The following is a 57671-nucleotide window of genomic DNA, read 5'->3' on the forward strand; positions in this document are numbered from 1 at the left end:
GGGTCGCAAAAAAGACCAGATCCCCTTTCTGCAGTTGAGCCATGGAAATCTTAACCCCTTTGTCGTATTGAGCTCTTGAATTCCGTGGCAGATTTAAACCATTAATACGATAGCAGACCAGGGTCAGTCCGCTGCAATCAAAACCCCGCTGGGTCTCCCCCCCCCATAGATAGGGGACGCCGATAAATTTACGCGCGGTCCTCACCAGTTCATCCCGTAAACTTCCGCGACCGCTCCGCCTGATTTGCGCCGCGGGATAACTTTCCGGGATCACGACAAAAAAACGCGCGATCACCCCCTTGCGCTGCAACAGTTCCGCCTGTCCCCGGGCGGCAGGGTATTGCGCATAATTTCCAAAACGAACTTTGTACAGGTTATCAGAATCACGAAAATAGTAGGCATCAAGCCCTTTGGCCTCAAGCTCCTTTTCAAATCTCGCAGCATTCTGAACCTCCGAAAAGGCCCCGACCTGAATGCTGAATTGCATCGTTTCCAGTGTGGTGGTCTCTCCTGCGGCAGGCTGCGTGACAATCAGCCCGGCTATCGGATCGCCCGAACCCGTCACATCCCCCGGCGGAGATAATAAAATGGATGATGGCCCACAGCCTGGCAACAGCAATAGAAAACAAAATAAAAAACAACAAGCAGTGAGGGCCCATTGAGACCGCAACATCAAAATTCTCCACGTTATAATGGTCCCGGGTCGCACTTGACAGCTCCGGGCAACAGCAAAAATCTGAAGCCTTTGCCCATACTACCTTGCAACTTACCTCAGGCCAACACTCGGATCAGCGAAATTGAGCCCGCAGGAAAAATATTACCCGATCTGGCTCCTGCAGGGACTTACAACCTCTGATATGATGTCGGTCAAGGAGGTCGTCATGACAAACAGCTCGAAGTTTCCGCTGCAGGTCTTCTACGACGGCAGTTGCGGAGTGTGCAGCCGCGAAATGATGATCTACCAGCGGCGTGAGTGCACAGACCGCCTGCATTTTATCGATATCAGCGCCCCCGACTTCAACGCCGCCGAGCATGGGCGCAGCCGCGCTCAGTTTATACAAGAATTGCATGTCCGCGATTCAGCAGGGGAGTTCCATACCGGCGTGGCCGCGTTTAGCCAAATCTGGAGTGCCTTTCCCGACTCACCGCTCTACAGCCTGCTCGAATGGACGGTCGGTCTGCCGGGAATTCACCAGGCCGCCGACCTCGGCTACGCCACCTTCGCCAAATTCCGGCACCTGTTGCCTAAAACTGACTGTCGCGACGGCAGTTGTGGATTACACTGATATTAATTGGTATGCTGAAACTCGACGGACTATTGACCAGCAGAGGAGAGTTACAATGAAGAAATCAATAATCGCCCTTTCACTTTTCACCATGATTATAGCTGGTTGCGTCTCGCAACCGGGCCAGAGAGAACAGATGGGAACATTGTTGGGCGCCGGGACTGGCGCCCTGGTTGGCTCCCAAATGGGGAGTGGCACGGGACGCCTGGTGGCCGTCGCCATCGGCACCCTGGCGGGCGCCCTGATCGGGCAGGATGTGGGACGCACCCTGGATGCGGCCGACCGCATGGCAATGGAGCAGAATGCCCAATATGCGCTGGAGCATGCACCGACCAACGCCGCGACCCCCTGGCGCAATCCCGATTCTGGCAACAGCGGGAATATCATCCCGATTGAAACCTACAAGGCCAAAACCGGAGAATACTGCCGGGAATACCAACAGACCGTCAGGATTGGTGGCGAGGTGCAGAAAGCCTACGGCACCGCCTGCCGTCAGCCTGACGGGAGCTGGAAGATTATTCGCTGACAGCGCACCGAAAATTTAACTTTTGAGGCGTTGGGTCCGCTCACGCCGCGCGGCGAAATCGAACTCGTGGCTCATGCGCCAGACCAGCCGCAACCGTCTGGTTGAGGTCCGCACCTGTCCAAGCCACATGGCGATCCCGGCACACGCAAAGAGGACGCCATGTGGCGCGACATAGCTGAAACCAGAGTTGCGCCCGACAAGGCCAGCCCCCATATCCAGCAGAACTCCCGCCAACAGGGTGTACACCCCCAAGCGCAATGCCAGTTTGACGATCAATCCGGGACGAATCAGGCCGGTGGCGTTTTTATTGACCAGCGTTTTCCAACGCCAGGCAAAGAGTCCATGCACGCAATAGCCGAGTCCCAACAGGCTATCCAAGCCGCGCAGCAATAAATAACCAGCAGCCAAGCCCCAGAACAGCGCTACAACGTACAGAGTGAGAGTCATTATTCGCCTGTGTAAAAAGAGAGAAAAACGGAGTCAAAGTACCCCGCAACGTTCTCTCCGTCCAGCTTTTCCGATAAAATCCTTGCCGCCTGCCAATCCGACATGTTAACAGAGCGGGACTTTTCAGCTAGTGGAGGAGATTCCCGAATGATCCATCTGACCAATATCAAAAAACAACACGGCGCGCAGGTGCTGTTCAATAATGCCAGTTTTCAGATCCTTCCCGGCAGTCGCAGCGGCATGGTCGGACCGAACGGCGCCGGCAAATCGACCATCTTCCGCCTGATCACCGGCGAAGAAGAGGTGGATGCGGGGGAGATCAACTGCGGCAAGAAGGTAGTCATCGGCTACTTTTCGCAGGATGTCGGCGAGATGTCGGGCCGCTCGGCGCTGGCCGAAGTTATGGCGGCATCAGCCGAGGTGATGAACCTCGGGGAACAGATCTCGAGCATGGAACAACAGATGTGCGAACCCCTTGAAGATGAGGCCCTCGCCAGCCTGCTCGAACGCTACGGCGATGCCCAACAAGAATTTGAACACCGCGGCGGGTACGATCTCGAACCCCGCGCGCAGGCGGTTTTAACCGGCCTGGGCATTGGCCCCGATGCCTATGATCGACCGGTCGAGAGCTTCAGCGGCGGCTGGAAGATGCGCATCGCACTGGCACAAATATTGACCCTTAATCCCGACGTGCTGCTGCTCGATGAGCCGACAAATCACCTGGATGTCGAATCGATCGTCTGGCTGGAAAACTGGCTGGCGACTGACTACAAGGGGGCCCTGCTCATGACCAGTCACGACCGCGACTTCATGAATCGCCTGGTCACGCGCATCGTCGAGGTCGCCGGACAGACAATCACCACCTACGGCGGCAACTACGATTTTTATTTGCGTGAACGCGAAATCCGCCGCGAACAGCTGATTGCCAGCCACCGCCGGCAACAGGAGATGCTCTCCAAAGAAGAAGAGTTTATCGCGCGCTTCGCCGCCCGCGCCTCCCATGCCGCCCAGGTCCAGTCGAGGGTCAAAAAGCTGGAGAAGATCGAACGGATCGAGATCCCGGCTGATGAAAAGCAGATCCGCTTCACCTTCAATGCCCCGCCGCGCAGCGGCGATGATGTCGTCGCCTTCGACCGCCTGGCCAAAAGCTGGCCCCTCCCTGAAGGTGGCGAAAAGCCCGTGTTCAGCGGTATCAGCGGCATGATTCAGCGCGGCAACAAGATCGCCGTCACCGGGATCAACGGTGCGGGGAAGTCAACCTTTCTCAAAGCCCTGGCGGGTCTGACCGAGCCGACCAGCGGCAGCGTCACCCTGGGCGCCAACGTCGAACTCGGTTATTTCAGCCAGCACTCGATGGAGCTCCTCGATCCGAAAAAAACCGTCTTCGAGACCCTGCAATATACCCTGCCCCAGGCGTCCATCGGCGTGATTCGCAACCTGGCCGCCGCCTTTCTGTTTCGCGGCGATGATGTCGAGAAACGGGCCGACCGGCTCTCCGGCGGCGAAAAGAGTCGTCTGGTCATCGCTACCCTGCTCGCGCGACCCATCAACCTGCTGATCTTTGACGAGCCGACCAACCACCTGGATATTCAATCCCGCGAAGTCCTGCTCGACGCCCTGCAGAACTTTGCCGGTACCGTCATCCTCGTCAGCCACGACCGTCACTTTCTCCGTTGCCTGGTCGATCGCGTCTTCGAAATCGACCATGGCCAGATGCAGATCTACGATGGAGAGTACGAATACTATCTGCATAAAACCGGGCGGGAACATGCCGCGGTTTAAATACTCATGAGCTAGAAACGCGGCAGCTTTTGTGATCGAAGGGTCCACTCCGCGCATCCCTGGAAGACCTCAAATAAAAATGGCCGGCCTCTAAACAGGTGGGCCATTTTTATTTTCCACCAATATGATGCTACTATTTACTATCAGGTCGGGGTGAATTCACATGAGGGAAGCCAAAGATTAGTTCATCTCCACATCCGAGGACAGGACTGATGACACTATCGACAGGGCAGGACTCAGCACATCGCCAACTGGTTGAGAGCGAAGAGCATTATCGCAATCTCGTCGAACTCGCAGTCGATGCCATTTTTATGGGTGACGCTCAGGGGAAGATTATTGGCGCCAACCAGAGCGCCGTCAGCTTGACAGGCTACAGTCTTGATGAACTGCTCGGCATGAGCCTCGGCGAATTGTTCAGCGCGGAAGAGCGGGACAGGGTCCCGCTGCGCTACGACCTGCTTAAGGCCGGCCAGATTGTGCAGAGCGAAAGGATGCTGACCCGCAAAGATGGAGGCCTGGTCGCTATCGGCATGAACAGCCGCATGATGCCCGATGGCACCCATCACACCTTCATCCGCGACATTACCGAACGCAAAGCCGACGAAACCCGGATGCTCGCCCTGATCCGTGAGCTGGAGGCCTTCACCTTCACCGCGTCACATGACCTGCGGACCCCGCTCTCCTCCATCCTCATGGCAACAGAAATCCTCGAAAGCCGCTGCAAACAGACCCTCGACGCACCAGAGCACAGCCTGTTGCAGATGATTGCAAATTCAACCCGCGAGATGCTGACCCTGGTCGATAATCTGCTCCTTCTCGCCCGCGCCGAGAGCCCCCTGCGGCCATCTCAACCTGTCGACAGCAATAAAGTTCTCGCCGAGGTGATTGACAGCCTCAGCCTGCGCCTGGAGACCACCGGGGTCGCAATAAAACAAGATCCGGTCCCTGACCTTAAGATCCCTGAAACCTTCATCAGCCAGATATTTCACAACCTGATCGGAAACGCCCTGAACTACGCTGGGCGAAAAGGGGAAACCATCGAAGTCAGCGGGCGGCAACAGGGGAACAGGGTGCGGCTTTACGTGCGGGACCATGGTCCGGGGATTCCAGCTAAAGAGCACGGTCGAATTTTTGAGCTCTTTTATCGCGGCGAGAACGCAAGTGAACAGGTCGGATCCGGTCTGGGGCTGGCAATTATTGCGAAGATCGCCCGCGCCTTTAATGGCCAGGCCTGGGCTGAGGAGACCCCCGGTGGTGGCGCTACCTTCTGTGTCGAACTCGAAAACACCTGACTCCGTTAGCCCGGACCGGGGCTTCAGTCGGCCCTCCCCTTGATTTCCGCCTGCCAACACAGTAGATTGAGGGCTCTCTCCTTCCTCTGCATTCTTGCCTGTAGCCCCTGACCAAGGAATCAATAAATGCCTACGGCGAGTACCAGTATCACGACTTTAGCTGCGGTTATCGACCTGGTTATCTCCCTGGAAAAATATGGTCGCGATTTTTACGCCCAGGCCAGCGAGATGGCCTCTGAACCAGAGTGCAAAGCATTCTTCTCATGGCTGGTAGAGCAAGAGGATGACCACCATAAAACCTATCTGACCCTAAAAAAGCAGACGCTGAATGTCGACCTTCCGCAGGAGAAACTGCTTGGCGGGTATGGCCAATTTATCGAAATGCTGGTCAGGGAAGTGACTGAGAACCTGATCGTCAGTGCGAACCCGACGCTTGACGATGCCATCGCCAAGTCCTTGCTCTTCGAGGAGAGCGTGGTGCGTTATTTTGAAAAAGTGAAGATCCTTTTCCCTGCAGAACAGGCCCGGGTTATCGAAGAGATCTGTGCCGAAGAGCGCAAGCATATCGACGCCATCCTGGAGTACACCGCACACTTCGAGGTCAGTTGATCCGCCGTCATTCTTAAGAGGCCGATCCCGGCCACTCTCCCGACTTGAGCCCCCAGTCCCGCCTCGCTGGCGCTTTTAGATATTACTCCCCTGGGTCGCACTGGAATTTTTGGGCAGATCCGCATCGCTCATGATGATATCGCGATAGGTCCCGCCGGCCGGGATCATCGGATAGATGTTCTCCTCGCCCTTGACGATAATATCGAGCAGGAAGGGTTCGTCAGGGTTGGCGAGCATCCGGGCAAATGCAGCGGGAAGTTCCTCTTTAAGCGAAACCCGCTCGGCCTTGACCCGATAGCCTTCGGCGATGGCGATGAAGTTCGGGTAGATATCCCTCTCATCCCCCCCCTTGACCATGCAGGGATCCGACAGATCGGTCCCGGAGCGATGGCCATCGTAGATCATGTCCTGCCACTGACGCACCATCCCCAGCCATTGATTGTTGATGACAACCACCTTGACCCCGATTCCGTAACGATGGCAGACAGCCAGCTCATGAATCGTCATATTCAATGAGCCGTCGCCATCGATATCGATCACCAATCGCTCGGGACAACCGACCTTGGCCCCGATGGCAGCCGGAAGCCCGTAACCCATGGTACCGAACCCTGAACTGCTCAGAAACGAACGGGTCTGCCGACTGCGGTAATGCTGCATAGCCCACATCTGATGTTGACCAACTCCCAGACTTACAATCGCTTCACCATCGGTCAAGTCACTCAGTTGAGAGATCGCATATTGCGGCGTGATCTCTTCGCTCGCGGGAACCTGAAACGGAAATTTGGTGCGCAGATCAGTCAAATACCCCAGCCACGCAGTGTGATCAGACGATTCAACGATCTCGATCAGTTGACTCATGGCAGGCCGCAGGTTAGCGCAGATAGGCAGGGTGACCGGTTTATTTTTATTCAGCTCGTCGCGATCAATGTCGATATGAATAATCTTGCCATGCTTGATAAATTCGCTGACATTCCCGGTGACCCGGTCATCAAAACGTACCCCCAGGGCCAGCACCAGATCGGCCTCGTTGACCGCCACGTTGGCGTATTTGCTGCCATGCATGCCCAGAATATCGAGCGCCAGATGGTGCCCGGGCGGAAAAGCGCCATGGCCCATCAGGGTGGTGGTCACCGGGCAACAGAAGTGCTCTGCCAATGCGAGCAGTTCATCCTGACTGTTGGAGCTGACCACGCCGCCGCCGGCGTAGATGACTGGCCGCCGGGCTTCGCGCATCAGGCGCCGACACTCTTCCAGCTGAGTTTCGCTGATCCCGCCAATAACCGCTTCCGGCGCCTCAATCACGGCCGGCATGCGCGGTGGCGCATAATTCCCTTCCGGATCGCGCGGGTACTGCTGCTGAATATCCTTGGGGATATCGATCAGCACCGGGCCCGGCCTGCTCCCGCCAGCCAGCGCAAATGCCTCGCGGACAATTTCGGGGATATCTGTGACCTTTTTGACCAGGGTACTTTTTTTGGTCACAGGACGGGTGATGCTGACGATATCCACCTCCTGGAAGGCATTTTTCCCCAGCAGGTGCGAGGGGACATTGCCGCAAATCGCGACAATCGGGATCGAATCGCTGTACGCATCGGCGATCCCGGTCACCATGTTGGTCGCGCCGGGGCCCGAGGTCGACAGGCAGACACCGACCTTCCCCGTCGCCCGCGCATACCCCTGGGCAGCATGCACCGCCCCCTGTTCATGTTCAGTGCGAATGCAGCGAATATCAAATTCACGGAGTACATCGAAAATTTCCAGATTGGCTCCCCCCGGATAACCGAAGATTGTGTCCACCTTCTCCAGTTGGAGACATTTGGCCAGCAGTTGCGCGCCGCGCAACGCTTTTTCGCGTTGTTCCGGGCAGATCTCGCGCAGCGGACCTCCGGTTACGGTGCCAACATTCTGGTAGGTGACATTGTCATGCGGACTTGTCGTCTTGTTCATAGGAGCGAACCTTCTCTGGATTGAGGGGCAAATTCAGACAGGGTTCACTATTGCGCATTCCGCCGATCTGAGTCCACTGATTCCGAGCAAAACACCACTCCCCCCCCCCACACACGCATTAAAAGCCCCTCTATCTCAATGCGTATCTCAATATATTGTCCATTTCTGACGCCGGAGACAATTTCGAGGTAAAATGTAAGTCTAGGCTGCTCTGATCCTATCCCCGTCAAAAGGAGGTTTTTTATTCTGCCTCCGAAAGGTAAAGCGAATGAGGCGCTGCCTGCTGTTGATCGTCAGTCTTCTGGTTTTTTTCACTCTCGTCCCCCTCGGCGCCGAGCAGTCTACGGCTACGCCGATCATCGCTCAACTGACCATCGACTCTGCCATCAATCCGATTGTCGCTAAATTTATCAGTGAACAGATCATCGCCGCCAACGCACGTAAGGACAGGGCGCTGCTCATTGAACTGAGCACCCCCGGCGGCCTCGACAGCGCGATGCGCGAGATCATTCGGGCCGAGCTCAACTCCAGCATTCCGATCATCGTCTACGTCGCCCCAGCAGGGGCACGAGCCGCTTCGGCCGGAACGCTCATTACCCTGGCCGCCGATTTCGCCGCCATGGCTCCCGGAACCAACATCGGCGCCGCGCATCCGGTTTCCATCGGGGGCGGGGTGCAGCAAGACAAGACCATGGAAGCGAAACTGGTCAACGACGCCGCGGCCTACGCGCGCAGCCTGGCTCTGCAGCGCGGACGCAACCTTGACTGGGCTGAAAAAGCGGTGCGCGAAAGCATCTCATCATCGGCACAGGAAGCCCTGGACCAGCGGGTCATTGATCTAATCGCCGCCGACACCGGCGAACTGCAGAAAAAGTTGAATGGCCGCACCTACCTGCGCCAGGGACAGAAGCTCACCCTGACTACCACCGAGGCTCCCCTCATGAAGATCGAAATGAACTGGCGCCTGCAGATCCTCAGCGCGCTCAGCAACCCGACCTTCGCCTACATGCTGATGATGCTCGGCATGCTCGGCATCTTTTTTGAGATCGCCCAGCCGGGCGTCATCCTGCCGGGTGTGGTCGGGACCATCAGCATACTCCTCGCGTTCTTCGCCTTTTCGACTCTGCCGATCAACTACGTCGGGCTGTTGCTGATTTTGCTGGCGGTGGTGATGTTCATTCTGGAGGTCAAGGTCCCCTCCTACGGCATGCTCACCGTCGGCGGCATCATCGCCATGGCCTTCGGCTCATTGATGCTGATCGACAGCAGTCAACCCTATCTGCAGATCTCCAAAGCTGTTATTGCCGCGACCGTAGGGGTCAGCGCCGGATTCATCCTGTTTGCCAGCTGGATGGTCATACGCACCCAGAGCCGTCCGATCGCTTATGGACAGGAAGGGATGATCGGCGAGCACGGCAGGGCCGAGAGCGATATTCACGACGCGGGGGAGGTGTTTGTGCATGGCGAGCGCTGGCGAGCGCGCTCGGATATAGAGATCAAAGCCGGTACCGAAGTCGAAGTCGTCAAACTTTTGGACGGTCTGGTGCTTGAAGTGCGTGCAACAAATGACAACCCAAAAGTTAGCTGAAGTTTCAGCCGGTTCGCGACCAGGCCCGGGATCCGGGCTGCAGCTGTCGTCGGAGGAAAGTTAAGTGGCAACGTTGGACGCAGGCAATAGCTGCAGCCCGGATGCTCCCCACGGAGAGACGGAAGGTTCCCGGCTAACATCTAATAAAGGAGGCATAATATGTTCGGATTGGGATTAAGCTTGGCTTGGCCGATTGGCGTTCTCTTTCTGGTGGTTATTCTCGCCTCCGCAATCCGCGTTTTGTGGGAATATGAACGCGGCGTGATGTTTCGCCTTGGACGTTTCTCCTGCGTCAAGGGCCCAGGGCTGATTTTTATGATTCCGCTGGTTGACCGCATGGTCAAGGTCAGCATGCGCACCGTCGCGATGGATGTTCCACCGCAAGATGTCATCACCCGCGACAATGTGTCAGTTAAGGTTAATGCGGTGCTTTATTTTCGCGTGGTACATCCCGACAAGGCGCTGATCGAGGTCGAAGAGTATCTCTACGCTACCAGCCAACTGGCGCAGACCTCGCTGCGCAGCGTGCTCGGCCAGGTCGAACTGGATGAGCTGCTTTCACAGCGCGACAAGATCAATAAAAACCTGCAAGAGTTGCTCGACCGCCAGACCGACCCCTGGGGGGTCAAGATCTCCAACGTCGAGATCAAGCATGTGGATCTGCCCATCGAAATGCAGCGCGCCATGGCCCGTCAGGCCGAAGCCGAGCGCGAGCGGCGCTCCAAGATCATCCACGCCGAAGGGGAATCCCAGGCCGCGGCCAACCTGGCCAAGGCAGCCCAACTGCTTTCGACCGAATCGGGCGCCCTGCAGCTGCGTTTTCTGCAGACACTGACCGAAATCGCCGCGGAGAAGAACTCGACCATCCTCTTCCCGTTGCCGATGGAACTGATTACGCCGTTTCTTGACAAAGCGAAACAGACGAAAGAGTTGAAACCTCAATCCACCGGCAGTTCAACCCCGCAGGTCTGATCGCAAAAAGGCTGCTTTCCAGTATTGCCACAGCTGCACAAATAGACCTTGCGCCGCTCTTTAATTTCAAATCGGATCGGCAATTCTCCGCCGCGATGGTTGCCATCACAAAAAGGGAGGTTTTTCGAGCCGCCGCAGACGCAGCGAAAATAGGTGCCCGGCTCAAGGGTGAGGGCAATCGGCATACCGGCATCAGTGTTAGGTTTGGTCATGGTTTAGTCTCCCAAAAATTTAATTTTCGTAAACTCGATCTTGTAATAGATATCAGCACCGCTCACCTCACCCAACTGGGATTCGATATCGACCCGTTTGCTGAGGCTGTACCGCAACTGCAGCTGGCTGGCACTGCTCACCAGAGCGCGCCCGTAACTCAGGTAAAGCTCTGGGGTCAGGTATTTCCCGACCGTCACAACGGCACCCTCAAGCCCTCCCGCAGACCCGGCATTGACATTAATGACGTCGATCCCGGTGCGATTCTGCAGACGTTGTTGAAAGCTGGCCGAATCTCCGGCCGACAGGATCGCTCCTGCGGCCAGGCTGAGGGCACCGACATCACTCGAGCTACCCAGCGTGGGCCGACCGAGCACAATATACGACAGAATATCGGTATCATCCAGCGCCGGATCCGAGATCAGGCGGATCACCGGTTGACGCGCGGTGCCACCCACGGCGACCCCGGCGCTGACCTCGCCGATCTTCCTGGTGGCAACAACGTCGAGGGCCGGGTTATCGGCCGGTCCGCCGTTGAAATATAATCGACCGCTGCTGATCGGCAATTTGACCCCGTAGGCGCTGTAATGCCCACTGGGGATATCGATCTGCCCGCGGGCGAGAACGCCGGACTGTTCAGCCTTGTTCAGATGAAAGTTCCCCTTGAGCCGCACATCGAGCCCGCGATCCTTGACCACCACCCGATCTCCCAGTTCGACCCCCAGATCGAGCTTCAGCTTGAAGGTCTTCGGCGCTTCGGGTTTAGGCAGCTGATCGACATACACCACGTCTTCGCTGCGGCTGACCCGCCCCGTCGGATGCCAATTGACAATCTGCAACTCCGGAACCTTCAATACACCCCCCAGGCTTAAACCCGCGGCGTTACCGGTCAGCTTCAAGTCGGGCGAGGCAACCATTCGCAATTCGGGCAGATTCACAATCAGGACGTTATCGCCCTTGAGTTCGAGCTCAAACGCCTTCGGAGCCCAACCGGCAAACAGAACCTCCCCTGTTCCCTTCAGTTGCCCCTCTCCTGATTTGAGGGCAATCTGCTCAATCCTGAGTTTCTGGGCGCTGAACACAGCCTTTAACCCGATCTGCTCCAGAACGACTCCCAACTGACTCAAACTGAGTCGTCCGTTCAGCAGCTGCAGATCACCAGAAAACTCCGGTTTCTGCAGGTAACCGGCGAGCCTCAGCGCCCCACCGATTTCGCCGCTGAAATCGGCAAGCTGCTCCGGAACCAGCAAGGACAGGGCGCCAAGTTTGCCGAGATGAAATTTAAATTCTCCTGCAAGCGGGGCCTGCGCCACCTGCTCCAGCGGCCAACGCGCCGGGAGCTTCAGGTTCAGGTCACCGGCGAGGCCATCGCCTTCCCCCAGGCCAAGACTGATCGTCGCGTCCAGGCCCTTCTGCTGCCAATCGAACTTCAGCTCGGTCTGATCAATGGGGATCTCAAACCGACTCTGTCCATCATGGTAACTAAAAGCCCCCTGCTTCACGCCGCCCGTGCCCGCCAGCATAAAATGACCGTCTACATACCAGCTACCGCGAATATCGGCGGCCAACAGGCCACGAAACTCCTGACCCGGTGGCATTTTCGGATTGAGCAGACTTAAGGGAAGATCATGCAGGGCAAGTTCGAGATTCACCTGCGGCGGGAGTGCAAGTCCGACCTCAGCTGTCGACGCGGCCCGCAGCATTAATCGTCCACCAGCGCGTTCCTGTAACTCGACATTGAGTCCCAGACCCTGCTGGTCCCAGTGCCCGGCAAGCTGCACCTTCTCGAGCTGTAGCCGCTGCCCGTCAAAAATCAACCCCCCGGCATAATCAGCCTGCAGGTTCAGGGAAACCCCCTCGTTCTTTTCTTGGCTGAAGCTCCCCTCCCCGGTACTTAAGCCAGCGAGCTCAACTCCCGAAAGCCAGGGGTTCAGCGCGGCAAGATTGATCTGTTCCCAGCCCCCATGAACCCAACGGCGGCCATCCTGCCGGCTCCAGTCCCCGGCCAGGCGGAACTGCCCACCTTTGTCCCCCTTCAGTAGAATTTCAGCAAAATTAACCTGCGCCGGGGCAACACTTAAGGCGAAAGGGTGGTCCAGTCGGAACGCTTCGGTCTCTGCTGCGCTCAATTCAAGGGCCGTAACCTGACCGCGCCAGGCATCCTTTTGCCACTGACCTTGCGCCTGCAGGTGGGCCTGAGCGTTTCCTTGTTTCAGCGCCAGTTGCAGCTGGTGCGCACTCGGCAGACCCTGCAGTTGCAGATCAAGGCCTGCCAGCCGAGCTTCGCCCCGTTGCACATCGCTCAGCTTCAGATGCAGATCGACAGGACCCGTCGCCACCGGCTGTTCCCCTACCAGCGATAACCCGGCAATGCGCCAACGTTGATAAGCCAGATTTTTCAGTTCCCCGTTTACTGCACCATGCGGCCAATCCGTGGTCCAGGCCAGCCATCCGGCGAGCTCTCCCTCTCCCGCCAGCGGCGGCCAGAGCGCCTTTCCATCGCGCAGATTCAGGCTGAAGGAAAGCCGTTTAGCGAGATCCCCCTCGGCCTTGAGCCGTCCCCAGGCCCCGTTCAGATCGAGCTTGTCAATTCGCAGTCGGCGACCTCCCCGCCAGTCGCCACGCAGTTCACCGCTGAAATCGCGACCCAGCAGAACCCCTTTGCTGACCTGCGCGCTCCCGCCCAGTTGCAGGCCGCTGACAGCCGAGTTTTTCAGCCAGGCATCGACCTGCAGATCGACGCGCCCTTGCGGTCCCTCGGGAATCCGGCTTAGCTGAAGGTCATGTCCCTGCAGTTTGAAGACGCTGGAAATCCCGTCACGCCAATCAAGGGCGGCCTCCCCCGCAACATCGCCGCCCAGCAGGCGTCCCTGCAGCTGGGTTAGCCCCAGATGCCCTGCATCTCCCTTCAGCTCGCCCTTCACATTCAACTGTTCCCAGCCAACCGCAGCGTTGCGCAGCTCAATGCGCCCGGCGTACCGGTCTTGTTGTCCGTTTAAATTCAGCTGTCCGCCGAGACTGGTCGCATGCCCCAACTCTGGCCGCAGATCGAGATCGGTCACCGCGAGATCAGCCTGCCAGCGGAACTCTGACTGCCAATCAAGCCGCAGGTCGCCACGGACCACTCCACCGGTTTTGCTGCCGCGATCAAACTGCAGGCCGTGCAGTTCGAGTCCGGCCAGATCGAGTTGCAGATCCCCGGCCAGACGATAACCAGGGGAAGATTCACCCTGGCTGGTGAAGGTCACCGGACCCCGCAACTTTCCGGCCGGAGTGCGGGTCAAAGCAAGCCGTGCGTTGATGGTTTCAAACGGTCCCAGGGGGGCGGGCAGGATCCAACCGATCTGACCGCTCAAGAGAGAGGTGTCGGCCCGCAGTTTCAAATCCCCGGTCCAGTTCCCCCAATCGCCACCGAACTCCACCCCTGAAAGGTTCAGCTCCGCCGCGCTGCACTGGATATTGCCAGCTAACTGCAGCAGGGTGGTCTGCCCGCCGGCATCAACAAGTTGCAATGAATCAAGCTCTACCCTGTGCAGCGCCAGTGACCAACCCCCCAGAGCCGACAACAGGGGATTGAGATCTGGGATCAAAATCGAAGCAGCTTCAAGCGGCGCGGCCGCCGGTTTTTCCGCCACACCAGCGCGATGCACCTCGAGGCGCCCGGCCTTTAATAGTTCGATCTGCACGCGCCGCTGTAACAAAGCTGACGGCTGCCAGGTAACCTGCAACTGGTCAGCGAACAGATGCCCCCCCGGCCAGGCGACCTTGACCCCCTGCAGCACAAGCCCATCCAGCAGACTGCCGTTCAGATCGGCGAGCTCAACCTTAACCGCCGTCTGGGTGCCGACCCGTTTGAACAGCCAGAGCGCTCCGGAGCGGGTGGCCAGCAGCCAACCACCGCCGGCCCCCAGACCGACGAGCAGCAGCAGGAGCAGCAGCCCTATGAGTCGACCTTTTTTCACCATCCGAAACCGATCCCGATATGCAATCTGAGTGAAAACTTCTCGCCGCCGATCGGAGTCGCCAGATCAACCTGAATCGGACCAACCGGCGTCCCATAGCGTAGCCCGGCGCCGGCGCCGGACTTAAGGACGTAATCATCCCAGGAATTAAAGGCATTCCCCGTATCGATAAACAGAGCGACCCCCCAGTGCTGCCCCAGCTGTTTGCCCAGTTCAATACTACCGGCCAGCAGATGCTCGCCGCCGATGACCGCACCGGTTTCATCCTTAGGGCCTAACGCCTGGTAGGCATAACCCCGCACCGAACGGTCCCCGCCAGCGAAGAAGCGCAAAGAGGCAGGGATCTCTTCAAAGGGATGATCGGTAAGCGTTGTGGCGACCTGCCCTCGCAGAGTCACCGAGGTGCGGAAGGGCAAGGGAACGAACAGATCGGCGCTCCCCAAAAGCTGCATCAGACTGATCTCCGAGAAAAAGCGCTGGTCGCTGCCCCGGACTTCTCCCTTGAGGTGATAGCCATAACCCTTGCCAGTGGTTTCGGGGAGCTGCACCTCTGTGTAGCGCAAACCCGGCATCAAAAACCCGGTGTAGACCGAATCGGCTGAGATGTCAGACTTTTCGTACTGGGCTCGGACAAAGACCGCGCCAATCCGGCTGCCACCAAACCCGTAGGTCTGCTCCGCCTCAGAAAAAATATAGCTGTTGTTGTAATTATCGAGCTGTTCGGCGCGATAACCACCCTGCAGATTGAGCCCGGTATTCAGATTGCGGTAGCCGGGAAAAGCGTAGCTGCCCGTGTAACTCTGGGATTTTTGAGCTGCCAGCAGATCAAGATTAAAGGTATGCCCCAGCTTCCAGACGTTGGCGTCACGGTATCGCAGGGCCAGGCGCGCGCCAGTGTCGGTGCCATAGCCGATTCCCGGTCGCAGACTGTAGCGTTTTCGCGGCTCAAGTTCGATCTCGATCGGCAGCTTCACCCCTTGTCGTTCTTCCGGTAGGGGGATGACCAGGACCCTGCGAAAGCGATCCGAGTCGCGCAGGTTTTTCTGGGTACGGCCCAACAGCCGGTAAGAAAATTCATCCCCCGGTTTAAACGCCAGATAGCGCCGTAAAAACCGTTCGGGAAACTCATCGGCACCGCTAAACTTGACCGCACCGAAACGGCTACGTTCGCCACTGGCGATCTGCAAAAAGATTCTGGCCTGATTCAGCTCGCGATCAATCTGCACTTCATGGCGAGTAAAACGGGCATCGAGGAAGCCCTGATCCTGCACATGGGCGAGCAGTTCAGCCTTCCCCGTTTCGTAAAGATCTTCACGCAGCACATCCCCGGTTTTCAGGGGAAAATCTTTCAACGCCAGATCCGGCCGCTCGGCAGTTGAGGGGACCAGCTCAATCCGACGCTCGACCAGCCGGACAGCGGGCCCCGGATCGACATGCACTCGCAGCAAAACCTTATCCCCCTCAGGCTCCTGACGGCTGCTGACCTCCGCGTGAAAGTAGCCGAAGGGCTCAAGGATATCGTGAACCTTCTGAGGGAGTTGTTTCTGATAGCGCTCAAGCCACAGCGGGTTGAGCGGCCCCGGGTTTTTCAGGGCCGGCGGCAGCGCGATCGCTTCGAGAACCTGCAGCTGCAGCTCTTTTGGCAGACCGGTCAAGGCGATCTGGACTTCGGCGCAGACCGGAGAAACCAGCAGAAGCAGAAGGAATATGGGAAGCAGAACAAAAGTGCGTGGCAATAGTCAGAACCTTCGTAATAGAATACGGCCCTTAAAACGCCTGATTGTACCCGGAGCCAGGTGCCGGAATGGTCTCCTGGGCAGCGATTCCGCAGGTAAAGAATTAATATAGCCGAGAGCGTACAGCCTTTGGTAAAGATTGAGCATATCATGGATAAAATGGACAGATTAGATAAAGTCGCTCTCCGAAACCTTATTCTCGCGCAGCTCAAAGCGGACCGCGATCTGCTGCTGCAGGCGGCCAGCGCAGCGCATGCTGCGGCGACCCACGCCGAAAATATCCCTGACAGCAAATATGAAACCCTCAGTATCGAGGCATCCTATATCGCTCAGGGGCAGGCCAACCGTGCCCAGGAGATCAGCCTGGCGATGGAGAGCTTTCGACAGCTCGACCCAAAAAACTTTACGCCCCATGACCCGATCAGGCTGGGGGCTCTGGTCCTGCTCGAAGATGAGGATGGGCACCAGCGCCTGATTCTCCTCGGTCCCGCCGCCGGTGGCCTGAAGCTCAGCTTTCCGCAAGGGGAAATTATGGTCATCACCCCCGACTCGCCCCTCGGCGAAAACCTCCTCGGCAGACAGGTTGGTGACGTCGTTGAGCTCGCGGTGGCAGGGCGGCTGCGCGAATATGAAATCCTGACTATCAGCTGACCTTCACCCCTCATTCGACCTTCTCCCACCGGGAGAAGAGTTAAACAGAAAGATACTGCATTCAAATAATAGTTGACAATAACAGTCATATTTAATAAGAATGAAAACCGTTTTCAAAAACCCAAGGAGAAACGGAAGAAGATATGGCTAAATTTACCGGCCCCAAAGGAAAGATCGTACGCCGCTTCGGGGTCAACATTTTCGGCAACCCCAAATACGACGAATTATTGCAGCGCCGCAATCAGGCCCCGGGCCAGCATGGGCCCAAGCCCAGACGTCACAAAAGCTCTGACTACGCCCTGCAACTGATCGAGAAACAGAAATTGCGTTTAAGCTACGGCATGCTCGAGAAGCAGTTTCGTCGCGTATTTCACAAAGCCCAGCAGATAACCGGTGTCACCGGCGACAATCTGCTGATCCTGCTGGAAACCCGCCTGGACAACCTTATTTTTCGCGCCGGTTTCAGCCATTCCCTGGCCCAGGCGCGTCAACTGGTCAACCACGGCCACCTGCGGGTCAACGAACGCCGGGTCGACATCGCCTCATACCAGGTAAAACCCGGAGACAGCATCAGTGTGCGCGAGAATGAGAAGACCAGCACCTTGATCGCAGGCTGCCTGAAAGAGCGCCGCAGATTCGCGGTTAACCCCTGGTTCGAGGTTGAACCTGAAACTTTGCAGATCAGGGTTAAACGTCTGCCGCTACGCGATGAAATTCAGAGCCCGGCACTTGAAAATCTGATCGTTGAATACTACTCGAAATAACCTAGAAATCTGTCGGACTATGCAGGTTGAAACGAAAATTCGGATCTTTAAGATCAGATTTTGGCTCGTTTCCAAGCTCATAGCCATAGCTATGGGGCAAAGAGAAGCTGAAATCTGGACCAAACAGTCGAATTTGCAGCCAGCTCATGGATAGTCTGACAGACTCTTGGTTTAGAGGGTCTCCAGGAAAGCTTAAAACATGAGTGCTGCGTTTTATCTCGGTTCAATTATTCTGGCCAATATTCTGGTCCACACCCTCGGCATTGTGACTGTGCTCGGGGTAACCTTTCCGGCGGGGGCGGTGGCGGTCGGGCTGACCTTTTCGGCGCGCGACTTTGTACAGGACCGCTATGGCAAGTTCGGCTGCTGGGGCTGGATGCTGGTCGCGTCGGGGATCACCTTCGCCTTCAATCAACAGCTGGCGCTGGCCTCAGTCTGCGCCTTCGGGGTCGCCGAAACCAGTGACTGGCTGATCTACAGCGGCACCAGGGGGAGCTTCGAAAAGCGCATGATCCTGAGCAATCTGATCTCGACGCCCCTCGATTCGCTGGTGTTTGTTTTGTTGGCCTTCGGTCCACTCTGGCCGGCAATCTGGGGACAGGCGCTGATCAAAATGCTCAGCAGCCTGCTGGTTCTGCCGCTGTTTAAAAATGGTAAGATCCGCACCCTGCACCTCAGTGTTCAACGCGGCTGAACACTAAGCCCTTTATTTTTGAGCCTGATCAGCCGGCATCACCACCCCCTGCGGACTGACATAACGCACCTCACAGTGCAGGTCAAAACCAATCTGATCCAAAACGATTCTGCGGATATGGGCGATCAGGGCGAGGACATCGGCGGAACTGGCGCCGCCGGTGTTGAGGATAAAGTTAGCGTGCTGCTGTGAGACTTCGGCTGCGCCGCAGCGCAGGCCTTTGAGACCTGCGGCTTCAATGATTTGACCGGGCGGGCCAACGCTTGTGTGCATCTTGCTGGTACTTAAGAAGACCGAACCGCAGTTGGGGGTTTTACGCGGAAACTTTCTCCGCCGCTCGCGCAGATCACAGACCATCTCACGCCGGATGGTTGCCAGCTCACCCGCGGCACATTCCAGCTCGGCCTTGACCACCACCACTGCCTCTCCTTGCAGGACACTGCTGCGATAAGCAAAATCGCATTCTGCCTGTGACCGGATCTGCAACCTTCCAGTAGAATCGACCAGCCAGACCCGGCGGATATTTTCACCGATTCCCTTGCGCTGACTGCCGCCGTTCATCAATACCAGCCCCCCCAGCGTACCGGGAATCCCGATACAATGTTCCAGTCCGGCCAGACCGGCGCGCATTGCCAGTCGCGCCAGTTGCGGCACCCAGGCTCCTGCTTCGGCGCTGATAATATTTCCGTCGATATGAATTCGGGAGAAAGCTGAACCGAGCTTGAGGGCAACCCCGCGCAGACCGGCATCATCAAACAGCAGATTGGTCCCCTGCCCGATGACCACCAGCGGAATCTGATGCTTATGCGTGTAACTGATCAGGGTGATAATCTGGGCAATACTGACAGGTTCGACCAGCAGATCGGCCGGGCCCCCGATTCGCCAGCTGCAGTGGTCTGCCAGGGACTCATCATGATACGTCTGCCCTATATCCTGTGTCGCCAATGCCAGCAGCATATTTTTTAATGAACCAGGCAAAAACGCTCCGGCAAAAGTTGACTCTCAGATTTGAAAAACACAATCCTTCCCCTGCGCCTTGGCTTTATACATCGCGGCATCCGCCATATGAACGAGGCTATCAAAAGCCGGGATATTTTTATGGGCAAAGGTTGAGACCCCGATACTGATCGTCACATGATCGTTCTTCAGACAACTGAACAAATGAGCCTTTACTGTAGCACGCAGCCGGGTTGCCAGATCAAAAGCACCTTCGGCCGAAGTATTCGGCAAAATAATTGCAAACTCCTCTCCCCCATAGCGGGCGGGGATGTCGATATCTCTGGCCACCATTTTTATCAGCAGGCCAATCTGCCTGAGCACCTCATCACCACAGGCGTGACCATATACATCGTTGATCCGTTTGAAATCATCAATATCAAAAAATAACAGCGACAACGAACTATTATAACGGTCAGCCCTGCTGAATTCTTCTTCCAAGCGATTGTAAAAATGACGATGGTTGTAGAGTTTTGTCAGACCATCACGAATGGACATCTCTTCGAAGTATTCCTGCGCGGTTTTCATGGTATCGAAAAGCATCGCATTCTCCAGCGCGTTGGCCGAAATATTCGCAACCAGCTGGCAGACCTTGTAAATTCTGTCGGTGATTCCACCTTTGAACGGCGAGGCTGTTCTTAAAAAGAAGGTTCCGATAATGTTCTCTTTTTTAAGAACCGGGATGACAATAATAGAATTGTAGCGCAGGTCTTTAATCAGTGGCCGCACTGAATCCATCAGTGGGTCCTGTTGAATGTTATTGACGATGACGGCCCGCTTCGTTTCAAGCGACTTGCGAATTTCCGGATACTTTGCCAAGTCGAGCCGAATTTCCATATTCTCGTCCAGATCATTGCTGGCCTTGACGTATAGATCCCCGTTGCCGTTGATACTGACGATAGAGCACCTTGCGACATCGATAATGGCTGACATTTTTTCCACAATGATGCGCAGGATTGTCATGGGATTGCGTATGGCAGAGATATTTTCCGCGAGTTCCAGAAGCAGTAGCAGGTCCTTGTGGAGCAGATCAGAATAGTAATCCTTGGTTCTGAGATGGGCATCAACCCTTGCAACAATTTCAGAAAGACAAATCGGCTTGGTAATATAGTCATCGGCCCCGGCTTTTAATCCGAGGACAATGTCTTCTTTTTTTGAAAGGGCGGTAAATAAAATGACCGGAATCTTGTGGGTCGCGGCGTTTGCCTTGAGTATCCTGCAGACGTCGATCCCATTGCCATCCGGCATCATGACATCGAGAATAATCAGATTTGGCTGATGCTCTTCGGCAAGAGCTACCGCCTGCTCACCATTTTCGCCTTCAATAATCTGATAGCGTTCGTGGAGGGCTTCTTTCAAGATATCCCTGAAAAAAACTTCATCATCAACAACAAGAATTTTTTTTAATCTCATAATGATTAAATCAGGCCCTGGATTTTTACATCCGTAAAGGTGTCGTCAGATTCATCCTCAAGAGAAATGATAAACGCAGATATAATAGATTTACTCAAACATGTCAAAGTTGAGCCCATCTAACTAATATGGCAAAATATTTTTCAGGGGATAAGGATTGAAGCACAGTCCATATCCCGGACCAGAAAAAAGAGTGAACAGGACTGCAGCAAGGGGGAAAACTAACTCCTCAAGGCCTGAGATATAACCTCTGATAGTTTGTCGAGATGATAAGGTTTGACGAGAACCCCTTTGAACCCGTATGCAGAAAAATTAGCCATGATCGGGTCGTCGGCATAACCGCTGGAAACGACCATTTGCACAGCAGGGTCAATCTGCAACAATTTTGCGGCGGTGTCTTTCCCGCCGAGCCCTCCGGGTATGGTCAGATCCAGAATGACCAGATCAAACGGGGTCCCGACTGTCATCGCATGTTGATAGGTATCCAATGCCTGCTGACCTTCAACGGCAGTCTCAACGGTAAAATTCAACTCTTCCAGCATGGCGCTGATGCTGGTGCGGATCATCTCCTCATCATCCATAACAAGAATTCTGGCAGTATGCTCCGGAGCTTCAAGAACAACCTTCGGTTCTTTTTGCGGCAGCTCGGTTAATTCAGAAGCCGGCAGGTAGAGGGTAAAAGTCGTCCCTTTGCCGAGCCGTGAGTCAACGCTGACGTGCCCGCCATGTTGATGGATGATGGAATAGATGGTAGCCAGGCCGAGACCGCTGCCGGTCTGCTTGGTGGTGAAGTAGGGATCGAAAATCCGGTTCAGATGTTCAGGGGCGATACCGGTTCCATTATCCTTCACCCGGATCCGGATGTACCTTCCCTGAGCAAGAGACTGGATATTACTTTCTGCAACCTCAGTATTCTCCACCTCGATCCACAGATACCCTCCTTCAGGCATCGCTTGCGCCGCATTGATCGTCAGGTTGCCAAACACCTGCTGCAGTTGGCCAAGATCCGCCTGGGCCAGCCACAGGTTCTCTGCCAGACTGATGACCGGTTTTACGTTACTGCCGGACAAATTGAACTGGACAACTTCTTCGATCAGCTCCCCCAGATTTACACTCTCAACAACCGGCGCCCCCCCTTTGGCGAAGGTGAGCAACTGATTGGTCAGCAGAGTTGCCCGGCGCATCGACTTTTCGGCCGCATCAAGAAACCGGAAGGCCGGATGGTCTTTGACCAGTTTTATTTTGGCCAGGGAAATATTGCCGTACAATCCGGCCAGAATATTGTTGAAATCATGAGCAATGCCACCAGCCAGGGTGCCGACGGTGTTGAGCTTTTCAATGGTTTTACGTTCTTCTTCATGTCGCTTGCGTTGGTCAATATCGGTGTGCGTACCGAACATGAGCAGGGGGTTGCCGTCATCGGTCCAGGAGGAGACTTTTCCGCGTGAGATGACCCAGAGCCAGCGGCCATCTTTGCATTTAATCCGAAACTCATACTCGTAGAAATCAAGTTCACCGTTAAAATGTTTCTCGAGCAGAGGCAAGCTGCCCGGCAAATCATCCGGGTGCACAAGCTCCCGCAGCAGATCGATCGTGAAGGGTGAAAATTCATCCCGCCGGTAGCCAATCATTTCAGCATAGCGCTCGTTCAGTATTATTTCACCTGTCTGCAGGTGCCATTCCCAGGTGCCGATATCGGCACCCCTGATCACTTCGGACAGCCTGAAGCGTTCAGTCCTTAATTCATCTTCAGCCTTTTTGCGCGCGGTGATATCACGAAACTCAATGACCCGCGCCTCCCGCCCCTTGTAAGGAATGGTTTTCCCCCGGATTGACAGAGGATAGACAGATCCATCCTTACGTACCCCTTCAACTTCATAACGGAGATCATAACCCTGCTCGATATTTCTTTGGACCCGCCCAAGCGAATTTTGCGTAACAAGCTTAAATCCATCCATGCCGATCAGCTCATCACTGGTAAAACCTGTCATGTTTGACAGACCCTGATTACAGTCAAGTATCACCCCCTTTTCATGAATGAAAACACCTCCAAAGGTTGCGTCATGCAGCGCCCTGAAGCGTTCCTCGCTCTCTTTGAGTAATTTCTGGCTGGCCACAAATTCATTATTTTGAACACGCAGCGCCTCTTCGCTTTCAGATTTCCTTTTATACAGCAGCCCCTGCTCCGTCAGAACTTGGGTGAGGGTATGGATAAAGGTCAGATTCTTACGCAGCTTTTCCTCAGAGAACAGGGGAACTTTCCGCACCGCCGCCAGATAATCAATCTCGTCAAAACCGTATTCGCGGGCCTGCTGAATAAAGTAGGCTTCGTCCGGCGGGGCAGTTAAGAGCTGACCGGTGAAAACGTTGCCAAGATGTTGGCCTTCAATAATGAGCGGTATCGCTGCGTCGACCAGTCCCATCGGACAGCGGTAGATGACATGGGGATCTTCGGCATCCAGTCTGGCGGCGAAGTGCAAATCACTTTCCAGACATTTTTTTGCGGTTTCAGGGTTAATCCGGTGGAATTTTGTGCAGAGGTCCTGCCAACCGGTCGCGGTCAGGATAGTGCCATTCATATCAACAATGGCGGAGGGGAGCTTGTGGATTTCGTCGAGAGAGTCCAGCAGTACTCTCAGCCGCGGGACATCAAGCAGTTCCTTGAGCGTATAGGTCATGGGACACCCCCTAAATATATCGTAAGCACAGAGTACGTTGAATTTTTCCCTGAGGCCAGACCAGGCATCTCCTGCACAGCAGACAATTGGTTTTTCGGCTATAATCAACTTTACCCTAAAACGCTCACCTTAGCCTCGGGAGGATAAATATGACTGAAGCCAGTTGCACAAACCCGGAAGAACATTGCGATCTCCACGCCTGTCAGTTGACCAGCAAGGAGCGCAATCCCGAAATTGACAAAATATTTGAGAATCCGCGTTTCGCCTGCACCAACTGCGGCACCAGGGTCCACGACGCGGCGAATGTCTGCATGCCGAAAGAGCTCTGATTCTCAACAACCTCAACGACACAAAGCCCCGGCCAGAACTCTGACCGGGGCTTTGTACTTTTCAACTGGAAGCCTATACTTAAATCCTTCTGCGAACCAGCGCTACTCGCCTTTTAAACTCTCTTCGAGGGCGTACCCGGCATGCAGCGCCGCAGTATTGAACAACGGCAGGCTGGTATCTTCCGGCTTGACCAGCAGCGGAATTTCGGTACATCCGAGGATCACACCGTCAGCGCCCTGCTCTCTCAACCCATCGATTATCGCCAGGTAAGCGGCTTTGGACTCAGCCCGAAACTCACCCCGGCACAGCTCTTCGAAAATCACCCGCTGCACCAGCTCACGCTCTTTTCGCGCCGGAATCACGACCTCAATGCCGAACTTCTCCAGCAACCGCTGACGATAGAAATCTTCCTCCATGGTGTAAATCGCGCCGAGCAAGCCAACCTTTTTTAATCCCTGACGCACAATCTCACGTCCGGCCGCGTCGGCAATATGCAAGAGGGGGATCTGGATGTGGCTTTCGATCTGCGGTGCCACCTTGTGCATCAGGTTGGTGCAGAGCAGCACCATATCGGCCCCCGCAGTTTGCAAACCGCAGGCCGCGGCACCCAGCAGAGCCCCGGCTTTCTGCCACTGTCCAGTGACCTGGCAATATTCGATCTCGGCGAAGTCAACGCTGTGCAGCAAAATCTTGGCCGAGTGGAGTCCGCCGAGACGCTCGCGCACTCCGCGGTTGAGAACTTCATAATAGAGGATCGTCGATTCCCAACTCATGCCGCCCAGCAATCCGATTGTCTTCATCTTTTACCTCCATCAATGTGATGTCGACATCAAACCGTAAAATCTGTTTACAAAACAGATACAGTATTGCTAAAAATGAACCATAACAGATATGACAATGGAGGCCACATGGGCGAACAGGGATTTATCTACCGGCGGGTCGAAAAGCAGGTCATGGCCCTGATCGATTCAGCAGCGATTCGTCCCGGCGACAAGCTTCCGTCCTTACGTAAATTGAGCAGTCAGCTCGGGGTCAGCATCGCCACGGTGAGCCAGGCCTATCTGGAACTGGAGAAGAAAGGGGTCCTCGCCTCGCGTGAGCGCTCGGGCTTTTTTCTGGCACCCAGAGCCCTGCAAATGCCGGCGCCGTCCAGTCGACCACGACCGTCGATGGTCCCGACCATCGGCACGCGCAACAGCCTGATTCAGAAGGTGCTTGAAGCCCTGGGGAACAAAGAGTTGCTTCCCTTCGGCGTGGCTTGTCCGGCCGAAGCGCTGCTGCCGGCCAAAACCCTGGCGCGGCTGTTGAACAACAGCCTGCGCAACCATCCCGCTCGAGCTCTCGATTACGCGCCGGTAGCGGGCGATTTAGACCTGCGGCGTCTGATCGCCCTGCGCTCCCTCGAAGCCGGAATCAGCGTTACCCCGGACGAGATCCTGATCACCAATGGCGCAATGGAAGGCTTATCCCTCGCGTTGCGCGCACTAACCAAGCCAGGTGACAACGTGCTGATCCAGTCGCCCAGTTACTTCTGCCTGTTGCAACTACTGGAGAACTGCGGCCTGCGGGCGATCGAAATTCCGTCATCGACCAGCGGCGTCGAACCGCAGGACCTGCGTCGCGCCATTGAACGCTTCGCCATCAGTGTGGCCATTCTGGTGCCCAACTTCAATAACCCGGATGGCAGTTTGACCGCTGACACCAAGAAGGCCGAGATCGTTAAGCTGCTAGCGGAACGCAACATTCCGCTGGTTGAAGATGACGTTTATGGCGAGATATATTTCGGCGAGCAGCGCCCGGGCAGTTGTAAAGCCTTTGATACCCGGGGCGAGGTGATCTACTGCTCATCCTTCTCCAAGACTATCGCACCTGGCTACCGGGTCGGCTGGATGATCCCCGGCCGCCACCTCACGAAAGCCCTCGAGCTTAAAACCACGACCAACATCTGCACCGCCGCACCCACCCAGCTGACGATCGCCGCTTTTTTGCGCGAAGGTTATCTTGACCGCCATCTGCGGCGTCTGCGTGGCGCCATCCACCTCCAGATGGAATCCCTGCTGCTCAGCCTGCATCGTCACTTTCCCGCGACAACCCGCGCCAGCTTTCCCGACGGCGGCGCATCGATCTGGGTCGAGCTCCCCGCCACAATTGACGCCGTCGATTACTTCTTCAAGGCGCGCGAAATTGGGATTGGTCTGGCGCCGGGGGCGATCTTTTCGACCCAGGAGAAATACAATAACTTTATCCGGCTGAGCTGCACCGGCGTCTGGAATCAGGCGATGGAAGAGGGGGTTGAACGCCTCGGGTCCCTGGCGAGGAAGATGAGCTGAAAAACAACAGGCCCCGCAATGTGCGAGGCCTGTCTGAGCTGCGGAATGTGTCTCCTTTATTCAGCGAGCTTGAGGACCGCATTGAGAGCCGCCGCATAATCCGGCTCATCGGTGACCTCTTTAACGATCTCCTGATAGGCGAGCTTGCCGGCCTTATCGATGACGAAAACCGCCCGCGCCAGCAGCTTCAGTTCCTTGATCAGCACGCCGTAGTTCAGGCCGAAAGAGCGCTCCTGATAATCGGAGAGCATCCTGACCCGTTCGATTCCAGCTGCGCCGCACCAGCGCATCTGGGCGAAGGGCAGATCCAGACTGATCGTGTAAATCTCGACCGCATCGGGCAATTGGGCCGCCTCTTCGTTAAAACGCCGAGCCATGGTGTCACAGACCGGGGTGTCGATCGAGGGGACCACCGTAATCAGTTGAATCTTCCCGGCGGCGGTTTTCTGCGTGACCGGTTGCAGCGCATTGTCAACCACCTGAAACGCGGGGGCCGAAGCCCCCAGCTTTAGTGCCGGGCCACAAACTGTCATCGGGTTACCCTTGAAGGTAATAACGCCACTACGTTCTTCAGCCATTTCATTTCTCCTGTGGTTAAATTTCTTGTGGTTTGAGTCACAGCAAACAATATTGATTCTTGGTTGTCGTGATTATTATACCTGAGCCGCCAATCCATGGGCCAAACTGAGAAGCCCGGCAGCATCCTCCAGACCGTCTATGAAGCGCTGTGGAATCCCCTTTAAACCGACCTGCGCACCAACCAGAGCACCAGTTAACATAGCCCGTGCCATATTCTGCCCGCCGCCATTGACAGCATGCAGTACCGCGGATTCAAAATCATCCCTGAAGCGCGCAGCCAGATAATAGGCTGCCGGCACTTGGTGATAAATGGCGCAGGGCATCCCGTATACCAACGAGACTTTCCAGGCTGGCTCGATACGGATGGCCGGATCATGCGCGGCTTGCACCATGTACATCGGCGACAGCAGCGCATCGGGTGAGGCAAAGCGTCCTGCCCGTGGAGGGTCCGGGTCGCCGGGTTGTGGTGGTTGCAGATTATCAGCCGTCACCGCATGAAAGGGTAAGTCTCCAGTTTTTACCAACCGCATCAAGCGCGTCGAAATGTTCTCATCGAAAGGGTGACCCTGGACCAGCTGACCCAGGGTGGCCCCGAACGCGACCGTCATCGCCACCACCGTGTCGTCAATCTGGGTCAGGGTGGTGTTGGCTGCAATGTTTTCAGCGAGCTGCGCCGGCGATGATGCATAACGAATTGCGAGGGGGATGGTCCGCTCAATCGACTCGGTGTCATCAGCATGCCCCCCGGTTTCCCCCCAGGGAAGCTGCTGTTCGACCCGGCGTCGCCAGGCCTCCCGGATCGATTGGCTGGTATAACCTCCCGGTCCATTTGCCGGGGTCCCATCCAGCTGCGGAAACAGGTCCTCGTCAAGCCGGCGGCAAAAATCGGCCTGGCGATATTCCCCCTTCTCGACCAACGACTCCGTCATCATGCGCATCAAAATCCCGGCCTGAGAGGACTGCCCTGCCTTGAGCCCGGCATGATATCGATTCGGCCGGGGATCGGTGTAATCATCGATCCAGGTCCCGTAATCCTGCCACTGCTGCTTCAGATCGTAATACCAGTGTGGCCCGAGCGCCAGCGCATCTCCGATAAAGGCACCCATCATTGCCCCCGCTGCACGTTCCTGTAGCTCAGAATTCAACATAAGATCTCCGCTCTCATGGGTGATTCACAGAATCTCAGTCTAACAGAAGTTCAGCTCTGACGTATGTCCACCATTTACCCGGCAGGAGCTATGAGAGTAGAATAAGGCCTATGGGCCCAAAAATGAGACCAGCTGTCAAAAAAGCGTTGAAGCTTCTGTTCCCCATGATTGTACTGCTTATTACTCTGTCCAACTGTGCCACCCACAATGACTGGCATCACGCCAGCCGCGCATCATCCGGGCTTGCTCCCGACCCTGCAACCACCAGCGAAGCGGTCCTCCAGATCTACGGTGCTCCGGCCTGGAGCTGGCGCGGCTGGTTTGCCATCCACACCTGGATCGCGGCCAAGCCGAGCGGTGCCGATCACTATACGGTCTACGAAGTGATCGGCTGGCGTCTGCCGGCCATGGGGAGCGTGGTGCGCATTGCAGCAGATCTACCGGATCGTTTGTGGTACGGGAAACAGCCACGCCTCCTCAACGAACATCGCGGGCAGGGGGTCGACGCCCTGATTCAAAAAGTTGATACCGCCGCACGGCGCTACCCCTGGGGAAAGGAATACACCCTCTTCCCTGGCCCCAACAGCAACACCTTTACCGCCTGGATCGGCATTCAGGTTCCCGAGCTGAAGCTGGACCTCCCCTTTTCGGCGATTGGGAGTGGTTACGCAGTGAAGGCAAATTGATGACGGATAGATTTCTGGATCGCCCCCAGCACCAAATGATCGAGGTAAGAAGAGGCGCTGCGTTGCGGCGAGATCAAACAGACAAAATAGCGCAAAAATTCGCTAATTCTCTAAAATATCGAAGAAAATTATTGATCTAATCAGCCAGACGCGGTAATACTTTCGCCCTTCGGATGGTAGGGTTTCAGGATGGTCCTCGCTGCTTACCTTCCACAATTGCTCAAAACACCCTCTACGAATCACTTCCGGGTATTTCAGCCCTTTAAGAAAGATAGACCATGACAGAATCTCAACCGCTCGGGTTCGCGGATCTCGGCCTTGCTCCCAACGTTTTCAAAGTCATCAAAGAACTCGGCTATGAATCCCCCTCTGAAATTCAGGCCCAGAGTATCCCGCCGCTCCTCGCCGGGCGCGACCTTCTCGGCCAGGCCCAAACCGGAACCGGCAAGACTGCGGCCTTCGCTTTACCGCTGCTGAGCATGCTTGACCTCAAAAAACGCGTGCCGCAGATTCTGGTGCTCGCACCGACCCGCGAGCTGGCCCTGCAGGTTTCCGAGGCCATCCAGACCTATGCGCGTCACCTCAAAGATTTCCATGTTCTGCCGATCTACGGCGGACAAAGTATGGTTCAGCAGCTGCGCCAGCTGTCGCGTGGCGTTCACGCCATCGTCGGCACCCCCGGCCGGATTCAGGATCACCTGCGCCGCGGCACCCTGAAACTCGACAATATCCGCACGGTCGTGGTCGACGAAGCGGATGAGATGTTGAAGATGGGCTTCATCGCCGACGTCGAAGACATCCTCTCCCACGCTCCGGCCGAGCGTCAGACCGCACTCTTTTCAGCCACCATGCCCAGCGAGGTGAACGGGGTCGCGCGACGCAACCTGAGAAACCCGGTAGAGATCCGGATCCAGACCAAAACCCGCACCGCCGAGACCATCGACCAGTATGTCTGGCAGGTCAAGGGGATGCACAAGCTGGATGCGTTAACCCGGATTCTCGAAGTCGAAGAGACAGAGGCGATGATCGTCTTCGTCCGCACCAAGGTTGCCACCGTCGAGCTGGCCGAAAAGCTGGAAGCGCGGGGCTTCTCATGCGCCGCCTTGAATGGTGACATGACCCAGCAGGCGCGCGAAAAAACGGTTGAACGCTTTCGCGACGGCAAACTCGATATCGTGGTTGCGACCGATGTCGCCGCCCGTGGGCTTGATGTACAGCGGATCAGTCACGTCATCAATTACGATATCCCCAACGATATTGAAGCCTATATTCACCGCATCGGCCGGACCGGACGCGCCGGACGCGCTGGCAAGGCGATCCTCTTTGCCGCTCCGCGCGAGCAACGTATGATCGCCGCCATTGAACGCGCCACGCGGCAGAAGATCAAGCCGATGGGTCTGCCGAGCCGTCAGCAGGTCACCGATCGCCGCGTCAGCCAATTCAAGGAGTTGGTCACTGAGGCGATGGAGGCGCAGGACCTCGAATTTTTTGAAGACCTGATCGATGGCTATCAAAATGAAAGCGATGTCAGCTTTCGCCGCATCGCTGCAACCCTCGCCTTCCTGCTGCAAAAGGAACGTCCGCTGCAGCCCGAGGAGCGGGTCGAATCCCTCCCGCCGCAACGTGAGCCGCGCGAGAGTACACATAGCAGTTCGAGTCAACAAAACTATGATATCGAACGCCTGCAGTATCGCGTCGAGGTCGGTCGCACTCACGGCGTGGAGCCGGGCAATCTGGTCGGCGCCCTCAGCAACGAAGGGAACATGCCCTCTTCGATGATCGGCAAGATCAAGATCATGCAGGAGTTCAGCCTGGTCGACCTGCCGAAATCACTCTCACCAGAGGTCCTTGCCAAACTGGCCAAGGTCTGGGTCCGAGGCCAGCAGTTACAAATCTCACTTGATGGCGGCCAGAAGCAGGCCCCCAAAAGACGCACCTTCGGCAAACCGGCGAGCGGTTTCAAAAAACCGGTTAACCGCAGAAAATAACCAAAAAAAACGCGGACGTCGTTTCCATGTGACGTCCGCGTTTTTTTGTTTCCGGGCGGACTGACCGATTCGTACGGGTCAAGACATGTGTATTTTTCGCTTGAATTCTGTCTTGTCAATCCCCGCTTGAAAGGCGGATGTTTTGTTTGCCTCATTTTCTAAATTCAGGTTATACAACTTTCGGAGCTGAATCTAACCCGAATATATCTCATCAGAGGGGGACAAGGTTCCTCGCATGAATGAGCCTGTCCGGCGCAACCGAAAAACTCAACGGCAACAACCTTTCGGATTAACCTCCCGCGTACGCAGAAGCCTCAGCCATTTTTTACCGCGTAAAATTTCCCGCCAGTTCGACGATATCGGCTCTAAACTGACTCTGCTGGTTATCAGCCTGGTCGCACTTCTCACCTTTGGCACGGCTTTTCTCGTCATCAGCATCATGAACGATGTTCTGATGCACTCCATGATCAAACGGGGCGCTGCCACCGTCTATGCCATCGCCAGCTCGGCAGGATACAGCATTCTCAGCGATGACCGTCTGGCTCTCGACAATCTGGCAGCCCAGACAAAAAGGAGCCAGGAGGATCTCACCTACGTAGCGATCCTTGACCGTTCTCAGACCATCCTCGCTCACAGCCAGCTTGAACTTGAGGGTAAACGTTGGCCACGCCTGGAAGGTGAGCTCATTGAACGCGATGGTCTTTTGCGCATCACGCGTGTTTTTCGCAACGGCCTGACCGTCTATGAATTCAGTCTGCCGATCAACTTTTCCGCGCACCGGGTCGGTGAGGTCGTGATCGGACTCAACCCGCAATCGTTAGTCGCAGCCCGTTCGGCCGCTCACTGGCGTATCCTCTTTATCGCCAGCCTCGCGATGCTCTGCGGTACCCTCGGGACAGTCTTTCTCTCCCGCCTCTTTACCCGACCGATCACCCAACTTTATCAGGGCGTCGAGCGTCTCAAATCGGGCGCAGGGAAAGTCAACGTCCCGGTGCTGTCCAATGATGAGCTGGGGGGATTAACCCGCAGCTTTAACGCCATGGCCGCCGAAATTGTCCATCAGAGGCAGGGTCTGTTGGACTCTTCGGCCGATCTTGAAAAGTCTTATCATGATATCGTCCGCATTCTGGCCGGAGCGCTCGATGCGCGCGATAATTACACCTATGGGCATTCCGCCCGGGTCGCCCGGCTCGCGGTGATGCTCGGCAAACAACTTGAACTTGATACTTCACAACTAAAAGAGCTGGAAATGTCGTGCCTGCTCCATGATATCGGCAAGATCCGAGTCCCGGACAACATTCTCAATAAACGCGAGCCTCTCAATCACCTTGAGAATTCCCGTATTCAGAAGCACCCGCACCACGGGGTTGAAATCCTCGAACTGGCAAATTCCCTGCACTGTCATATTCCGACGGTGAAACACCATCACGAATGGTACAATGGTCAGGGCTATCCTGATGGGTTATGCGATGAGCAAATTCCTTTGAATGCCCAGATCGTGGCGATCGCCGACGCCTACGACGCCATGACAACCTCGAGGCCCTATCGTCAAGGACTCCCACACGAAGCCGCTGTCGCTGAAATTCAGCGCTTCCGCGGAACCCAATTTGCCCCGTACCTGACCGATATTTTCGTTGCGACACTCCAACAGCAGGGCCATTCAGAGCTGGAGGTCTCGAGCCAGTGATGAAAAAAATCCTTCTCTATCTCGTCCTCACTTTTGTGCTGAGCGGCTGCGCCGGCTCGACGATACCTGAAGGGTCGAAAACCTCGGGGCAACCCGTCCCGCAGCACCAGCATACCCGCAGCCCTCAAACCCAAATCGACCTGTCCCTGCGTCAGGGAGACTACAGCAGGGCTCTCAGGTTACTGGGTGCCCTCCAGGAACAGGGCGGCTGGAACCAACAATTTGAAGACACCTGGGCGCAAGCTTTCGCGGGCCTGTTAGCGCAAGCCGAACAACGCCTGGCGCAAAAGGACTACCCCGTAGCCGGTCGACTGTATAGCGATGCGATCGACAACCTGCAAAAAAACAGCGCGCGCCTGGCCAGGAGGGAAAGAGATCTGCTGCAGCTGAACAAACAGCTTGATTACTGTGCAGACCAGCTGCTCGAACGCGGGTTATTGGTATATCGCAGCGGGAAGCTGCAGCAAGCCCTTGCTATCTGGGAGCAGATAAATAAGTTTCACCCCCAGCACACGGCCTCACAACGTGCGATCAACACTACCCGCCGACAACTGCATAACCTTGAAGCTCTCTCCGCAGAATAAAAAAAGCCGGACACAATCAGTGCCCGGCTTTTTTAATCAACTTATGACTGGCTATCGTTTTTAACCGCAGCGCAAAACCTTGGCGCCGTCTGCAAAAAGAACCTGCATCTTGCGGGTGCCGGTGAGTACCTGAACTTGCCCAAGACCGAAAGTCGGGTGATTGATCAATGCACGCAACTTGTAGGTCTGCTCCATGGAATAGGCCAGCGCGGCGTTGGAATTAAACGACGACTCCAGGTCCTGCCATTTTTGTCGTTCGGCGGCCAGCGGATCCGCTTTTGCTCGTCGGGTCGCGGGTTTTTTAGCCACAGCCGGCTTCTTTGCCGCGGCGGGCTTACGAAACTTGTGTTCACTGCTGCAGATGTTGCACTTGACCTTGACCGGTGTATCTTCAACCATAGCAACGATAGTGTGATTGGTTTCCTGCGCGCACTTGGAACACTTGGCCGCAATATAATCGCCAGCTGACAACGGGGTACTGCTCATTGATGAAACTCCCTTTAGTGAAAAAATAGTCAAGCACACCAGAAACGACCAAGCACTCAGCAGGGTTTCGAGGCAAGCCTGACAGGTCTCAAAAATAGACCTGACGACACACCGGACGCTTAACCGAGGAACAGAAAGGCTCAAGAGTCTAAAGAGGGTGTCAGCCAGGTTGGTCTTACATAGTACCCCCGGACGGCAAAAAAAGATAGCAGCATTGGATTAGAATTTGGAAACATCGACCATATAGCGGGGCAGGATCCTCCTGATACAGGTTCTTCTACGACTCACAGGACCTGAGAAATGACGGTCAGCAGGCGAATGAAGGCCTCCACCGACTCAGCATCCGCACTTTCTTCCATCGTATGATAACCGAAGGTCGGGATCTGAATAGTGGTCCCGTCAACCAGCCTGTTCGAGGCCGCGATGATTCGACCCATCTCGGTACTGCCGAGGGAGCGCGGCTTTTCCCCGGAAAGCACGCGCTGTGCGTTGCCGGCTTCGACATAACGATTCTTGTACAGAAAAGACAGTCGATTCTCCTGACAGAGGCGCTCAATCAGCGTAGTCGCCTCGCGGTTGAAAGTGGCATTGGCGTCCTTTTCACGCAACACCAGAAGCTGGCCGTTGGCCGCCTCAATGTCACGGAAAGGGCTGGTATCAACAACAAACAAGCGATTGGTTGACCCCCCAAAGCGCCGAAACCATTCCAGCAGATAGCGCCAGCTCTTCCCCGCTTCTTCCTGGGCGGTAAAAAAAGCGGTCCCTTCAAAGCCGAGGCTGAACAAGTGAACCAGCACCGCAGCCGTCAGGACATTATCCAGCTGCCCCTCCAGTCGGCCGTTGGTTATTTTGAGCCGATCCTTAAAAGCCACCGGCGTGCCGGCGACGACGGTGTCCAGCCCTTCGGTCTCAAAAATCAGGTTATTTCTGAACTCACAGACATGCGAAGAACGGATGATTCCATTGCCGCGATAGACCCCGGACCAGGGCTCATAAGCATAAACCGGCACCGACTGAAAGCGCCCGGTGATCTTGCTCATCAGCTCTTCCGAGACCGAATTGTTCAGCAGATCTGTCCGGTTACCAGAGATAAACGCGGCATACTGAAACTCATCAGGGCCGGTACAGATCAGACCATGCCGGTCGATATGTGCTGAAAACATGGCGCTCAAAGGCCTGCTCCCCTGGGCCACCAGCAACCCCTCATACCAGGTAACCTGCGCACCGCGCTCTTCGAGTTCGCGCTGCAGGACGCGAAAAAAGGAATGCTCGGCGCCCACGACGCTGGGTTGGCGGATGAGGGCTTTGAGCAGATCGATAAATTCAAGACTCAACATCGAAATCACCTGTAGCGGCGCGCGGGCCGGGGGAAAGAGCTTCTGGATGGTTTGACATGCAGGCACCCTGTCGTTATTGCAGCGCCACGACCCGGTAGATAGCGGCCATCAAGATTGCCAGATCTGGATCCGACATCACATAGGGCGGCATCACATAGACCAGCTTGCCGAAGGGACGCACCCAGACCCCCTGTTTTACAAATTCCGGCTGAATCCGGGCCATCACCACCGGCGCCTTCATCTCGACCACCCCGATGGCGCCGAGCACCCGCACCTCAGCCACTTGCGGCAACTCGCGACAGGGGGCAAGGCCCGAGGAAAGACCGGCGGCAATTCTGGCAACGTTCACTGCCCAATCCGAATCGAGCAACAGGTCGATACTCGCGCAGGCGACCGCGCAGGCTAGCGGGTTGCCCATAAAGGTCGGGCCGTGCATAAAGACCCCCGGCTCACCTTGCGAAAGGCCCTCGGCCACGCGCGCTGTGGTGAGGGTTGCCGCCAGGGTCATGGTGCCGCCGGTCAGCGCCTTGCCGAGGCAGAGGATATCAGGCGAGATCCCGGCATGCTCGCAGGCGAAGAGTTTACCGCTACGCCCGAACCCGGTCGCAATTTCGTCAGCGATCAACAGCAGATCATACTGATCGCAGAGTGCCCGCACTTCGCGTAGATATTGCGGGTGGTAGAAGCGCATCCCCCCCGCCCCCTGCACAATCGGTTCAAGAATGACCGCCGCGAGCTGTGAGTGATGCTCCTCGATCAGGCATTGCAGGCTGAGGATATCCTGCGGCTCCCAGTCTGCGCCGAAAGGGCAGCGGGGCGCATCGGCGAACAGCTGATGCTGCAGCAGGCCCGACCAGATTTGATGCATCCCGGTGTCGGGGTCACAGACCGACATGGCGCCGAAGGTGTCACCATGATAGCCGTTCCGAATGGTCAGCAGGCGCTGTTTTTCTGGACGACCGGTGCTGTAGCAGAACTGGATCGCCATCTTCATCGCCACTTCGACCGCAACCGAACCTGAGTCACTGAAGAAGACATGCTGCAGCGGTGCCGGGGTCAGTTCGACCAGTTTACGCCCCAGTTCGACGGCGGAAGGGTGAGTCAAGCCACCGAACATGACATGGGACATCTGGTCGATCTGCTGCTTGAGTGCGGCGTTTAAACGGGGATGGTTATAGCCGTGGATAGCAGACCACCAGCTGGCCATGCCATCGATCAGTTCGCGGCCATCTGCCAGTTTAAGGCGGACTCCGCTGGCGCCGACCACCGGGAAGACAGGCAAGGGGTCGGTCATAGAGGTGTAGGGGTGCCACAGGTGCTGGCGGTCAAAACTGAGCCAGTCGTTGGAATCAGGCATGGACTCTCCGAAAATATCTAGATGGGAACAGTAGACAGGAATGAAACCCGTTTTTCAGGAAGAACAGGAATCGCCACAGCCACAATCACTCGAGCCCTTGATACCCGGCAGCAGATTTCTGACAATCAGCAGCAGCAGCAGGATCGCAGAGATCACCTCAACCGGGGATGAGGCCGTTGTTCCAGCCTGTGCGACCCATGGCATCAGATCAAGACCAGTGATGCCGATACCCCAGTTGAGCAAAAACCCGAACAGCAGTGAACAGAGTGCGAGGGACGCCAGGTAGATCACCGTCGCCGCCCGTCCAAAATAACGCAGGACCAGGGTCAGGGTTGCCGCATTGGTCGCCGGACCTGCCAGCAAAAAAACCAGTGCTGCGCCGGGCGACAGGCCTTTCAAAATAAGCGCGGCTGCAATCGGCGTTGACGCACTGGCGCAGATATAGAGCGGAATCCCGACCAGCAACATGATCAGCAGCGAGACAAATTCACTCCCCAGGTAACGCGCGATCAGCACTTCGGGCACCAGATGCGAAATCACCGCGGCAAGCAGGACCCCGAGCAGCAGCCATTTACCGATATCACCGAGCAGGTCACCAAAGGCGTAGGCTTGCCCGGCGCGAACCCGCGACCACAGGGAAGCTTCGACATGCTGGTGGCCGGCGTCCGCGCAACCGGGAACAGAACACTCACAGCTGGCGGCCAGCGCCTTATCCAGCGGCTCTTCCGGCAACAGGTTGATCAACAACCCGGTAATGGTCGCCGTCAGAAAGGCCGCAATCGGCCGCACCACTGCCATCAACGGCCCCAGCAGCGCCCAGGTGATGGCGATAGAATCGACCCCGGTCTCGGGCACCGAAACCAGAAACGAAGCCGCAGCGCCTTTACTCGCCCCCTGCTTGCGCAGGCCGATCGCCGCGGGAATGACCCCGCAGGAACAAAGCGGCAGCGGGACACCGAAGAGTGCCGCCTTGAACACCGAGCCGCTGCTGCTTTTCCCCAGATGGCGAACCACGACATCCTCAGGCACCAGCGCCTTGAGCAGTCCGGCGGCAAAAAAGCCGAACAGCACATAGGGCGCGGCCTCAAGCAGGATGCGCCAGCATTCAAGGCCGATAGCAGTGAGAAATTGGATCATCGGACTACCTAATATAAAAACAAAAAATTATCGGACGCGTTTTATTTAAGAATAACCCAGCAGCGGCAAACATGTAAGACACGATTTCTGGCGGTGCCAATGCTGGCTAAACCGTCTGAAATAGATGCCACCCTTTTATTTGAGACAATCTCATTTTAAAAAAATCACAAATCCATAAGCCCCGGGTAAACCTTTCTGTCACCCCTGCGTCTAAACAGGTAATCAAACAACTTACCGAAGGAGAAAACAGCATGAAAAGTTTATTTTTAGCGGCGGTCATCATGGCAAGTCTCGTAGGAACTCAAATAGTTGCTGAAGCCCGCGGCGGTTCCGGTAATGGTGCTGGCATGAGTAACGGCTCGGCGAGCATGACCCGCATGGGCGGTAACGCCATGGGCCTGAGTGGTTCGGCCATGCAGACGCGAACTCGGACACAGGCCCGCGTGCGTGACCAGTCTCAACTCAGAGATTCAACGATGACCGGCACCGCAGATGAAAGCAAACTTCAAACCCGGCAACAACTGCGTGACCCCGCACTGCACGTTGAGACAATGCCCTCTCCGGTCGTTGTCACAGAGTAAACAACGCCAAAGACAGCTTCGCAGTACTAACCAAAAGGCCCATCCGCTTGCAGATGGGCTTTTTGCAATTTGTGGCGCGTTCAACGCCATCCCCTGTTTCAGCTCAAAAGGATGTCATGCCGCCACAGAAGAATGCCGACGCTCAGGTTTCTGTTAGAATGAAGGGTGTAGCCCCTTCACCTGATTGTCTCAAGAAAGGTATTTTCCATGGATTACGTCTTCAATAAAAAGGTACATATCTCTTTCGCACAAGCCATTGAGCGGGTAATCGAAGAACTAGGAAAGGAAGGATTTGGTGTCCTGACCGAAATCGACGTTACGGCGACCCTCAAAAAGAAGCTGGATGTTGATTTTCGCAACTACCGGATTCTGGGCGCCTGCAATCCGACCTACGCCTATAAAGCCCTGCAGGCCGAGCCCTGGATCGGCAGCATGCTCCCCTGTAACGTCATCGTGCAGGAATTGGAGACGGGGGAAGTCGAAGTGGGGGCCGTTAACCCGATCGCTTCGATGCAGGCGGTCGACAACCCCGCGCTCGGCGAGATTGCGCTGGTGATTCAGAAAAAGCTGCAGGACGTTATAGATCGGCTTTAATCACTAACGCCATTTTTGTAACTCTACTCAACATGCGTCAGGGTTTTCACACATGATCTGGCTTAAAGCGACCTGTCAGCTCGACTTTCACATGGATTCGCAAACCGCCCTGATGCTGATGTTACGCCCACAGAGCGGAGCGCAGCAGTGGATCGCGCGCGAAGACTACAGGCTGGACCCCAACCTCCCCATGGTCGAATTTACCGACAGCTATGGCAACCTCTGCCAGCGCCTGGTCGCACCATCAGGAGCCCTGTCTATTCAAACCTCCGCGCTGGCTATGACAGCAGAGGGGGTGGACTGTGCCCCCGGTTCCAGATTTATTGAAGTACAGTACCTCCCCCAGGCCGTACTCGTTTACCTGCTTCCGAGCCGCTATTGTGAGTCCGACCGACTTGGCGACATCGCCTGCGAAATCGTCACCGGGGAGACACTCGGGTATGACCAGGTAGCGTGCATCGACGACTGGATTCGCAACAACATCCGGTACACCCCCGGGTCGAGTCCGTTTCAGGTTTCTGCAACTGAAGTTCATACGCGGCGCGAAGGGGTCTGCCGTGATCTGGCGCACCTTGGCATCGCACTCTGCCGCAGCATCAGCATTCCCGCGCGCCTGGTGGTCGGGTACCTCTACGGTCTTCAGCCGTTGGATTTGCACGCCTGGTTCGAGGCCTATGTCGGTGGGCGCTGGTATACTTTCGACCCGACTCAGTACCAGAGCCGCGGTGGCCGCATTGCCATCGCCTATGGTCGCGATGCCGCCGACGTGTCGATCTTCCATCAGTTCGGTGGGGGTGATATTCTCTCCGGAATGGAGGTTCTGGTGCAGTCGCTGCCGGGTATGCCGTTCTAGGAGACCATCTCATCAACAGTCGCCCAGATCAGGCACTGTTTCTGCGCTGCCGCGATAAACAGAACAAAAACATTTCTCCTCGTTTGTCAGTACATATGCTATTTTAGAACTTCATTGGTCATATATCAGATACCAGCTTGCGCCTCTCTTGAGAGCCATCTGTGTCACTCTTCCACAAGGATTTTCTATGCCCATCCGCATCGCCTGTAATCACGACACCAGCTATAAATTTGATCGTCCGATTTCGATTTTTCCCCATGTCATCAGACTGCGACCAGCGCCGCACAGCCGCACTCCGATTCATGCATATTCACTCAAAATCACTCCGGAAAAACATTTTATAAACTGGCAGCAGGACGCCTTTGGCAACTACCTGGCGCGGCTGGTTTTTCCGGAAAAAACCAACGAGATGAGCATCAAGGTCGAGGTTATAGCCGACATGACGGCCTATAACCCCTTCGACTTTTTTATTGAAGAGTATGCCGAGACCTATCCCTTCACCTATGAGGCGCTGGAGCGTTCTGAGTTAGCCCCCTACTTCGCTAAAATTGAACCCGGTCCGCAGCTGAAAAAACTTCTCGAGAGCATTGACCGCAGCGAAAAGCGTACTATCGATTTTCTGATCGAGGTTAATCAGAAAATCATGTCAGTCGTCAACTATTCGGTGCGTATGGAGGTCGGGGTTCAGAGCTGCGAGACAACCCTGTCGCGCGCCATCGGATCCTGTCGTGATTCTGCCTGGCTGCTGTTGCAGGTGCTGCGTCACCTCGGTCTGGCGTCACGCTTTGTCAGCGGCTACCTGGTCCAGCTGTCATCCGATGAAAAATCGCTGGATGGCCCTTCGGGCCCCGAGAAAGATTTTACCGATCTGCACGCCTGGACCGAAGTTTATATCCCGGGCGCCGGCTGGATCGGCCTCGACCCGACCTCGGGGCTCCTCGCCAGCGAAGGACACATCCCCCTGGCCTGCACCCCGCATCCGTCGAGTGCTGCGCCGGTGACCGGCGCGACCGAAAAATGCGAGGTCGAATTCACCCACAGCAACGTCGTGACCCGGATCCATGAAGACCCGCGCGTCACCAAGCCCTACAGCGATGAACAATGGCTGATGGTCAACGCCCTCGGCCAGCAGGTCGATGCCGAAATTGTCGCCGCCGACATGCGCCTGACCATGGGCGGTGAGCCGACCTTTGTCTCCATCGATGACATGGCGAGCGCCCAGTGGAACACCGCCGCCGACGGCCCGCACAAACGGGAACTCGCCTACGACCTGACCCTGCGCCTGCGCGACGCCTTTTCCCAGGGCGGCCTGCTGCACTTCGGCCAGGGAAAATGGTACCCCGGTGAGCCACTGCCGCGCTGGGCCAACAGCATCTTCTGGCGCAAGGACGGCAACCCCATCTGGCGAAACCCGACGCTGCTCGCCGACATCCATAAAGACTACAAGCTCACCGATACCGATGCGCTGAACCTGGCTGAGCGTGTGACCGCGCTTTTGGGGATCAACAATAACTATCTGGTCGCAGGCTTCGAGGATGTCTTCTACTGGCTGTGGAAAGAGGGCACCATTCCCAAAAACCTCGACCCGCTTAAGGTCGATCTGAAAGATTCGGCTGAACGCCGTGCCCTGGCGCAGGCGCTTGATCGCGGAATAGGGAACCCGGTCGGCTATGCCCTGCCATTAAAATGGGACGACCAGAAAGCGACCTGGGCCAGCAGCCCCTGGGATTTCAAACGTGAACAGATGTTCCTGATCCCCGGTGACTCAGCTATGGGGATGCGTCTCCCCCTCGATTCACTCCCCTGGGTGGCACCGGAGAAACGTGAGCCATTTTACGACAAGGACCAGTTCGCCGAACGCGCCGCACTGGACGACTTTCACGACAAAATTTCCAGCGCGGCGGCAGGTGCCGAAGAGACCGCAGACCGCAGCGATGAAGAGACCCCGCTGATTGAAATCACCCACACCGCCCTGTGCATCGAGGCGCGCGGCGGGCGCCTGCATCTCTTCATGCCCCCTCTGAGCACCCTGGAACAGTACCTCCACCTGATCGCGGCCATCGAGACCGCGGCTGAAGAACTTCAGCATCCGGTAGTTATTGAAGGCTATGAACCGCCGCGTGACGCACGGCTTGAAAAACTGGCCGTCACTCCCGACCCCGGGGTTATCGAAGTCAACGTCCATCCGGTCAGCAGCTGGAACGAGCTGGTCGAGAACACCACGCGGCTCTACGAAGAAGCACGCCAATGCCGGCTGGGAACCGAAAAGTTCATGCAGGACGGACGCCATACCGGCACCGGCGGCGGTAACCACATCACCCTCGGCGGTCCCACCCCGGCCGACAGCCCGATCCTGCGCCGTCCCGACCTGCTGCGCAGCCTGGTGACCTACTGGCAGCATCACCCCGGACTCTCCTACCTCTTCTCCGGCATGTTCCTCGGACCGACCAGCCAGGCACCGCGTATCGACGAGGCGCGCAACGATTCACTCTACGAACTTGAGATCGCGTTCCAGCAGATGCCCGAAGGAGAGGTCGCCGAACCCTGGCTGGTTGATCGCCTGATGCGCAACCTGCTCATCGATGTCACCGGCAACACCCATCGGGCCGAATTCTGCATCGACAAGCTTTATTCACCGGACAGCGCCACCGGCCGCCTCGGGCTGCTTGAGCTGCGGGCCTTTGAAATGCCCCCGCATGCGCGCATGAGCCTGGTCCAGAATCTGCTCTTGCGCACCCTGCTCGCCTGGTTCTGGAAGCAACCCTACAAACAGAATCTGGTGCGCTGGGGGACCGAGCTGCATGACCGTTTTCTCCTCCCCTATTATGTGAAGCAGGATATGAAGGAGATCGTCGCCGATCTGCAAAAGGCCGGGTACCCGTTCAAGCTGGAATGGTTCGATCCCTTCTTCGAATTCCGCTTCCCGCGTTACGGCACGGTGCAGATTGACGAGATCGAACTGGAGCTGCGCTTTGCCATCGAGCCCTGGCATGTGCTGGGCGAAGAGGTCACCAGCCAGGGAACCGCGCGCTACGTCGATTCCTCGGTGGAACGGTTGCAGCTCCACGTCACTGGTTTGACCGAAGGTCGTCATGTCATCTCCTGTAATGGCCGCCGACTGCCGTTACGCAAGACCGGGCGCAAGGATGAGTTCGTCGCCGGGGTCCGTTATCGGGCCTGGCAGCCGCCTTCGGCGCTGCATCCGACCATCAAGCCCCATACTCCACTGATTTTTGACGTCATCGACAGCTGGACCGGCCGCTCCATCGGCGGTTGCGCCTATCATGTCGCCCATCCGGGCGGGCGCAATTATGATGATTTCCCGGTCAACGCCTTAACTGCCGAGTCGCGCCGCGGTGCGCTGTTTACCGTGACCGAACACAGCCCCGGGCCGATTCAGGCCCAGGCCGATTATGCCCCCGCAGGCCACTTCTTCCCGCAGGGAACACCACCGAATCTGATGGCGCCCCCGGTGGAAGAACCGAACGAAGAATTTCCGTACACCCTGGATTTGCGCTGTGCACCACCCAAATGACCTTTTCCGCCGTGATCACCGATCATGGCGGGCAGTGAGATAGCTGACGTGAGAATAGAATCAGATCAACGCCAAAATGCCGGTTCACAATCCTATGCAACCGAGCTCAGTCAGGACACAGATTTCTGCCTCAGCAAAGGGATTCTCTCCGCGCACGAACAGAAACTTATGCAGTCCCTCGAAACGATCGGCAGCAAACGCCTGAATCGCCGACGCAAAGAAGCGCAACGTCTGCTGCGCGAAAATGGGGCCACACATAATGTCTTTGATACGATAGACCGCGCACACCCCTGGCAGTTTGACCCCGTGCCACTGATCATCAGTGATGAGGAATGGGGAAAAATTGAAGCGGGGCTCGTTCAGCGTGCGACGCTCCTGAACCTGATTCTTGCTGACATCTATGGCCCGCAAACTCTCACAGAGAAAGGGTTATTGCCACCGGAACTAATCTTCGCCCACCAGGGTTTCCTCTTGCCTTGCGTCGGCATGCTCTCCTCCGAGAAACGCCATCTGAATATCTATTCGGCGAATTTGACCCGCGGCAAAGACGGACGCTTCTGGGTCCTGGAAGACCGCACCCAGCCTCCGCTGGGATCTGGTTATGCCCTGGAAAATCGCATCGTCATGACCCGCAGCTTTCCAAGGCTTTTTCAGGATTTTCAGGTCCACCGTCTGGCCATGTATTATCGCGCCCTGCGCAACAACCTCAGCCAACTGGCACTGCACAACAAGGCGGAACCGCATATCGTCGCCCTTACTCCCGGCCCCGGTCACAGCGCCTATTTTGAACATGCCTATCTGGCCTCTTATCTTGGCTATACCCTGGTGCAAGGCGGGGATTTGGTCGTAAGGGATGGGTGTGTCTGGCTTAAATCGGTCGGTGGCTTGCGTCAGGTCGATGTCATCCTGAGACGCCTGGATGATAACTGGTGTGATCCCCTTGAGCTGCGCGGTGATTCGATGTTCGGCGTTCCAGGCCTGCTGGAAGCGATCCGCCTCGGCAATGTCGTTACGGCCAATCATATCGGCAGCAACGTCCTCGAAAACCCTGCCCTGCTCGCATTTCTGCCGGGAATTTCACGCCACCTGCTGCAGGAAGAACTTCTGCTCCCCTCTGTCGCAACCTGGTGGTGTGGTCAACCACGCGAGCGTGAATTTGTGCTGCAGAACCTCAACAAACTCATGGTCAAGCCGATCCATCCGATCTCCGGACTGCCAGAATTTATTCCGGGGAGCCTGGATGAAATACAACTCTCCAGCTGGCGAAAGAGAATCCTTGCCAACCCGCACCTGTATGTGGGACAGGAGCTGGCCTGCCTGTCGACGGTCCCTTCATTTGTATCTGACAAGATCGAACAACGTCAGAGCATCTTGAGTACCTTCCTCACCGCGCAGGATCAGACCTATGTCGCCATGCCGGGCGGACTGACCCGAATTGCGCCTCAGGCCTCCGGTGAAATATTCTCCAATCAGGAGCGCGGCATCAGCAAGGACACCTGGGTGCTGACCCGGGAGCCGGAGAAACAGGTCAACCTCTGGCGTAAAGCGCAACCCAACCAGTTAATTCAGCCGATTGTCGGCTCTCTACCGAGCCGAGCCGCCGAGAACCTGTTCTGGGCAGGCCGTTACGCCGAACGAACTGAAGCAACCGCGCGACTGCTTCGTGCGATCCTGACGAAAATACTGGAATACAATGAATTTCGTGACGCCGATGACCACCAGCGCCTGAATCATCTCCTTGGCGCCTTGACGCACTTGACCTCAACCTTCCCTGGCTTTATCGGGGAGGGTGCCGATGAGAAGCTGGCAGATCCACGGGCTGAGCTCCTCTCCCTCGCCCGGGAGATAGAAAGACCGGGGAGCCTGAGAGCATCCTTGCGTGGCCTGAGCAGGGCGACCTACGCGATAAGGGATCTCTTACCCGCTGACGCCTGGCTGGTAGTCGACAATATGCGCCAAAACTGGAACCCCAAGATTGCTGTCAGTCAGATCGGCAGTGGCCAGCTAAACGCCAGCGTCAATAAATTGATCCTGCAACTCTCGGCATTCAGCGGTCTGACCCATGAAAATATGTCACGCGAGACGGCCTGGCTTTTGCTGAATATCGGCCGGAGACTTGAGCGGGCCATCAACCTGATCACTCTGTTACGCGCGACCCTGGTCCCCTGCTATGAAGCGAGCATGGAGTCCCAGATGATTGAATCGGTGCTGGAAACCTGCAACAGCCTGATCGTTTTCCGGCGCCGCTATCGCTCGTTCATGCAACTTTCGACCATCCTGGAGCTTCTCCTGCTTGATGAAAACTACCCGCGTGCGCTGGCCTATCAACTGCAGCAGCTCCAAAGTCACATCGACGCCCTGCCACGTGAACAGCTGATCGAAGGCCCCGGCCAGGATAAAAAGATGATCTCGGAAGCGATCACCGAACTGCGGAACGCCAACCATACGCAACTGACCCAACTTGCGGGGAGCGACAGCACCTATCCCTTGCTTGAAAAACTGCTGGTCTCGCAGAAAGACCGGCTGGAGCAGCTACTGGAGGCCCTGACGCAGCTCTATTTCAGTCCGGTGCTCGTGCCGCAGCAACTCGGGAACAATGTTGAGGGGAAGAAGGCTTCATGAATTTTCACATCACCCACTCGACCCGCTACAGCTACAGCGCCCCCGTCGGGCTGTGCTGGAACCAGGCCTGCCTCCTGCCGCGAGAGACCGCAAATCAGAAATGTCTCTCGAGTGAGCTGCAGATTTGTCCGCCCGCTTCCGGGGTACGCGAACGCAGCGATTTTTTTGGCAACCGCGTCACCCACTTTGCTATCCAGAACCCCCACAAGGAATTACTGGTCACAGCCAACAGTGATATTTCGATCACCCCGGACCCCGAACTACTGCTCGACGCCAACCTCCACACCTGGGACGAGCTTAAGATCCTGTTGGCGACGGAGAAGGATCCAGTCCGACTGCAGGCCATCCCTTTTCTCTTCGATTCACCAATGATTCCACGCACTCAGGCATTGGCCGATTATGCCTTGCCTTCATTTCAAGCCGATCGCCCGCTGGTCGAGGCGGTCCGGGATCTGATGGAACGCATTTACCGCGACTTCACCTACGATCCCGCCGGCACCACAATTGCCACCCCCCTGGCGGAGGTCTTGAAGAACAGACGCGGCGTTTGCCAGGATTTCGCCCACCTGGGAGTTGGTTGTCTGCGCTCCATGGGGCTCGCGGCGCGCTACGTCAGCGGGTATATCGAGACCCTTCCCGCACCGGGCAAGGAGCGCCTGGTCGGCGCCGCCGCATCGCACGCCTGGTTTTCGGTTTATGCGGGAGAGGCGGGCTGGGTAGATTTTGACCCGACCAATAATCAGATTCCGCTGGAGCAGCATATTACGGTGGCCTGGGGGCGTGATTTTTCGGACGTCTCGCCTTTACGGGGCGTTGCTCTGGGCGGCGGAAAACACCGCGTCAGCGTTTCGGTGGATGTCGCCCGCGCCCCGACCAAAATTGTAAACTTTCAGTTTCAAAGTCAATAACGGCCTGATCCTTACGCTTAGAGAAAAACACTGCCCGGAAAGGAGCCTCAGATGAGATTTACTGGTTATGATACAGAGGGATTTTACGATGAAGTGTTCGACGAGCAGGGAAACCCGCGCCCCGGGGCCGATCTTCTGATAGAGCGGATCAATGCCCTGCCTGACAAAGAGTTGCATCGTCGCCAGAAAGCCGCGGAAAAAGCCCTGCTCAACCTCGGAATCACCTTTAACGTCTATGGCAGCGACGCTCAAACCGAAAAAATATTCCCCTTCGATATTGTGCCGCGCATCGTCCAGGCCGATGAGTGGGAAGTTCTGGAGCGTGGCCTGAAACAGCGTATCAAGGCCCTGAACGCCTTTATCGATGACGTTTACAACGAACAGAAGATTTTAAAGGATGGCATCGTTCCATCCGAACTGGTGCTCTCGGCCGACGGCTTTCGCAAGCCCTGTATCGGCCTGAAACCGCCCGGTGGCATCTGGTGTCACATTACCGGTACCGACCTGGTGCGCGGCGGTGACGGTAAATATTATGTGCTGGAAGATAACCTGCGCTGCCCTTCGGGTGTTTCCTATGTGCTGGAAAACCGTCTGATCATGAAACGCACCTTCCCGATGGTCTTCGACGCCTGCAGCGTTCAGCCGGTCACCGATTACCCCAGCCGCCTGCTGGAGATGCTGCAAGGTCTGGCCCCACAGGGCATTCGCTCGCCCAACGTCGTCGTCTGGACGCCGGGGATTTACAATTCGGCCTATTTCGAGCACAGCTTTTTAGCTCAACAGATGGGGGTTCCGCTGGTTGAAGGGGGCGATCTTGTCGTCAACCGTGGCGAAGTGATGATGCGCACGACCAAGGGGCTTGAAAAGGTCGATGTCATCTATCGCCGTATCGATGATGACTTCATGGATCCCAAGGCCTTCCGCGCCGATTCGATGCTCGGAGTCCCCGGCCTGATGAAAGCCTACAGCAAAGGGAAGGTCGCGCTGGCCAATGCGCCCGGCACCGGCGTCGCCGATGACAAGGCGGTCTATGCCTACGTGCCCGAGATCATTCGCTACTATCTGAACGAAGAACCGATCCTCAACAATGTTCCGACTTACGCCTGCTGGCGGGATGAAGACCGCAAGTATGTCCTCGAGAACCTCGACAAGCTGGTGGTCAAGGCGGTCAATGAATCCGGTGGCTACGGCATGCTCGTCGGGCCGCATTCAACTGCCGAAGAACAGGCCGAATTTGCCAAACGGATTGAGGCCAATCCACGCACCTATATCGCCCAACCGACCCTGGCGCTATCACGCGTCCCCGTGCTGCTTGAGGATCACTTCGAGGGGCGGCACGTCGATCTGCGCCCCTACATCCTCTATGGCAAAGAGAGTATCTATGTCCTGCCCGGCGGATTAACCCGGGTGGCACTGAAAAAGGGTTCGCTGGTGGTCAATTCATCACAAGGCGGCGGGAGCAAAGACACCTGGGTGCTCAATGCGGATGACAGCTCTGCCACAGCATCCTCGATGCAGCAGCAACAGGAGGTCAACTAATGCTAAGTCGCGTTGCAAATTCCATGTACTGGCTCAACCGTTACATCGAACGGGCCGAAAATGTCGCCCGTTTCATCGATGCCAACTATCACATGACCCTCGATATCCCCGAAGGCGCCAGCGATCAGTGGCAACCCCTGATCAACACGACTGGCGACCACGAGCTCTTCAAAAAACTCCATGGTGAAGCCACGCGTGAGAAGGCCATCGAATTTCTGGTGTTCGACCGCAACAACCCCAACTCAATCCACTCCTGTGTGCGCGCGGCGCGTGAAAATGCACGCTCGGTCCGCGAATATATCAGTTCGGAGATGTGGGAACAGATCAACACTTTCTACCTGATGATCAATAATGCGGCCAAAGAAGTGTCGATGGATCTGCCGCACCAGTTTTTTGTCGACATCATGACTGCCAGCCACACCTTTATCGGCATCACCGACTGCACCATGAATCATGGCGAGGGCTGGCATTTCGGCCGCCTGGGCCGCATGCTGGAACGCGCCGACAAGACCTCGCGGATCCTCGATGTCAAATACTTTATCCTGCTCCCCTCCGTCGATTATATCGGCAGCCCCTATGACAACATCCTCTGGGGAGCACTCTTAAGGTCGGCCAGCGCGTTCGAGATGTACCGCAAGCAATACGGCCGGATCGACCCCAAAAAGATCGTCGAGTTCCTGCTGCTCAGCGCGACATTCCCACGGGCCGTACACTACAGCGTCGTGACTGCCATGATTTCGATGAACAACATCACCGGCAGCTCGCGCGGCACCTTTTCTAACAAGGCCGAACAGAGCCTTGGACGGCTCCTGTCCGAATTTGACTTTGCCGCCCTGGATGACATATTCACCCAGGGTCTGCACGAATATCTTGATGGTGCTCAGTCCCGCATCAATGATGTTGGCGCGGCCGTACAGAAAACGTTCTTCAGTCCCCAAGTCGAAGAGGTTGCAACAGAAGCCAGGATCAACGAATAGAGTCGGCTGGTTCAACTCTCTGCAGCACCCGCCCGAAAAAAGAGCGCAGGCCCAACTGATACTCTCAGCTTGGGTCTGCGCTCTTTTTTCGGGATCTCACCTTTTTCTACCGAAATATTTCCGAACTGACCCTATCCATTTTGTCGGAAAAATTTACAGCTATTTTCCCAACCCCACTTTGGCTCGCTAAGATAGCTATTTTAAAAAGATTTTTTTTCTTGGAACAAGAGTTGCTAGAACATTCGGAGGGTAAAAGTAAGAGAATTTACTTTTTTCTAAAAAGGGTAGCCCATGCTGATGCGTGTCATCTACACTGATGGAACTTTTGATCTGGTTAAGGACTTCAGCCTTAACCGCTTAATTGAAACTTGCAGAATTATAAAGTTCAAGAGGGAGAGTGGTTGGGTCGACATCCGCTCGCAACAAATACGCAGAAAAGGCAGAGACGAAAATTATTTCGGGCCTGAAAGAAGAAGCCATCCGCAGCCCGGGCCGTGACATATACCTCACGCTCCACACACCAGATGAATCAGGTTGACGTCCCGCACAAATCACTATTACCGCACCACATGAGGGGCCAGCCCGGCTAGAACGGGACGGCCCCTCATGTGGTTTAACACCAATTCAATTGCGACTTTGTCAGGGAATCTGTCGCCTCTTCATTCGTTGTTAAAGACAACCCATACCCGGCCTCTTCATCTCACAAACCCTGTTCCTGCTGAGCTTTCTTTTCGAACCCTCTCTTTTTGAGCATTGAATAAAGTACCGGAATAGCAATGCAGCTGATCAGTAACGAGGCAATTTCGCCGAACATCAGGGAGATGGCCAACCCCTGGAAAATCGGGTCAGGGAGAATCACCGAAGCTCCAACGACCACCGCCAATGCGGTCAACAGCATCGGCCGAAAGCGGACGGCACCAGCTTCGATTACCGCTTCGCCCAGCGGCAGGCCGTGGCTGATCCGCAGTTCGATAAAATCGATCAGGATAATCGAATTACGAATAACAATTCCAGCGCCAGCCATAAAACCGATCATTGATGTCGCGGTAAAGAAGGCGCCTATCCCCCAATGGGCGGGGAGGATCCCGATCAAGGAAAAGGGGATCGCGGCCATCACCACCAACGGGGTAAAATAATCCTTGAACCAGCCAACCATCAGCATGTAGATCAAGACCATCACCACAGCGAAAGCCAGCCCCAGATCGCGGAAGACTTCAAGGGTAATATGCCACTCGCCATCCCATTTAATGGAAGGCTCGGCGGTGCTGAACGGCTGATGGAGGTTGAAGACTTCGATCGCGGCATTATGCCCGCCGAAATCGGTTCCTTTGAGCTTGGCCAGCTGTTTATTCATATCGAAGATGGCGTAAACCGGGCTCTCCACGCTGCCCGCAACATCACCCGTAACGTAGATAACCGGTTTCAAATTCTTGCGATAGCGCGGCTGCTCCACCGGTTGTTGACTGACCGTCACGAGCTCACGCAGCGGGACCAACGCGCCTTGCGGATTTCGAGCGGACCTTAAAGAAATATTCAACAGGCCGTCAATCCGTGCCCGCAAACGGATCGGCAATTCCAAAATAATATTGATCTCTTCCTTATCCGTGGGCTGATGAAACAAATCCACCGACATCCCCTGGGTCGCCATCTGAATCGTGCGGGTGATCTCGCCCTCACTAATGCCGTTGAGGGCGGCTTTCTCTTTATCGACCTTTAACACCAGGCGCTGACGATCAGTCTCGCGATACCAGTCAACATCAACCACACCTTTTGTATGATTAAAAATTTTGCGGACCTCTTTGGCCAATTTGACCCGTTGGGCGTCACTGTTGCCGTAGATCTCGGCGACCAGGGTTGACAGCACTGGCGGACCGGGTGGCACTTCTGCGACTGCAACAGTAGCACCATATTTTTGGGCAATCCTGGCCAACGCTGGTCTTATGCGCACTGCGATGGCATGACTCTGCAGTGGCCGCTCTTCCTTGGGTAACAGGTTGACCTGAATATCGGCCACCGACGAACCGCTACGCATGAAGTAATGCCGCACCAGACCATTGAAATTGTAAGGCGAAGAAGTGCCTACGTAGATCTGGTAATCAGTGGTTGCTGAATCGTTCTTCACCACCTCACCCATTTCAAGCGCAACCTGGCTGGTCTGCTCAAGAGTTGAACCTTCGGGCATATTAAGGATCACCTGAAACTCACTCTTGTTGTCGAAGGGGAGCATCTTGACCTTAACCTGGCCAAAATAGACCAACGAACAACTCGCCAGGAGTAACACTATAATCACCGCGAAAAACACGGTTTGCGCAAGAACGCTTGAGAGCAGGGGCTCCATGACCCGGTAGTACCCCCTGGTTAACCAGGTTCGGGTTTGCTCCAGGTCTTGTTCAATCTCGACCTCGATTTTATTCTCGGCCTTGTGTGGGCTTTTGTGTCGGCGCAACAGATGAACAGCTGCCCAGGGAGTGACAGTGAAAGCGATCAACAACGAAAAAAGCATTGCCGCCGAAGACCCAATCGGGATCGGCCGCATATAAGGCCCCATCAGACCACCAACAAAGGCCATGGGCAAAATCGCGGCGATAACCGCCAGGGTCGCCAGAATTGTCGGGTTACCAACCTCGGCCACCGCCTCGACCGTGATCGTCACCATTGATTTGTTACGGGCACTCGGCAAGCGCATGTGGCGCACAATATTTTCAACCACGACAATGGCGTCATCGACCAGAATCCCGATGGAAAAGATCAGGGCAAACAGGGTGATTCGGTTGAGAGTGTAACCGTAAAGGTAGAAAACCATCAGGCTCAGAGCCAGCGTTGACGGGATCGCCAGCATGACCACCAGCGATTCCCTAAAACCGAGGAAAAAGAGGATCAATAATGATACGCCGATGACGGCAATGCCCATATGCAGCAGCAGTTCGTTGGATTTATCGGCAGCGGTTTTACCGTAGTTACGTGTAATGCTGACACTGAGATCCGCCGGTATCAGGGTTCCTTTTAAACTTTCAATCTTGGCCTCGACATCATGAACCACGTCGATCGCGTTGGTGCCGGGTCGCTTGGCAATTGACAGGGTCACTGCCGCTTCTTCCTTTTTGCCTGGCTCGCCGTACAACACATAGGTGTCCGGCTCTTGCGGGCCATCGATTATCTGCGCAACATCAGACAGATAAACCGGACGGCCACCATAGACGCCAACCACGATGCGACCAATCTCCGCAGCGGACTGCAGAAACTGACCCGTCTGCAGGAGCACTTCATGATTAAGCGATTCAACTTTACCGGTATAATTCTGGGTATTGGCTTGTTGAAGGGCCGAGATCAGCTGGCTCGGAATGAGATTTCGCGCCGCCAATCGCAGGGGATCGAATTCGACCCGAACCTGTCGCCGGGTTCCCCCGATCAACTTGGTCTCGGCAACATTGGTGATGCTCTTGATTTCATCGTCAACCTGGGCGGCCAGTCGGCGCAGGGTAGAATGATCATAGCCCCCGCCATGAAAGGTCAGCGCGAGAATCGGAACATCGTCGATGCTGTGCGGCTTGATCAGCGGCGGCGAAACCCCGTGCGGAATGCGATCAAAATTGGTCGCCAGCTTCTGGTTGAGACGCACAATCGCTTCCTCAAGATTCTGTCCAACATAAAAACGCACAACCAGCATGCTCTGACCAGACATCGAGGTGGAATAGATATATTCAACCCCCGGCAGTTCATAGAGCAGTTTCTCCATCGGAATTGAAACCCGTTGTTCAACCTCCGAAGGCGTCGCGCCTGGCATGCTGACCAGGACATCGATCATCGGCACTTTGATCTGCGGTTCTTCCTCGCGCGGCAACAGGGTGATCGCCATAAACCCTAGGAGTAGCGAAAAAATGATGGCCATCGGGGTGAGGCGCGAGTTGACAAAAATCGCTGCCATGCGGCCTGCAAACCCGAGGTTTTCTGTCCGTGGCACCTTCATTTGCCGAGCCCAGTCTGAATGATTTCGAGAGGTTGTCCATCTTTCAGCTCAGTTTTTGCCGAGATCACGATCTGCTCGCCGGCGTTCAGGCCACTGAGAATTTCGACCTGGTCTGCGTAATCTGCCCCCGTCCGGACGAGTCGCATCCGGGCAACGCCCTGTTCTGCCACATAAACCTGCTCCATCTGGCCATTTTGGTGCACAGCGCTTTGGGGCACCAGCAGAGTCGTTGCTCGCTTGGCGGCCAGTGAGACGCGTGCAAATTGACCTGCGCGCAGTGCTGGGTTGACAGGCAGGGTCAGCTTTATTTGCCTGGTGCGTGATGTCGGATCGGCAGTCGGTGAGATTTCACTTATTTTAACCTGGAGTTCAAGTTGGGCTGCGGGAATAATGACGGAGAGGCTGGTCCCCAGGCTCAAACCCTGAGCAAGAGCTTCGGGCACCTGCACCAGGACCTCAAGAGCGCGACCATTTTCGAGGTTGAGCAGAGGCGCCCCAGGCGCCGACAGATCACCGATATCGACCATTTTGTGAGTAACTGTTCCGGCAAAGGGTGCTCTAACCTGGGTGTAGTCGAGCATGGCCAGCGCCTCATGGTACCCAGCCTTACTGATTTGAACCATCTCGCTCAGGGATTTCACCCTTTCCTGGGTCGAAGCATTAACTTTCAGCAGTCTTGTTTCCCGGTCCAGGTTGCGTTCTGCCTGCGCCAACTGGGTTTTGGCCTGCATGACTTTGGCATTAATTTCGGCGGCGCGGATCTTCACCAGCAGATCTCCCTTTGCCACCTTGGAACCCACTGACACCGGCATTTCAGTAATCTGTCCGCTGACGCGGGAAGAGATCAGCGCCCGCTCGACGGCTTGCAGAGTTCCAGCCACTTCAACCTGAAATGGTACCTCGCTTAAGCTCAGGGTTTTAACCTGAACCTGAACAGGCGCCTGTGGCACGGATTTTATCGCTGTTTTTTCTTTCGACTCACTGCAAGCACTTAGTGAAAGCAAAAGAAGGAGCAAGACAAAGAATAGGGGTTGTTTCAACATCATGGCTGGTTCTCCACGTTGGGTTGATCATTGAGAGAAGAGTCAAACTGGGGAAGTCCTGCGGTACGCCGTAAATCGGCGATGGCAACCTGAACCGCCGAAGACGAAAGGACATTATGCAAGCGAGCATCTGTCAAACGATTTTCACTATTGATCAGGTCGGAGGTCAAAATCACGCCCTCACGAAATTGAGCATGACTGAGTTGTGCGCCCTCAGTCGCCTGTTCGAGCATAACTCTGGTTACCTGCAGGCGCTGCTGGGCCTGATCAAGAGCCAATTGCGCCTGGGCGATTTCAAACCCGAGGGCCAACTGCAATTTATGTCGGGCAGCGCGTAGGGCACCAAGTTGAGCATGAACCTGAGCGATATCTGCGCTTGCTCTATGACCATCGAACAATTTAAAATTAACTTTAACTCCAGCCAGCCAGGAATCCCCGTTTCCACCGAGAACAGTCCCTTGATCATATTGATAGCGCGCAAAGCTATCGACCGTCGGCAGACGGCTGCCACGGACCGCTGACTCCTTCGCCTCCAGGGCCTGAATTGCCGCATTCACGCGTTGCAGTTCGGGTCGCTGGTCGGGGCCAGGATCGACCGGTACAACCTGATCTTCCACCGCTGAAACATCGACGTTAACCTCGCCGCTTGAAAGTCCCAGCAGGGTCAAAAAAATCTTCTTCGCCAATTCCAGATTATGCCGGCTCTGAATCAGGGTTTCCTTCGCCTGCGATTCCTGCACTTCCAGATTAAGCAGATCAAGCTTTAACAAATCCCCGGCATCGAACCTGGCCTGCGCTACCTGAAGTGAAGAACGGACCGCCTCTAACCCTGACTGACGTGCTTTAACGACATTTTCGGCTTCCACAATCCGCTGAAATCCCTGATAGGCGGCAAATTCAAGCTGCAACCGGGTTGTTTTTTGCTCAGCTGCGGACACATCGACGCCCGCCTCGGCGGCGGCCTTACCTGCCACATCCTGACCGCCATTATAGATACGGTATTGCACCCCAACCGCCAGCTCCAGATTGTCGGTGCGACCTGGATCGTTAAAATTGATCCCCTGGTTAAACTCACCCTGGGTGAGGATATTGCCAAACGAATACATCGGGTTGTTGGTCTGACTATAACCGCCACTCAAGTCAACCTGCGGATAAAACCCGACGGCCGCTTTCTTCAATACCGCCGCGGCCTCGAGCATCCGCTGGTGTGCGATCAGAGCATCGGGATTATTCTGGCGGGCAAAAATAACCGCACTTTGCGCCGTCCAGAGTTCAGGGACACGCAACTCGGATGCAGCGCATTGTCCCGCCGTCAACAGGCCTAAAAAGACCCAAAGTGCTGATAACCGTTTCATAAACTGAACATCTTTCTTTATGAGGGAGTGGGTAATCTCACCAAAGCATAACAGCTGGTTTGGTTGCCGCCACCGCACACCAACCACTAACCACTAACCAATTAATATGAATAATACGATATATCATTGATAACAATTTGTTTCAACCCCTTTTATGCCACTCAATCAACATCGACCTTCGGTAAAAAATACCGTTTTTTTTGCCCCACATAAAAAAGATGACTATTTTTATCTTATTTTGACTTGAATCATATTTTTCTTCCGATCAAGCAGCTATCCTAACAACATCGACAATGAAACTAAGGAGAACGTACCATGAATTTACCGGCAGAAATTGGCGAACAAGCCATCAACAAAGTGATCGAAGATCATCCAAAAATCGGCGAAATCCTCGACCGTTACGAAATCGGCTGCGTAACCTGCGGCGTCGGTATCTGTCTGGTCAAGGACGTGGTCGGTATTCATGCCCTGGGCGCTGAGATTGAAGCCAGGATTGAACAGGAAATAGTCGAATACCTGGAAAAGCAGTGAGGCGTGAGGCGTCAGGAGTGAGGCGGAAGAACAACTCTTCAGGACTTTACATCACACCTCACACCTCACACCTCACCGGCCCCATGAATGTAGAATTTCAGAAAATAACCAGAAACCAAACAACCTTAAACTGAGATGGAGATAACATCATGAGTAAACTCGCTTGCGGCTGCCCCGGCAGCCAGGTCCGTACCGTCGAAGCTCCGCAAACCAATACGGCAGAAACCAGCGGACGCCTGCAGTCAGAATTGCGTCAGTGGCCGACCCAGCTTCACCTGGTCCCGCCCTCGGCGCCCTGGTTGAAGGATGCCCATCTGCTGATCGCTGCGGACTGTGCGCCCTTCGCCTACGCCGAATTCCATCGCGACTTCATCAAAGGGAAAGTGCTGGTCAACGCCTGCCCCAAGCTGGATGATACCAGCCCCTATGTCGAAAAACTGGCGGCAATGCTGCGCGAAAACGAGGTCAAATCCCTGACCGTCACGATTATGGAAGTCCCCTGCTGTCGTGGCCTGGCGATGATGGCCGAAAAGGCGCTGGAACTTTCAGGTAAAAACATACCGTTTGAAGTTGCAGTTATCGGGGTTAACGGCGAAAGGAAGTCCTGATCATGACTGAAAATGTCACCCAGCGGCTCAAGGACGAACATCAGCTGATTCTGCGCATGATCGCGCTGGTCGAACAGAACACCGCCCTGGTCGAAAGCGGAAAATTTCGCAACTGGCAATTCTATCTCGACGCAGTCGATTTCATCCGCAACTACGCCGATCACTTTCATCACGCCAAGGAGGAGGATGTCCTGTTTGTCGAACTGGTCGGCAACGGCATGCCCGCCAAAAGTTCGCCGATCGAGGCGATGCTGATGGAACATGACCAGGGTCGTGCGCGGGTCAAGGGCATGGAAGAAGCGGCCCGGAAGATGCTGGAAGGACAAAGCGGGCAGGCACCGGCGCTAATCGAACATGCGCGCGGCTACGCCGAACTGCTGCGCGGCCATATTGATAAGGAAGACAACATCCTCTACCCTCTGGCCGAAAGGATCCTCCCCGCCGAAGTCCGCGCGCGGATGCTTGACGCCTACACCGAAGCGGCCAGTAAATCCCCGCAGCTCGAAAAACGCTACCGCACCATGGTCGAAGAGTATGAACGCCAGGCGGCGCCCTGACCGAAGTGCAATTTCTCTGCGAGAGTCTCATCGCAATGCTGACGACTCTCGCAGATATCCATCGCTTAACAAGCCCCCGAACACCCCCTTGCCTGAAAAAACATCTTAAATTTGAAGCGTTTGAACGCCAGATACAGTAAAATGGAATTCAGACCGATTCTGTGACAAATTTCCCTTGCTTCACGGAAGGACATCAACCTATAAGAGCGCTCAGTCTGGAGCATTTTACTCGGGTTAAGGACCTATTGATGAATACAACTATCGGCTGGCGCGAATGGATATCCCTGCCCGAGCTGCAGATCCCCGGCATCAAAGCCAAAATTGACACCGGCGCCCGGACCTCCGCCCTGCACGCGTTCTTTGTCGAACCCTTCCGCCAGGATGGCATCGCCATGGTCCGCTTTGGCGTGCATCCTTTGAGAAAGCGCGAAGAGATTGAACTGATCTGCACCGCGCCGGTCAAGGAGCAGCGCCTGGTAACCGATTCAGGCGGACACCGTGAAAATCGCTTCGTCATTGAAACACCTATCAAGCTCGGCCAGCATCTCTGCCCGATCGAAATAACCCTCACCAACCGCGACACCATGAAATTCCGTATGCTTCTCGGCCGCAGCGCCCTGCAGAAGCTTGAATTTCTGGTCGATTCGAGCCACTCGTATCTGATTGGCAAATCCCTGCGGAAAGAGTATCCCCCGAAAAAGGAGCTATCAGCATGAAAATTGCCATCCTCTCGCGCAACCCTAAACTCTACTCAACCCGGCGCCTCGTCGAAGCGGGAGAAGAGCTTGGCCATGAAATT

Annotated in this window: 49 protein-coding genes (2 of these 49 running past the window's edge); 30 read left to right on the forward strand and 19 right to left on the reverse strand. The window is 55.8% G+C overall.

The window, feature by feature from the left end:
• On the reverse strand, positions 1 to 673 hold the 5' portion of the coding sequence (locus D888_RS0116190) for a C40 family peptidase (protein ID WP_245555020.1). The gene continues 149 nt to the left of window position 1, outside the view; only the first 673 of its 822 coding nucleotides appear in the window; it begins with the start codon at positions 671 to 673; its stop codon lies beyond the left edge, outside the window.
• A gap of 208 nt (positions 674 to 881) precedes the next feature.
• On the opposite strand from D888_RS0116190, the gene D888_RS0116195 reads away from it, so the two are divergent.
• Together D888_RS0116195 and D888_RS0116200 are read left to right on the forward strand one after the other, a co-directional pair.
• Positions 882 to 1286: a thiol-disulfide oxidoreductase DCC family protein gene (locus D888_RS0116195; protein WP_026362445.1), complete on the forward strand. Its 405-nt coding sequence runs from the start codon at positions 882 to 884 to the stop codon at positions 1284 to 1286.
• A 55-nt stretch (positions 1287 to 1341) separates the two neighbouring features.
• Positions 1342 to 1812 carry an RT0821/Lpp0805 family surface protein gene (locus D888_RS0116200; protein WP_020677620.1) on the forward strand — a complete coding sequence of 157 codons (471 nt, stop codon included), beginning with the start codon at positions 1342 to 1344 and terminating at the stop codon, positions 1810 to 1812.
• 15 nt (positions 1813 to 1827) lie between these two features.
• Here D888_RS0116200 and D888_RS0116205 read toward each other — a convergent pair whose 3' ends face one another.
• Positions 1828 to 2259, reverse strand: a complete 432-nt coding sequence (locus D888_RS0116205; protein WP_020677621.1) for a hypothetical protein — start codon at positions 2257 to 2259, stop codon at positions 1828 to 1830.
• Between the two features lie 147 nt (positions 2260 to 2406).
• Between D888_RS0116205 and D888_RS0116210 the strand changes: the two genes are divergently transcribed.
• From D888_RS0116210 to D888_RS0116220, 3 genes are all read left to right on the forward strand, one after another.
• Positions 2407 to 4041, forward strand: a complete 1635-nt coding sequence (locus tag D888_RS0116210; protein WP_020677622.1) for an ABC-F family ATP-binding cassette domain-containing protein — start codon at positions 2407 to 2409, stop codon at positions 4039 to 4041.
• Positions 4042 to 4253: 212 nt separating this feature from the next.
• The gene (locus D888_RS0116215; RefSeq protein WP_020677623.1) at positions 4254 to 5333 is read left to right on the forward strand and encodes an ATP-binding protein; all 1080 of its coding nucleotides are present in this window, start codon (positions 4254 to 4256) and stop codon (positions 5331 to 5333) included.
• 126 nt (positions 5334 to 5459) lie between these two features.
• Positions 5460 to 5942, forward strand: a complete 483-nt coding sequence (locus D888_RS0116220; RefSeq protein WP_020677624.1) for a ferritin-like domain-containing protein — start codon at positions 5460 to 5462, stop codon at positions 5940 to 5942.
• Between the two features lie 75 nt (positions 5943 to 6017).
• Here D888_RS0116220 and ilvB read toward each other — a convergent pair whose 3' ends face one another.
• Positions 6018 to 7889, reverse strand: a complete 1872-nt coding sequence (ilvB, locus tag D888_RS0116225) for a biosynthetic-type acetolactate synthase large subunit (protein ID WP_020677625.1) — start codon at positions 7887 to 7889, stop codon at positions 6018 to 6020.
• A gap of 268 nt (positions 7890 to 8157) precedes the next feature.
• Here ilvB and D888_RS0116230 point away from each other — a divergent pair, with 268 nt between their 5' ends.
• A complete protein-coding gene (locus D888_RS0116230) occupies positions 8158 to 9477 on the forward strand; it encodes an NfeD family protein (RefSeq protein WP_020677626.1) in 1320 nt (439 codons plus the stop codon).
• 159 nt (positions 9478 to 9636) lie between these two features.
• Complete coding sequence (locus D888_RS0116235) at positions 9637 to 10449, forward strand: slipin family protein (protein ID WP_020677627.1); 813 nt, start codon at positions 9637 to 9639, stop codon at positions 10447 to 10449.
• Here D888_RS0116235 and D888_RS0116240 read toward each other — a convergent pair.
• Genes D888_RS0116240 through D888_RS22060 form a run of 3 tightly spaced genes read right to left on the reverse strand, consistent with a single transcriptional unit; the run spans position 10416 to position 16357 of the window.
• On the reverse strand, positions 10416 to 10661 hold the full coding sequence (locus D888_RS0116240) for a CDGSH iron-sulfur domain-containing protein (protein ID WP_020677628.1): 246 nt from the start codon (positions 10659 to 10661) through the stop codon (positions 10416 to 10418). The two genes, D888_RS0116235 and D888_RS0116240, sit on opposite strands and share 34 nt — an antisense overlap.
• A 3-nt stretch (positions 10662 to 10664) precedes the next feature.
• The gene (locus D888_RS0116245; RefSeq protein ID WP_020677629.1) at positions 10665 to 14624 is read right to left on the reverse strand and encodes a translocation/assembly module TamB domain-containing protein; all 3960 of its coding nucleotides are present in this window, start codon (positions 14622 to 14624) and stop codon (positions 10665 to 10667) included.
• Positions 14618 to 16357 carry an autotransporter assembly complex protein TamA gene (locus D888_RS22060; RefSeq protein WP_020677630.1) on the reverse strand — a complete coding sequence of 580 codons (1740 nt, stop codon included), beginning with the start codon at positions 16355 to 16357 and terminating at the stop codon, positions 14618 to 14620. Before D888_RS22060 ends, D888_RS0116245 begins: the two co-directional genes overlap by 7 nt.
• A 159-nt stretch (positions 16358 to 16516) precedes the next feature.
• Between D888_RS22060 and D888_RS0116255 the strand changes: the two genes are divergently transcribed.
• From D888_RS0116255 to D888_RS0116270, 3 genes are all read left to right on the forward strand, one after another.
• Positions 16517 to 17008 (forward strand): GreA/GreB family elongation factor, encoded by a 492-nt coding sequence (locus D888_RS0116255; RefSeq protein ID WP_033423745.1) that lies wholly within the window; start codon positions 16517 to 16519, stop codon positions 17006 to 17008.
• Between the two features lie 143 nt (positions 17009 to 17151).
• Complete coding sequence (gene rpsD / locus D888_RS0116260) at positions 17152 to 17772, forward strand: 30S ribosomal protein S4 (RefSeq protein WP_020677632.1); 621 nt, start codon at positions 17152 to 17154, stop codon at positions 17770 to 17772.
• A 199-nt stretch (positions 17773 to 17971) separates the two neighbouring features.
• On the forward strand, positions 17972 to 18466 hold the full coding sequence (locus tag D888_RS0116270; RefSeq protein ID WP_020677634.1) for a VUT family protein: 495 nt from the start codon (positions 17972 to 17974) through the stop codon (positions 18464 to 18466).
• Between the two features lie 12 nt (positions 18467 to 18478).
• On the opposite strand, the gene murB is transcribed toward D888_RS0116270, so the two are convergent.
• The 3 genes from murB to D888_RS23370 all read right to left on the reverse strand — a co-directional run bounded on the left by murB (position 18479) and on the right by D888_RS23370 (position 23553).
• Positions 18479 to 19444, reverse strand: coding sequence for a UDP-N-acetylmuramate dehydrogenase (gene murB / locus D888_RS0116275; protein WP_245555021.1), 966 nt, complete (start codon positions 19442 to 19444; stop codon positions 18479 to 18481).
• Between the two features lie 24 nt (positions 19445 to 19468).
• Positions 19469 to 20875, reverse strand: a complete 1407-nt coding sequence (locus D888_RS0116280; protein ID WP_020677636.1) for a diguanylate cyclase — start codon at positions 20873 to 20875, stop codon at positions 19469 to 19471.
• A gap of 221 nt (positions 20876 to 21096) precedes the next feature.
• The gene (locus tag D888_RS23370) at positions 21097 to 23553 is read right to left on the reverse strand and encodes a PocR ligand-binding domain-containing protein (RefSeq protein ID WP_020677637.1); all 2457 of its coding nucleotides are present in this window, start codon (positions 23551 to 23553) and stop codon (positions 21097 to 21099) included.
• A gap of 149 nt (positions 23554 to 23702) precedes the next feature.
• Between D888_RS23370 and D888_RS22070 the strand changes: the two genes are divergently transcribed.
• Positions 23703 to 23882: a hypothetical protein gene (locus D888_RS22070; protein ID WP_020677638.1), complete on the forward strand. Its 180-nt coding sequence runs from the start codon at positions 23703 to 23705 to the stop codon at positions 23880 to 23882.
• 102 nt (positions 23883 to 23984) lie between these two features.
• Here D888_RS22070 and D888_RS0116295 read toward each other — a convergent pair whose 3' ends face one another.
• Positions 23985 to 24683, reverse strand: a complete 699-nt coding sequence (locus tag D888_RS0116295) for an aspartate/glutamate racemase family protein (RefSeq protein ID WP_020677639.1) — start codon at positions 24681 to 24683, stop codon at positions 23985 to 23987.
• A gap of 108 nt (positions 24684 to 24791) precedes the next feature.
• On the opposite strand from D888_RS0116295, the gene D888_RS0116300 reads away from it, so the two are divergent.
• Positions 24792 to 26213, forward strand: coding sequence for an aminotransferase-like domain-containing protein (locus D888_RS0116300; RefSeq protein WP_020677640.1), 1422 nt, complete (start codon positions 24792 to 24794; stop codon positions 26211 to 26213).
• A 56-nt stretch (positions 26214 to 26269) separates the two neighbouring features.
• On the opposite strand, the gene tpx is transcribed toward D888_RS0116300, so the two are convergent.
• On the reverse strand, positions 26270 to 26791 hold the full coding sequence (tpx, locus tag D888_RS0116305) for a thiol peroxidase (RefSeq protein WP_020677641.1): 522 nt from the start codon (positions 26789 to 26791) through the stop codon (positions 26270 to 26272).
• Positions 26792 to 26866: 75 nt separating this feature from the next.
• Positions 26867 to 27940, reverse strand: a complete 1074-nt coding sequence (locus D888_RS0116310) for an ADP-ribosylglycohydrolase family protein (protein WP_020677642.1) — start codon at positions 27938 to 27940, stop codon at positions 26867 to 26869.
• Positions 27941 to 28062: 122 nt separating this feature from the next.
• Between D888_RS0116310 and D888_RS0116315 the strand changes: the two genes are divergently transcribed.
• The 4 genes from D888_RS0116315 (at position 28063) to D888_RS0116330 (ending at position 32885) form a co-directional block, all read left to right on the forward strand.
• Positions 28063 to 28626: a DUF3750 domain-containing protein gene (locus tag D888_RS0116315; RefSeq protein WP_033423747.1), complete on the forward strand. Its 564-nt coding sequence runs from the start codon at positions 28063 to 28065 to the stop codon at positions 28624 to 28626.
• Positions 28627 to 28904: 278 nt separating this feature from the next.
• Entirely contained in the window at positions 28905 to 30614 is a 1710-nt protein-coding gene (locus tag D888_RS0116320) for a DEAD/DEAH box helicase (protein WP_020677644.1), read from the forward strand.
• A 235-nt stretch (positions 30615 to 30849) separates the two neighbouring features.
• Entirely contained in the window at positions 30850 to 32301 is a 1452-nt protein-coding gene (locus D888_RS0116325) for an HD domain-containing phosphohydrolase (protein ID WP_020677645.1), read from the forward strand.
• Positions 32301 to 32885 (forward strand): membrane lipoprotein lipid attachment site-containing protein, encoded by a 585-nt coding sequence (locus D888_RS0116330; RefSeq protein ID WP_020677646.1) that lies wholly within the window; start codon positions 32301 to 32303, stop codon positions 32883 to 32885. Before D888_RS0116325 ends, D888_RS0116330 begins: the two co-directional genes overlap by 1 nt.
• Before the next feature lie 60 nt (positions 32886 to 32945).
• Here the strand turns inward: D888_RS0116330 and D888_RS0116335 are convergent, their stop codons facing one another.
• The 4 genes from D888_RS0116335 to D888_RS0116350 form a co-directional block, all read right to left on the reverse strand.
• Positions 32946 to 33371: a hypothetical protein gene (locus D888_RS0116335; RefSeq protein WP_020677647.1), complete on the reverse strand. Its 426-nt coding sequence runs from the start codon at positions 33369 to 33371 to the stop codon at positions 32946 to 32948.
• A gap of 284 nt (positions 33372 to 33655) precedes the next feature.
• Positions 33656 to 34708: a zinc-binding metallopeptidase family protein gene (locus D888_RS0116340; RefSeq protein ID WP_020677648.1), complete on the reverse strand. Its 1053-nt coding sequence runs from the start codon at positions 34706 to 34708 to the stop codon at positions 33656 to 33658.
• A 73-nt stretch (positions 34709 to 34781) separates the two neighbouring features.
• A complete protein-coding gene (gene bioA / locus D888_RS0116345) occupies positions 34782 to 36065 on the reverse strand; it encodes an adenosylmethionine--8-amino-7-oxononanoate transaminase (RefSeq protein ID WP_020677649.1) in 1284 nt (427 codons plus the stop codon).
• 54 nt (positions 36066 to 36119) lie between these two features.
• The gene (locus D888_RS0116350; RefSeq protein ID WP_425402585.1) at positions 36120 to 37199 is read right to left on the reverse strand and encodes an SO_0444 family Cu/Zn efflux transporter; all 1080 of its coding nucleotides are present in this window, start codon (positions 37197 to 37199) and stop codon (positions 36120 to 36122) included.
• Between the two features lie 254 nt (positions 37200 to 37453).
• On the opposite strand from D888_RS0116350, the gene D888_RS0116355 reads away from it, so the two are divergent.
• The 9 genes from D888_RS0116355 (at position 37454) to D888_RS24900 (ending at position 49309) form a co-directional block, all read left to right on the forward strand.
• Complete coding sequence (locus D888_RS0116355; RefSeq protein WP_020677651.1) at positions 37454 to 37783, forward strand: hypothetical protein; 330 nt, start codon at positions 37454 to 37456, stop codon at positions 37781 to 37783.
• 207 nt (positions 37784 to 37990) lie between these two features.
• Positions 37991 to 38377, forward strand: a complete 387-nt coding sequence (locus D888_RS0116360; protein WP_020677652.1) for a DUF302 domain-containing protein — start codon at positions 37991 to 37993, stop codon at positions 38375 to 38377.
• 52 nt (positions 38378 to 38429) lie between these two features.
• Positions 38430 to 39230 carry a transglutaminase-like domain-containing protein gene (locus D888_RS0116365; protein ID WP_020677653.1) on the forward strand — a complete coding sequence of 267 codons (801 nt, stop codon included), beginning with the start codon at positions 38430 to 38432 and terminating at the stop codon, positions 39228 to 39230.
• 187 nt (positions 39231 to 39417) lie between these two features.
• The gene (locus tag D888_RS0116370) at positions 39418 to 42765 is read left to right on the forward strand and encodes a transglutaminase family protein (RefSeq protein ID WP_020677654.1); all 3348 of its coding nucleotides are present in this window, start codon (positions 39418 to 39420) and stop codon (positions 42763 to 42765) included.
• 48 nt (positions 42766 to 42813) lie between these two features.
• Positions 42814 to 45387 carry a circularly permuted type 2 ATP-grasp protein gene (locus D888_RS0116375; protein WP_169513296.1) on the forward strand — a complete coding sequence of 858 codons (2574 nt, stop codon included), beginning with the start codon at positions 42814 to 42816 and terminating at the stop codon, positions 45385 to 45387.
• On the forward strand, positions 45384 to 46295 hold the full coding sequence (locus D888_RS0116380) for a transglutaminase family protein (RefSeq protein ID WP_020677656.1): 912 nt from the start codon (positions 45384 to 45386) through the stop codon (positions 46293 to 46295). The genes D888_RS0116375 and D888_RS0116380 overlap by 4 nt, the downstream gene beginning before the upstream one ends.
• Positions 46296 to 46346: 51 nt before the next feature.
• Positions 46347 to 47834, forward strand: coding sequence for a circularly permuted type 2 ATP-grasp protein (locus D888_RS0116385; RefSeq protein ID WP_020677657.1), 1488 nt, complete (start codon positions 46347 to 46349; stop codon positions 47832 to 47834).
• Positions 47834 to 48811: an alpha-E domain-containing protein gene (locus D888_RS0116390; protein WP_020677658.1), complete on the forward strand. Its 978-nt coding sequence runs from the start codon at positions 47834 to 47836 to the stop codon at positions 48809 to 48811. Before D888_RS0116385 ends, D888_RS0116390 begins: the two co-directional genes overlap by 1 nt.
• A gap of 297 nt (positions 48812 to 49108) precedes the next feature.
• Positions 49109 to 49309, forward strand: coding sequence for a GSU3473 family protein (locus D888_RS24900; protein ID WP_342666823.1), 201 nt, complete (start codon positions 49109 to 49111; stop codon positions 49307 to 49309).
• Between the two features lie 202 nt (positions 49310 to 49511).
• Here the strand turns inward: D888_RS24900 and D888_RS0116400 are convergent, their stop codons facing one another.
• Genes D888_RS0116400 through D888_RS0116410 form a run of 3 tightly spaced genes read right to left on the reverse strand, consistent with a single transcriptional unit; the run spans position 49512 to position 55176 of the window.
• On the reverse strand, positions 49512 to 52778 hold the full coding sequence (locus tag D888_RS0116400; protein WP_020677660.1) for an efflux RND transporter permease subunit: 3267 nt from the start codon (positions 52776 to 52778) through the stop codon (positions 49512 to 49514).
• Positions 52775 to 53824 (reverse strand): efflux RND transporter periplasmic adaptor subunit, encoded by a 1050-nt coding sequence (locus D888_RS0116405; protein ID WP_020677661.1) that lies wholly within the window; start codon positions 53822 to 53824, stop codon positions 52775 to 52777. The genes D888_RS0116400 and D888_RS0116405 overlap by 4 nt, the downstream gene beginning before the upstream one ends.
• Positions 53821 to 55176 (reverse strand): TolC family protein, encoded by a 1356-nt coding sequence (locus D888_RS0116410; RefSeq protein ID WP_020677662.1) that lies wholly within the window; start codon positions 55174 to 55176, stop codon positions 53821 to 53823. Before D888_RS0116410 ends, D888_RS0116405 begins: the two co-directional genes overlap by 4 nt.
• Before the next feature lie 315 nt (positions 55177 to 55491).
• On the opposite strand from D888_RS0116410, the gene D888_RS0116415 reads away from it, so the two are divergent.
• The 5 genes from D888_RS0116415 to rimK form a co-directional block, all read left to right on the forward strand.
• A complete protein-coding gene (locus D888_RS0116415) occupies positions 55492 to 55707 on the forward strand; it encodes a hypothetical protein (protein WP_020677663.1) in 216 nt (71 codons plus the stop codon).
• 149 nt (positions 55708 to 55856) lie between these two features.
• Positions 55857 to 56315: a hypothetical protein gene (locus tag D888_RS22075; RefSeq protein WP_020677664.1), complete on the forward strand. Its 459-nt coding sequence runs from the start codon at positions 55857 to 55859 to the stop codon at positions 56313 to 56315.
• 2 nt (positions 56316 to 56317) lie between these two features.
• Positions 56318 to 56872 carry a hemerythrin domain-containing protein gene (locus D888_RS0116425; protein ID WP_020677665.1) on the forward strand — a complete coding sequence of 185 codons (555 nt, stop codon included), beginning with the start codon at positions 56318 to 56320 and terminating at the stop codon, positions 56870 to 56872.
• Positions 56873 to 57120: 248 nt separating this feature from the next.
• On the forward strand, positions 57121 to 57588 hold the full coding sequence (locus D888_RS0116430) for an ATP-dependent zinc protease family protein (RefSeq protein ID WP_020677666.1): 468 nt from the start codon (positions 57121 to 57123) through the stop codon (positions 57586 to 57588).
• Positions 57585 to 57671: the start of a 30S ribosomal protein S6--L-glutamate ligase gene (rimK, locus tag D888_RS0116435; protein WP_020677667.1), read on the forward strand. It continues 819 nt past the right edge of the window; 87 of the gene's 906 nt are visible here — the first part of the coding sequence; the start codon lies at positions 57585 to 57587; its stop codon lies beyond the right edge, outside the window. Before D888_RS0116430 ends, rimK begins: the two co-directional genes overlap by 4 nt.

Source organism: Geopsychrobacter electrodiphilus DSM 16401, assembly GCF_000384395.1.
GTDB lineage: Bacteria > Desulfobacterota > Desulfuromonadia > Desulfuromonadales > Geopsychrobacteraceae > Geopsychrobacter > Geopsychrobacter electrodiphilus.

Bases quoted from the DNA above. Each gene is read 5' to 3' on its own strand.
- D888_RS0116195 (WP_026362445.1), top strand. From the start codon at position 882: ATGACAAACAGCTCGAAGTTTCCGCTGCAGGTCTTCTACGACGGCAGT.
- D888_RS0116200 (WP_020677620.1), top strand. From the start codon at position 1,342: ATGAAGAAATCAATAATCGCCCTTTCACTTTTCACCATGATTATAGCT.
- D888_RS0116205 (WP_020677621.1), bottom strand. From the start codon at position 2,259: ATGACTCTCACTCTGTACGTTGTAGCGCTGTTCTGGGGCTTGGCTGCT.
- D888_RS0116210 (WP_020677622.1), top strand. From the start codon at position 2,407: ATGATCCATCTGACCAATATCAAAAAACAACACGGCGCGCAGGTGCTG.
- D888_RS0116215 (WP_020677623.1), top strand. From the start codon at position 4,254: ATGACACTATCGACAGGGCAGGACTCAGCACATCGCCAACTGGTTGAG.
- D888_RS0116220 (WP_020677624.1), top strand. From the start codon at position 5,460: ATGCCTACGGCGAGTACCAGTATCACGACTTTAGCTGCGGTTATCGAC.
- ilvB (WP_020677625.1), bottom strand. From the start codon at position 7,889: ATGAACAAGACGACAAGTCCGCATGACAATGTCACCTACCAGAATGTT.
- D888_RS0116230 (WP_020677626.1), top strand. From the start codon at position 8,158: ATGAGGCGCTGCCTGCTGTTGATCGTCAGTCTTCTGGTTTTTTTCACT.
- D888_RS0116235 (WP_020677627.1), top strand. From the start codon at position 9,637: ATGTTCGGATTGGGATTAAGCTTGGCTTGGCCGATTGGCGTTCTCTTT.
- D888_RS0116240 (WP_020677628.1), bottom strand. From the start codon at position 10,661: ATGACCAAACCTAACACTGATGCCGGTATGCCGATTGCCCTCACCCTT.
- D888_RS0116245 (WP_020677629.1), bottom strand. From the start codon at position 14,624: ATGGTGAAAAAAGGTCGACTCATAGGGCTGCTGCTCCTGCTGCTGCTC.
- D888_RS0116255 (WP_033423745.1), top strand. From the start codon at position 16,517: ATGGACAGATTAGATAAAGTCGCTCTCCGAAACCTTATTCTCGCGCAG.
- rpsD (WP_020677632.1), top strand. From the start codon at position 17,152: ATGGCTAAATTTACCGGCCCCAAAGGAAAGATCGTACGCCGCTTCGGG.
- D888_RS0116270 (WP_020677634.1), top strand. From the start codon at position 17,972: ATGAGTGCTGCGTTTTATCTCGGTTCAATTATTCTGGCCAATATTCTG.
- D888_RS0116280 (WP_020677636.1), bottom strand. From the start codon at position 20,875: ATGAGATTAAAAAAAATTCTTGTTGTTGATGATGAAGTTTTTTTCAGG.
- D888_RS23370 (WP_020677637.1), bottom strand. From the start codon at position 23,553: ATGACCTATACGCTCAAGGAACTGCTTGATGTCCCGCGGCTGAGAGTA.
- D888_RS22070 (WP_020677638.1), top strand. From the start codon at position 23,703: ATGACTGAAGCCAGTTGCACAAACCCGGAAGAACATTGCGATCTCCAC.
- D888_RS0116295 (WP_020677639.1), bottom strand. From the start codon at position 24,683: ATGAAGACAATCGGATTGCTGGGCGGCATGAGTTGGGAATCGACGATC.
- D888_RS0116300 (WP_020677640.1), top strand. From the start codon at position 24,792: ATGGGCGAACAGGGATTTATCTACCGGCGGGTCGAAAAGCAGGTCATG.
- tpx (WP_020677641.1), bottom strand. From the start codon at position 26,791: ATGGCTGAAGAACGTAGTGGCGTTATTACCTTCAAGGGTAACCCGATG.
- D888_RS0116310 (WP_020677642.1), bottom strand. From the start codon at position 27,940: ATGTTGAATTCTGAGCTACAGGAACGTGCAGCGGGGGCAATGATGGGT.
- D888_RS0116315 (WP_033423747.1), top strand. From the start codon at position 28,063: ATGAGACCAGCTGTCAAAAAAGCGTTGAAGCTTCTGTTCCCCATGATT.
- D888_RS0116320 (WP_020677644.1), top strand. From the start codon at position 28,905: ATGACAGAATCTCAACCGCTCGGGTTCGCGGATCTCGGCCTTGCTCCC.
- D888_RS0116325 (WP_020677645.1), top strand. From the start codon at position 30,850: ATGAATGAGCCTGTCCGGCGCAACCGAAAAACTCAACGGCAACAACCT.
- D888_RS0116330 (WP_020677646.1), top strand. From the start codon at position 32,301: ATGAAAAAAATCCTTCTCTATCTCGTCCTCACTTTTGTGCTGAGCGGC.
- D888_RS0116335 (WP_020677647.1), bottom strand. From the start codon at position 33,371: ATGAGCAGTACCCCGTTGTCAGCTGGCGATTATATTGCGGCCAAGTGT.
- D888_RS0116340 (WP_020677648.1), bottom strand. From the start codon at position 34,708: ATGTTGAGTCTTGAATTTATCGATCTGCTCAAAGCCCTCATCCGCCAA.
- bioA (WP_020677649.1), bottom strand. From the start codon at position 36,065: ATGCCTGATTCCAACGACTGGCTCAGTTTTGACCGCCAGCACCTGTGG.
- D888_RS0116355 (WP_020677651.1), top strand. From the start codon at position 37,454: ATGAAAAGTTTATTTTTAGCGGCGGTCATCATGGCAAGTCTCGTAGGA.
- D888_RS0116360 (WP_020677652.1), top strand. From the start codon at position 37,991: ATGGATTACGTCTTCAATAAAAAGGTACATATCTCTTTCGCACAAGCC.
- D888_RS0116365 (WP_020677653.1), top strand. From the start codon at position 38,430: ATGATCTGGCTTAAAGCGACCTGTCAGCTCGACTTTCACATGGATTCG.
- D888_RS0116370 (WP_020677654.1), top strand. From the start codon at position 39,418: ATGCCCATCCGCATCGCCTGTAATCACGACACCAGCTATAAATTTGAT.
- D888_RS0116380 (WP_020677656.1), top strand. From the start codon at position 45,384: ATGAATTTTCACATCACCCACTCGACCCGCTACAGCTACAGCGCCCCC.
- D888_RS0116385 (WP_020677657.1), top strand. From the start codon at position 46,347: ATGAGATTTACTGGTTATGATACAGAGGGATTTTACGATGAAGTGTTC.
- D888_RS0116390 (WP_020677658.1), top strand. From the start codon at position 47,834: ATGCTAAGTCGCGTTGCAAATTCCATGTACTGGCTCAACCGTTACATC.
- D888_RS24900 (WP_342666823.1), top strand. From the start codon at position 49,109: ATGCGTGTCATCTACACTGATGGAACTTTTGATCTGGTTAAGGACTTC.
- D888_RS0116400 (WP_020677660.1), bottom strand. From the start codon at position 52,778: ATGAAGGTGCCACGGACAGAAAACCTCGGGTTTGCAGGCCGCATGGCA.
- D888_RS0116405 (WP_020677661.1), bottom strand. From the start codon at position 53,824: ATGATGTTGAAACAACCCCTATTCTTTGTCTTGCTCCTTCTTTTGCTT.
- D888_RS0116410 (WP_020677662.1), bottom strand. From the start codon at position 55,176: ATGAAACGGTTATCAGCACTTTGGGTCTTTTTAGGCCTGTTGACGGCG.
- D888_RS0116415 (WP_020677663.1), top strand. From the start codon at position 55,492: ATGAATTTACCGGCAGAAATTGGCGAACAAGCCATCAACAAAGTGATC.
- D888_RS22075 (WP_020677664.1), top strand. From the start codon at position 55,857: ATGAGTAAACTCGCTTGCGGCTGCCCCGGCAGCCAGGTCCGTACCGTC.
- D888_RS0116425 (WP_020677665.1), top strand. From the start codon at position 56,318: ATGACTGAAAATGTCACCCAGCGGCTCAAGGACGAACATCAGCTGATT.
- D888_RS0116430 (WP_020677666.1), top strand. From the start codon at position 57,121: ATGAATACAACTATCGGCTGGCGCGAATGGATATCCCTGCCCGAGCTG.